Origin of the sequence: Kitasatospora kazusensis, from assembly GCF_039529945.1 — a bacterium.
In the GTDB taxonomy this organism is placed as follows: domain Bacteria; phylum Actinomycetota; class Actinomycetes; order Streptomycetales; family Streptomycetaceae; genus Kitasatospora; species Kitasatospora kazusensis.
Map to the genome: position 1 here is coordinate 56,699 of NZ_BAAANT010000010.1, position 57,671 is coordinate 114,369.

The 57,671-nt window shown below is 73.5% G+C and carries 43 protein-coding genes (1 of these 43 cut by a window edge); 17 read left to right on the top strand and 26 right to left on the bottom strand.

Translation table 11 applies throughout. The annotated features are described in order from the left end of the window. Positions 1 to 95 precede the first annotated feature (95 nt). The gene (locus ABD330_RS11275; RefSeq protein ID WP_344463582.1) at positions 96 to 1,082 is read left to right on the top strand and encodes a DUF4231 domain-containing protein; all 987 of its coding nucleotides are present in this window, start codon (positions 96 to 98) and stop codon (positions 1,080 to 1,082) included. A gap of 30 nt (positions 1,083 to 1,112) precedes the next feature. Next, positions 1,113 to 1,994 carry an alpha/beta fold hydrolase gene (locus tag ABD330_RS11280; RefSeq protein WP_344463584.1) on the top strand — a complete coding sequence of 294 codons (882 nt, stop codon included), beginning with the start codon at positions 1,113 to 1,115 and terminating at the stop codon, positions 1,992 to 1,994. Between the two features lie 59 nt (positions 1,995 to 2,053). Here ABD330_RS11280 and ABD330_RS11285 read toward each other — a convergent pair whose 3' ends face one another. The 11 genes from ABD330_RS11285 to pdxH all read right to left on the bottom strand — a co-directional run bounded on the left by ABD330_RS11285 (position 2,054) and on the right by pdxH (position 19,898). Further along, entirely contained in the window at positions 2,054 to 3,019 is a 966-nt protein-coding gene (locus ABD330_RS11285; protein ID WP_344463586.1) for a 2-hydroxyacid dehydrogenase, read from the bottom strand. Positions 3,020 to 3,161: 142 nt separating this feature from the next. After that, positions 3,162 to 7,181: an FxSxx-COOH system tetratricopeptide repeat protein gene (gene fxsT / locus ABD330_RS11290; protein WP_344463588.1), complete on the bottom strand. Its 4,020-nt coding sequence runs from the start codon at positions 7,179 to 7,181 to the stop codon at positions 3,162 to 3,164. After that, complete coding sequence (locus tag ABD330_RS11295; RefSeq protein WP_344463590.1) at positions 7,178 to 8,518, bottom strand: TIR-like protein FxsC; 1,341 nt, start codon at positions 8,516 to 8,518, stop codon at positions 7,178 to 7,180. The genes fxsT and ABD330_RS11295 overlap by 4 nt, the downstream gene beginning before the upstream one ends. A gap of 206 nt (positions 8,519 to 8,724) precedes the next feature. Continuing rightward, positions 8,725 to 9,513 (bottom strand): AAC(3) family N-acetyltransferase, encoded by a 789-nt coding sequence (locus ABD330_RS11300; protein ID WP_344463593.1) that lies wholly within the window; start codon positions 9,511 to 9,513, stop codon positions 8,725 to 8,727. Between the two features lie 42 nt (positions 9,514 to 9,555). Next, positions 9,556 to 11,967 carry an FxsB family cyclophane-forming radical SAM/SPASM peptide maturase gene (locus ABD330_RS11305; protein WP_344463595.1) on the bottom strand — a complete coding sequence of 804 codons (2,412 nt, stop codon included), beginning with the start codon at positions 11,965 to 11,967 and terminating at the stop codon, positions 9,556 to 9,558. Between the two features lie 65 nt (positions 11,968 to 12,032). Next, positions 12,033 to 12,218, bottom strand: a complete 186-nt coding sequence (gene fxsA, locus ABD330_RS11310) for an FxSxx-COOH cyclophane-containing RiPP peptide (protein WP_344463597.1) — start codon at positions 12,216 to 12,218, stop codon at positions 12,033 to 12,035. A 542-nt stretch (positions 12,219 to 12,760) separates the two neighbouring features. Continuing rightward, entirely contained in the window at positions 12,761 to 15,427 is a 2,667-nt protein-coding gene (locus ABD330_RS11315) for an SAV_2336 N-terminal domain-related protein (protein WP_344463599.1), read from the bottom strand. After that, complete coding sequence (locus ABD330_RS11320) at positions 15,424 to 16,392, bottom strand: AAA family ATPase (RefSeq protein WP_344463601.1); 969 nt, start codon at positions 16,390 to 16,392, stop codon at positions 15,424 to 15,426. The genes ABD330_RS11315 and ABD330_RS11320 overlap by 4 nt, the downstream gene beginning before the upstream one ends. A 67-nt stretch (positions 16,393 to 16,459) precedes the next feature. Continuing rightward, entirely contained in the window at positions 16,460 to 18,547 is a 2,088-nt protein-coding gene (locus tag ABD330_RS11325) for a VMAP-C domain-containing protein (protein WP_344463603.1), read from the bottom strand. Positions 18,548 to 18,588: 41 nt separating this feature from the next. Beyond that, positions 18,589 to 19,068 carry a CU044_2847 family protein gene (locus ABD330_RS11330; RefSeq protein ID WP_344463605.1) on the bottom strand — a complete coding sequence of 160 codons (480 nt, stop codon included), beginning with the start codon at positions 19,066 to 19,068 and terminating at the stop codon, positions 18,589 to 18,591. Positions 19,069 to 19,151: 83 nt separating this feature from the next. After that, on the bottom strand, positions 19,152 to 19,898 hold the full coding sequence (gene pdxH / locus ABD330_RS11335; RefSeq protein ID WP_425555500.1) for a pyridoxamine 5'-phosphate oxidase: 747 nt from the start codon (positions 19,896 to 19,898) through the stop codon (positions 19,152 to 19,154). 310 nt (positions 19,899 to 20,208) lie between these two features. Between pdxH and ABD330_RS11340 the strand changes: the two genes are divergently transcribed. From ABD330_RS11340 to ABD330_RS11350, 3 genes are all read left to right on the top strand, one after another. Then, on the top strand, positions 20,209 to 21,309 hold the full coding sequence (locus ABD330_RS11340; protein ID WP_344463607.1) for a citrate synthase 2: 1,101 nt from the start codon (positions 20,209 to 20,211) through the stop codon (positions 21,307 to 21,309). 132 nt (positions 21,310 to 21,441) lie between these two features. Then, on the top strand, positions 21,442 to 22,560 hold the full coding sequence (gene serC / locus ABD330_RS11345) for a phosphoserine transaminase (protein WP_344463609.1): 1,119 nt from the start codon (positions 21,442 to 21,444) through the stop codon (positions 22,558 to 22,560). Positions 22,561 to 23,117: 557 nt separating this feature from the next. After that, positions 23,118 to 24,395 (top strand): hypothetical protein, encoded by a 1,278-nt coding sequence (locus ABD330_RS11350; RefSeq protein WP_344463611.1) that lies wholly within the window; start codon positions 23,118 to 23,120, stop codon positions 24,393 to 24,395. Between the two features lie 19 nt (positions 24,396 to 24,414). On the opposite strand, the gene thpR is transcribed toward ABD330_RS11350, so the two are convergent. Then, positions 24,415 to 25,005 carry an RNA 2',3'-cyclic phosphodiesterase gene (thpR, locus tag ABD330_RS11355; protein ID WP_344463613.1) on the bottom strand — a complete coding sequence of 197 codons (591 nt, stop codon included), beginning with the start codon at positions 25,003 to 25,005 and terminating at the stop codon, positions 24,415 to 24,417. Positions 25,006 to 25,051: 46 nt separating this feature from the next. Between thpR and ABD330_RS11360 the strand changes: the two genes are divergently transcribed. Then, complete coding sequence (locus tag ABD330_RS11360) at positions 25,052 to 25,567, top strand: GNAT family N-acetyltransferase (protein ID WP_344463615.1); 516 nt, start codon at positions 25,052 to 25,054, stop codon at positions 25,565 to 25,567. A 30-nt stretch (positions 25,568 to 25,597) separates the two neighbouring features. Here the strand turns inward: ABD330_RS11360 and ABD330_RS11365 are convergent, their stop codons facing one another. From ABD330_RS11365 to ABD330_RS11375, 3 genes are all read right to left on the bottom strand, one after another. After that, positions 25,598 to 27,091, bottom strand: a complete 1,494-nt coding sequence (locus ABD330_RS11365) for an MFS transporter (RefSeq protein ID WP_425555501.1) — start codon at positions 27,089 to 27,091, stop codon at positions 25,598 to 25,600. A 132-nt stretch (positions 27,092 to 27,223) separates the two neighbouring features. Next, positions 27,224 to 27,658 (bottom strand): MarR family winged helix-turn-helix transcriptional regulator, encoded by a 435-nt coding sequence (locus ABD330_RS11370; protein WP_344463617.1) that lies wholly within the window; start codon positions 27,656 to 27,658, stop codon positions 27,224 to 27,226. Between the two features lie 169 nt (positions 27,659 to 27,827). Beyond that, complete coding sequence (locus ABD330_RS11375; protein WP_344463619.1) at positions 27,828 to 30,698, bottom strand: PKD domain-containing protein; 2,871 nt, start codon at positions 30,696 to 30,698, stop codon at positions 27,828 to 27,830. A 367-nt stretch (positions 30,699 to 31,065) separates the two neighbouring features. Here ABD330_RS11375 and ABD330_RS11380 point away from each other — a divergent pair, with 367 nt between their 5' ends. After that, complete coding sequence (locus tag ABD330_RS11380; RefSeq protein WP_344463621.1) at positions 31,066 to 31,842, top strand: MHYT domain-containing protein; 777 nt, start codon at positions 31,066 to 31,068, stop codon at positions 31,840 to 31,842. A 78-nt stretch (positions 31,843 to 31,920) separates the two neighbouring features. Here the strand turns inward: ABD330_RS11380 and ABD330_RS11385 are convergent, their stop codons facing one another. Together ABD330_RS11385 and ABD330_RS11390 are read right to left on the bottom strand one after the other, a co-directional pair. After that, positions 31,921 to 33,612, bottom strand: coding sequence for a hydrogenase maturation protein (locus ABD330_RS11385; RefSeq protein ID WP_344463623.1), 1,692 nt, complete (start codon positions 33,610 to 33,612; stop codon positions 31,921 to 31,923). A 351-nt stretch (positions 33,613 to 33,963) separates the two neighbouring features. Then, entirely contained in the window at positions 33,964 to 35,427 is a 1,464-nt protein-coding gene (locus tag ABD330_RS11390; protein WP_344463625.1) for an NCS2 family permease, read from the bottom strand. 255 nt (positions 35,428 to 35,682) lie between these two features. On the opposite strand from ABD330_RS11390, the gene ABD330_RS11395 reads away from it, so the two are divergent. Together ABD330_RS11395 and ABD330_RS11400 are read left to right on the top strand one after the other, a co-directional pair. Next, positions 35,683 to 35,928, top strand: a complete 246-nt coding sequence (locus tag ABD330_RS11395; RefSeq protein ID WP_344463627.1) for a DUF2530 domain-containing protein — start codon at positions 35,683 to 35,685, stop codon at positions 35,926 to 35,928. 300 nt (positions 35,929 to 36,228) lie between these two features. Then, the gene (locus ABD330_RS11400) at positions 36,229 to 38,706 is read left to right on the top strand and encodes an HAD-IC family P-type ATPase (protein WP_344463629.1); all 2,478 of its coding nucleotides are present in this window, start codon (positions 36,229 to 36,231) and stop codon (positions 38,704 to 38,706) included. Between the two features lie 141 nt (positions 38,707 to 38,847). Here ABD330_RS11400 and ABD330_RS11405 read toward each other — a convergent pair whose 3' ends face one another. Continuing rightward, a complete protein-coding gene (locus tag ABD330_RS11405) occupies positions 38,848 to 42,138 on the bottom strand; it encodes a sacsin N-terminal ATP-binding-like domain-containing protein (RefSeq protein ID WP_344463631.1) in 3,291 nt (1,096 codons plus the stop codon). A gap of 279 nt (positions 42,139 to 42,417) precedes the next feature. After that, a complete protein-coding gene (locus ABD330_RS11410; protein ID WP_344463839.1) occupies positions 42,418 to 43,296 on the bottom strand; it encodes a DUF3027 domain-containing protein in 879 nt (292 codons plus the stop codon). A gap of 555 nt (positions 43,297 to 43,851) precedes the next feature. On the opposite strand from ABD330_RS11410, the gene ABD330_RS11415 reads away from it, so the two are divergent. The 4 genes from ABD330_RS11415 (at position 43,852) to ABD330_RS11430 (ending at position 47,563) form a co-directional block, all read left to right on the top strand. After that, entirely contained in the window at positions 43,852 to 45,336 is a 1,485-nt protein-coding gene (locus ABD330_RS11415) for an MFS transporter (protein ID WP_425555507.1), read from the top strand. 94 nt (positions 45,337 to 45,430) lie between these two features. Next, a complete protein-coding gene (locus ABD330_RS11420) occupies positions 45,431 to 45,982 on the top strand; it encodes a hypothetical protein (protein ID WP_344463633.1) in 552 nt (183 codons plus the stop codon). Continuing rightward, entirely contained in the window at positions 45,982 to 46,728 is a 747-nt protein-coding gene (locus tag ABD330_RS11425) for a futalosine hydrolase (protein ID WP_344463635.1), read from the top strand. The genes ABD330_RS11420 and ABD330_RS11425 overlap by 1 nt, the downstream gene beginning before the upstream one ends. Next, a complete protein-coding gene (locus ABD330_RS11430) occupies positions 46,721 to 47,563 on the top strand; it encodes a 1,4-dihydroxy-6-naphtoate synthase (RefSeq protein WP_344463637.1) in 843 nt (280 codons plus the stop codon). Before ABD330_RS11425 ends, ABD330_RS11430 begins: the two co-directional genes overlap by 8 nt. Positions 47,564 to 47,697: 134 nt before the next feature. Here ABD330_RS11430 and ABD330_RS11435 read toward each other — a convergent pair whose 3' ends face one another. Beyond that, a complete protein-coding gene (locus ABD330_RS11435; protein WP_344463639.1) occupies positions 47,698 to 48,081 on the bottom strand; it encodes a cold-shock protein in 384 nt (127 codons plus the stop codon). Between the two features lie 368 nt (positions 48,082 to 48,449). Then, the gene (locus tag ABD330_RS11440; protein WP_344463641.1) at positions 48,450 to 49,580 is read right to left on the bottom strand and encodes an alpha/beta hydrolase; all 1,131 of its coding nucleotides are present in this window, start codon (positions 49,578 to 49,580) and stop codon (positions 48,450 to 48,452) included. A 161-nt stretch (positions 49,581 to 49,741) separates the two neighbouring features. Between ABD330_RS11440 and ABD330_RS11445 the strand changes: the two genes are divergently transcribed. Beyond that, entirely contained in the window at positions 49,742 to 49,987 is a 246-nt protein-coding gene (locus ABD330_RS11445) for a hypothetical protein (RefSeq protein ID WP_344463643.1), read from the top strand. Positions 49,988 to 50,009: 22 nt separating this feature from the next. On the opposite strand, the gene ABD330_RS11450 is transcribed toward ABD330_RS11445, so the two are convergent. After that, positions 50,010 to 50,615, bottom strand: a complete 606-nt coding sequence (locus ABD330_RS11450; RefSeq protein ID WP_344463645.1) for an HAD family hydrolase — start codon at positions 50,613 to 50,615, stop codon at positions 50,010 to 50,012. Between the two features lie 61 nt (positions 50,616 to 50,676). On the opposite strand from ABD330_RS11450, the gene ABD330_RS11455 reads away from it, so the two are divergent. After that, positions 50,677 to 51,657 (top strand): ABC transporter substrate-binding protein, encoded by a 981-nt coding sequence (locus tag ABD330_RS11455; protein WP_344463647.1) that lies wholly within the window; start codon positions 50,677 to 50,679, stop codon positions 51,655 to 51,657. Positions 51,658 to 51,703: 46 nt separating this feature from the next. On the opposite strand, the gene ABD330_RS11460 is transcribed toward ABD330_RS11455, so the two are convergent. Continuing rightward, a complete protein-coding gene (locus tag ABD330_RS11460) occupies positions 51,704 to 52,429 on the bottom strand; it encodes a hypothetical protein (RefSeq protein ID WP_344463649.1) in 726 nt (241 codons plus the stop codon). A 186-nt stretch (positions 52,430 to 52,615) separates the two neighbouring features. On the opposite strand from ABD330_RS11460, the gene ABD330_RS11465 reads away from it, so the two are divergent. Then, positions 52,616 to 55,150: a helicase-associated domain-containing protein gene (locus ABD330_RS11465; protein ID WP_344463651.1), complete on the top strand. Its 2,535-nt coding sequence runs from the start codon at positions 52,616 to 52,618 to the stop codon at positions 55,148 to 55,150. 43 nt (positions 55,151 to 55,193) lie between these two features. Here the strand turns inward: ABD330_RS11465 and ABD330_RS11470 are convergent, their stop codons facing one another. The 3 genes from ABD330_RS11470 to ABD330_RS11480 form a co-directional block, all read right to left on the bottom strand. Continuing rightward, complete coding sequence (locus ABD330_RS11470) at positions 55,194 to 55,496, bottom strand: hypothetical protein (RefSeq protein WP_344463653.1); 303 nt, start codon at positions 55,494 to 55,496, stop codon at positions 55,194 to 55,196. A gap of 68 nt (positions 55,497 to 55,564) precedes the next feature. Then, entirely contained in the window at positions 55,565 to 56,644 is a 1,080-nt protein-coding gene (locus ABD330_RS11475) for a methyltransferase (protein ID WP_344463655.1), read from the bottom strand. Positions 56,645 to 56,686: 42 nt separating this feature from the next. Then, the gene (locus ABD330_RS11480) at positions 56,687 to 56,983 is read right to left on the bottom strand and encodes a hypothetical protein (protein WP_344463657.1); all 297 of its coding nucleotides are present in this window, start codon (positions 56,981 to 56,983) and stop codon (positions 56,687 to 56,689) included. A 172-nt stretch (positions 56,984 to 57,155) separates the two neighbouring features. Here ABD330_RS11480 and ABD330_RS11485 point away from each other — a divergent pair, with 172 nt between their 5' ends. Continuing rightward, positions 57,156 to 57,671, top strand: the beginning of a protein-coding gene (locus ABD330_RS11485) for a DNA repair helicase XPB (RefSeq protein WP_344463659.1). 1,122 nt of this gene lie beyond the right edge of the window; 516 of the gene's 1,638 nt are visible here — the first part of the coding sequence; the start codon lies at positions 57,156 to 57,158; its stop codon lies off the right edge, out of view.

Here is a 57,671-nt window from a genome sequence, read left to right on the forward strand (position 1 = left end):
TACCAGGGCCGTACCAGGGCAGTTCCCGGGACGGCGACGGGGCACACCCCAGGCAGCGACCAGTGCACGAAGCAGCGGCAACGGTGGGGGCCGGTATGACGGCGGGACCAGCGCGTTCGATGGGCTTTGTCCGGGAGCAGGACCTGCTGCCGGAGCTGTTCTGGACGGCCGACTCGTCCTCCCTCCAGGGGCAGCGGCGTGCCGTGACGCTCTCCCGCTGGGAGCTGCTGCTGCTGGTCGCGGCGGCCGCGGCGGGCTCCGCCGACGGGACGGCCTGGTCCTGGCTGGCCGCGCTCGCCTACCTGTGCACCGTCGTACTCGCGGCGGTGGCGGGCCGGCAGAACCCGCAGGGGCTCTGGTACGAGGGCCGGGCCGCCGCCGAGTCGGTCAAGACGCTCTCCTGGAAGTACGCCGTCCGGGCCGACGCCTACCAGCCGCCGCCGAAGACCCTGCCGGACGCGGAACGCCTGTACGACGTGCAACTCGGCGGCATCCTCGGGCAGTTCGGCGAGAGCCGGGCGATCCCCCGGCTGGGCCAGGTGCAGGCCGACCTGCGCTCCTGGCGCGGCCCGCTGGGCGGGCGCCCGCCACGGCACCCGCAGATCACCGACACCATGCGGCAGTTGCGCGACCAGCCGCTGGCGGTCCGCCGCGAGGTGTACCTGCGCGAGCGGGTGGTGGTGCAGCAGGAGTGGTACCGGAACAAGGCCAGGCAGTGCACCAACGCCAGCCACTGGGCGAGCCTGCTCGGGATCGTGCTGCCGCTGCTGGGGCTCGTGCTCGCCGTGCTGCGCGCCCTGGGCTGGTACAGCTACGACGCGCTGGGCACGGTCTCCGCCGTCGCGGCCTCGGTCGCCGCCTGGGCGCAGCTGCGCCAGTACCGCCCGCAGGCCGCCGCGTACTCCCTCGCGGCCTCCGAACTCTCGATGATCGAAGTGCAGTTGGGGCAGCTGTCGGTGGACGCCGGTGACGCCGAGGAGAACTGGGCCCGGCTGGCCCGCGACGCCGAGGACGCCATCTCGCGGGAGCACACCACCTGGCAGGCCCGCCGCGAGGTCCGCAGCCCGGACGTCCCCGGCTAGGGCCTGTCCGTGCCCGAGACCCGTACGCGAATGAGGAGGTTCCGAGTGGCGCTGCAGCTGATCGAGGCAGTCGGTGGGCGCGTACTGGCGGTCGACTCCCTGGGGGATCCTCAGGGCCGGCCGGTCTTCCTGCTGCACGGCACCCCGGGCAGCAGGCTCGGCCCCGTCCCGCGCAGCACCGTGCTCTACCGGCTGGGCGTCCAGCTGATCAGCTTCGACCGGCCCGGGTACGGGGATTCGACCCGGCTGCCCGGACGGCGGGTGAGCGCGGCGGCGGCCGACGTGACGACGATCGCGGACGCGCTCGGCCTGGACCACTTCGCCGTGCTCGGACGCTCCGGCGGCGGCCCGCACGCGCTGGCCTGCGCGGCGCTGCTGCCGGACCGGGTGGTCCGGGTGGCGACACTGGTCAGCCCGGCGCCGCGGGACGCCGACGACCTCGACTGGTACTCCGGGATGACGCCCTCGAACGTCCGCGAGTACAGCGAGGTCGAGCGCGGGCTGCGCCACTTCGCCGACGCCTTCCAGTTGCGGTCCCAGCAGATCAGGGCGGACCCGGTCACCCTGATCAAGGATCTGGTGCCGGAACTCCCGCCCACCGACCGCACCCTGGTCAGCGACTCGGGCATCCGCCGGATGCTGCTGAGCACCTACCGGGAGGCGTTCCGCTACGGCGCGGACGGCTGGATCGACGACGTCCTGGCCTTCACCTCCGACTGGGGCTTCAAAGTCGAGGACATCACCGTGCAGGTCCGGCTCTGGCACGGCGCGGACGACCAGTTCTCCCCGGTCGACCACTCCCGCTGGCTCGCCGACCACATCCCCGGCGCGGAGCTCTACCTGGAGCCCGGCGCGGCCCACTTCGGCGCCCTCAAGGTCATGACCGAAGCCCTCAAGTGGGCGGCCGGGTAACCGTCCTGACCGCGCGCGCCGCACCTGTCGGCGGTCGCACCCGTCAGCAGCCCCGGCCGTCAGCCGACCGGCGTCACCGCGGGACCGCCCGCCAGGACGGCGAGGACGTTGTCGACGGCCAGGCCGCCCATCGCCTGGCGGCTGCGGACGGTGGCGCTGCCCAGGTGCGGGGCGAGCACCACCCGCTCCTGCGCCAGCAGGGCCGCCGGCACCTCGGGCTCGCGCTCGAAGTTGTCGACGGCGGCGCCGAAGAGCGCCCCGGAGTCGAGTGCGGCGGCCAGCGCGGTCTCGTCCACCACCCCTGCCGTCATGCTCACCAGCACCGCCCCGGCGGGCAGTTGACCGATCCGCTCGGCGTCCATCAGGTGCCGGGTCGCCGCCGAGAGCGGGCAGGTGACCACCAGGACGGCCGACTCGGCGAGCAGCTCGTCCAGGGTCCGCCAGCGCGCGCCGGCCTCGTCCTCGGCGGGCAGCCGGGTGCGGTTGTGGTAGCTGACGGGCATGTCGAACCCGGCGGCCCGGCGGGCCACCGCCTGGCCGATCCGGCCCATGCCGAGGATGCCGAGCGGGGTGCCGCCCAGTTCCAGGCCGAGCATGAAGTTGGGCGCCCAGGCCCAGGGCCGCCCGGACCGGAGCAGGCGCTCGCCCTCGCCGAGCCGGCGGGTCGCGGCGAGCAGCAGTGCCCAGGCCATGTCGGCGGTGGCGGCGGTGAGCACGCCGGGGGTGTTGCTGACCAGCACCCCGCGCGCGGCGCACGCGGCGAGGTCGACGTTGTGGTGGCCGACGGCGTGGTTGGCGACGATCCGCAACGACGGCCCGGCGGCGTCCAGGAACTCGGCGTCGACCACGTCGTCCAGCGTGGTGACGACGGCCGCCGCACCCGCCACGGCCTTGAGCAACTCGGCCCGGGGCATGGGGAGGTCGTCGTCGTGCAGGGTGACATCGCAGGAGCGGGCGAGCCGTTCCAGCACACCGGGCGCGAGGCGGCGGGTGACGAGTACCGGGGGCATGGTGGTGGAGGTCATCAGTCCCGCAGGCTACACGCCGTGCACCCCGGCGGCACGGGGAACCGCGCGACCGGGGCACAACGTGGCGCACCCTCGGCCGCGCAGCTCCCCGCGCCGCCGTGGCGGCCGCCGACCGAGCGGACACGGCCTGGGACGGACCCTAGACGGGCTGCGGCTCCAGGTCGCGGTTGATCCGCTTCCAGCCGCGCGCCGAGACGGTGTTGGGGTGCTCCTCCCCGAACAGTCGCAGCAGTTCGCCGACCGCGTGGTCCCGCAGCACGTTGGCCTCCACCAGCTGGCCGGCCTTGCGCAGGGTGACACCGAGGTTGGCTGCGCAGGCGATGGCGTCCGGATGGCTGGGGTTGTAGCGGTTGCACAGGCCCGCGTGGGCGGCCCGCTCCAGCTCCTCGGCCCGGACGAGGTCCCCGGCGTCGCCGTACGCGTTGGCGAGGTTGATCATCGCGTTCAGGGTGAACGGGTGGTCCGGTCCGAGCACCCGCCGCAGCCCGCCGACGGTGTGCCGGCCGCGCCGGACGGCCTCCTCCACCTCGCCGCTGCCGCGCAGGTAGATCCCGAGGTTGTTCTCGCAGGCGAGGGTGAACGGGTGTTCGTCGCCGAACAGGCGCCGGTGCCCGTCGTAGACGGTGGTGGCCAGGTCCCGGGCGGCCTCCTTGTCGCCCGAGGCGCTGTGGTCGGCGGCCAGGTTGAGCGCGCAGGCCAGGGTGTCGGCCGCCTCGGCGCCGTACCGGTCGAGGTAGCGCTCGTAGGTCTGCATGGTGAGCTGGCGGGCCTCGCGCAGCTGGCCCTCGCGGCGCAGCGAGACGGCCAGTGACTTGGCGTTGCGCAGGTTCTCGGGCAGATCGGGCTGGAGGACGTCCGCGAGCTCCTCGGTGACCTCCCGCAGCAGCTCGATGGAGCCCTTGTAGTCGCCGGCCTCGCGCAGGTCGCGGGCCAGGTTGGACTTGCTGGTCAGGGTGTACGGGTGGCGCGGGCCGAGCACCGCGAGCCGGCGGTCGAAGGTCTCCTGGTCGAGGTCGCGGGCGGCCTCGCTGTCGCCGACCAGCCGGTAGTCGATGGCGAGGTTGTTGGCGATGGAGAGCGTGCGGGCGTTCTCGTCCCCGAACAACTCCCTGAACTGGCCGTAGGTTTCGAGATCCAGGTCCAGCGCGTCCTGGAACCGTCCGAGCGCCCGCAGGTCGGCGCCGAGCGATCCGGCCGTCATCAGGGTGTACGGGTTGTGCTCGCCCAGCAGCTCCTTCTGGCCGGCCAGCGTGGTCTCGTCCAGGGCCAGTGCGTCCGCGTAGTTGCCCTGCGAGCGCAGCACGTTGCCGAGCTGGAAGTTCAGGCTGAGGATCTGCCGCCGCAGTTGGCGGCGCTCCACCTCCTCCTGCTCGCCGCCCAGCCGGTCGACCCAGGTCTCGTCCAGCTGTTCGGCCAGCCTCCTGGCCCGGTCCAGGTCGACCCGCTTCCAGAGGTAGCGGACCCGGTCGATCAGCAGTTCGCGGGTCTCCCGCTCGTCGCAGTCCTGGGCGCGGGACGGGCTCAGGTGCGGCCAGATCTTCTCGAAGCGCGGCCAGTTGGCCGGGTTGTCGGTGTCGCCGAGGGCCGGGCGGGCGCCGACCAGGATGCGGTGCACCTCGTGCATCGCGGCGATCTGCTCCTCCTCGGTCATCTCGGACCGCACCACCGCCTGCACCAGCCGGTGCACCTGGAAGCTGTTGCTGCCCGCGTCCACCTTGGCCAGCGCGTACCGGCCGACGGCCTGGATCACCTTGCCCAGCATGAAGGTGTCGCTGAGCTCCTCGTCGTAGCGGACGAGCGAGCGGATCATCTGGTCGCTGTAGAACAGGTCCATCGAGATCGGCTCCGGCGCGAAGAACGCGCAGAGCTGCAACAGCCGTACGGCCGCCGGGGACTGCTCGCGCAGCCGGGCGATGGAGACGTTCCAGGTCGCACCGACCTGGGTCGGGTAGTCGGCCGGGCGGCCGACCGCGAGCGCCTTGGTGGCCTCCGCGTGCAGCTGGGCGACGTAGGTGTCGACGGGTGTCCGGGTGGTGTCCAGCCAGGCTGCGGCGACCTCGACGGCGAGCGGCAGGTCGCCGACGGCGTCCGCCACCCGGTCGGCGTCGTGCCGGGACAGCCCGCGGGTGCGCCGGGTGAGGTGCTCGATGCTCTCCCCGCGGGTGAACACGTCCACCCCGAGCACACCGGCCTGGCCGGACCAGGCCTGGTTGCGCGAGGTGACCAGGACGTGGCCGGAGCCGCCGGGGAAGTACCGGCGGATCTCGCCGGGCTCGTCCGCGTTGTCGAAGATCAGCAGCCACCGGGAGGTCGGCACGCCCCGGCGCAGCGCCTCGCGCGCGGCCTCGGCGGCCTCGTTGACGCTGTCGCCGCCGCGCAGCCCCAGCCGTCCGGCCAGGTCGGCCAGCACGGGGGCGATCAGCTCGGTCTGCTCGGCGTCGATCCACCAGACCAGGTCGTAGTGGGACATGTAGCGGTGCGCGTACTCCAGGGCGAGCTGGGTCTTGCCGACGCCGCCGAGGCCGTACAGCGTCTGCGGGGTGGGCAGCACCACCGTCGGCCCGCCGACCAGCTGGTCGCGCAGGTCGTCGAGCACCTTGGCCCGGCCGGTGAAGGAGGGGTTGCGCTGCGGGACGGACCAGTACGAGGGCTTGGTGCCGGGGAAGCGGGGGATCTCCGCGTTCGCCTCGTCCAGCACCGCGTCGGCGCGGCCGAGCGCGCGCAGCAGGGTGAGCGCCGCCTGGGTCTCGTCGCGGCCGACCAGGTCGACGGGGTTGCGGCTGTTGAAGGGGGCGCTGAGGCGGACGTCGCTGACCCGGACGGGCACCAGCTGGCGCCTGGTCCCCGCCGGGTCGAAGCCGGCCATCGAGTCCCAGAGCGCCCGGGCCTGCGGTGAGCGCAGGTACGCCGCCGAGAACACCGCGACCGTCCGGTAGGCGGCGTCGATGCCCCGTTCGGTCTCCGAGCGCGAGTCCGAACCGGCCTCCAGGTCCCGTGGCACCACCCGGAATCCGGCGCTCTCCAGGACACCGGCTATCCAGTCGGCCCACATCCGGTCCTCGGGCACGTAGCTCAGATAGAGGTCGGCCGGGACGGTGGGCCGGCGCCGGGTGTAGGCGTCCACCCAGTGCTGCCGGATCTCCTCGTCGACCGGCGGCAGCCCGGTGACCCGGCCCCTGGTCAGCACCGAGGTCAGCCGCTCGCAGGCGGCGAGCATCGAGGTCGGCGAGCCGACCTGGTCCCCGAAGGTGGCCAGGATCTCCTCGTACGCGTAGAACGGCCGGTACGGGATCTCCACCGACCCCCAGTAGTGCGCGAGTTCCTCCTCGGCCAGCCCCTCCGGCAGGCCGCCGAAGCGCACCCGGGCCAGCGCCCGGCCGGCGTCGGCCTTCTCCTTCTCGCCCTCGTCGATCCGCATCGGCACCGGCAGGATCCTGATCCCCCGGTCGCGGTACCGGTCGTTGATGTGCTGGGCTATCTTCGAGGCGCCCTCGATGCTCTGGTCGCTCAGGGTGAAGCAGACCACCAGGTCGTCCGGCATCTGCACGGTGCAGATCTCGGCGATGTCGGAGAGCCCGGTGCGGCTGTCGATCAGCACGTAGTCGTAGCGCCGGCTCATGTCGCGCTTCAGCGCGTCGAAGAACTGGCCGCCGTCGAAGCGGTCGTAGAAGAGGTCCCAGTCGAGCCGGCCGACCGTCTCGGAGTAGTCCCGGTTCGGCTGCCCGGCCGAGAGGAAGTCGAGGCTGCCGCCGGCCGGGAAGAGCTGCCAGGAGAGCGAGAGCGCGTGCGGGTGCACCCGGGCGAAGTCCTCGTGCCAGCCGGGGACGTGCTCGACCTCGCGCAGCGCCTCCTCCCGGTACTCGGTGATCAGGTCCATCATCCCGGTGGTGCCGGCCAGCGCGGCCTGGTCGAGGAAGGGGCGGAAGAACTTGGCCAGCCCCGGCGCCTCCAGGTCCCAGTCGACGGTGAGCACCCGGAAGCCGTTCGCGGCCAGGATCCAGGCCGTGTTGGCCAGGGCCATGGTGCGGCCGGTGCCGCCCTTGTACGAGTAGAAGGTGACGACCCGGCCCTGCCGGTCCTCGCCGGCCCGTGGCCGGTCCTCCGTCCCGGCCGCCTGCTGGGCGGTGAGCCGGAGGTTCCTGGTCGGGTTCTCGGTCATGGTGTTCCTCCCCCGAAGGCGGTCCCCGGGGGAGGCCCGCCTTCCTCGTCACTGCCCGGCTCGCCACGGCCGCTGTCGGCTCGGGGCTCGGGGTCGAAGGCCTCCCGCAGGCTGGGCCGGGACGGGCCCGGGCTGCCGTGAGCGGTCCTGGACCTGTCCTCGAACGCGTACTTGGCCCGCATGGCCGCCCTCGGCAGGGCATCCTCGAAGTCCTCCACCGTGGACAGTCCCTCGGAGTCCCCCTGGAAGCTCGGTTTGGCCTCGCGGCGTTTGAACCTCATGGTCTGGGCGCTGAGTTCGCCGAGCTGGAGGTCGTGGGCGACGCAGTCCGCATCACCGGTGTTCCACGGCTCCAGGACGCTCACCCACGGTGGATTCCTCCGGTCGAACTTCCTGACGACCTCCCGGCGCTGCTCGTCCCGCAAGGCCCAGCGGTCGAGCAACAGCAGCCCGGGCGCGGTCGGTTCGGCACTGGAGAGGATCTCCTCGGCCTCCTGGTCGAACTCGTGCACGCTCGGATGGAAGCCCAACTGCCGGGCCAGCCGCACCGCGTGCTCCGCCAGCGGGCGTGAGGACTCCGGCTGGTACGGCTGCCAGTCCACCCGGCGCGGCCCGTAGTAGTCGGAGTTCCGGCCCGGCGGCAGCTCGTTCTGCCCGTAGGAGAACACCGATATCCGCAGCTGATTGGTCGGCGCCGGCGCCTTGAACGCGCTCGGCTGCGACTGGAAGTCCAGCGGCCGCCCGACCGGGATCACCGTCTCGGCCGCCACGTCCACGATCCGCTTGGCCAGCCGGTGCACGGCCAGCTCGTACTCGGAGCGGAAGTAGCTCAGCTTCATCAGCGCATAGAGGCCCTCCGCGGCGTAGTCCGGGCCGAAACTGCTGTGGTTGAACTGGAGTTTGCCGGCCGCCTCGGGCAGTTGGTACTGCCCCATGGCGACCCACAGCACCGGCACGATGCCACTGGTCCGCTCGGAGGTCTGCTTCTGCGGGTAGACCGGGCGCTGCGTGAAGGAGTGCCACTCCTGGCCGCAGGCAACGCTGTTGAAGTACCTGGGCGAGTAGAGCGGCACGAAGACCCGGCAGACCGCCAGCTCGCGGGCGAGCCGCTCGGCCCACAACTGGCCCTGGTGCATGCTCTGGTCCATGAAGCCGACCGGGGCGCCGTCGGGCAGGTCGGTGATCTGGAGCACCGCGTCGGTGAGGTCCTCGTACAGCTTGCTCACCCAGTGGTTCGGGTCACCCGCGCCCCGGGTGCCCGCACGGGGGGTGTGGGCATAGCTGAGGAAGAAGTACGGCCGGGCCGTTTCCTCGTCCCACCCGCCAGGGTCGTACACACGTGCCTCCCCCGGGCCCGTCCGACGTGTTGGTCCCACCGCACTTCCCGGGACTCCGTCCTCCCGCGCGTCTCCCGTCAACAACGCCCCACATCCGTAGTCCTGTTGGCAGACAGAGCTCGTTCCCCCACAAAGCGCCCCTCAGTGTAGGAAGGTCGGCTTCCCGAATGGAATAGGGCAGCACTCGCGGATCGCCGGTGGCCGGTTCAGCGCGGCTGTCCCAGCAGCCACTCGGTCGCCAGGTCCACTCCCTCCCGAACGGGCAGCAGGAAGCACTCCGCGTTGCCGAGACGTCCGGTGACCAGCCCGCCGAGCCGCTCCCTGAGCGCCTCGCCCATCGGCACGAAATGCCTGATCTCCAGCCGCGCCGCCTCGAAGTGCACCCACTGCCGCAGCCCCCGCTCGTCCCTGACCACACAGCCGTAACGCATGGCGGGCACGTCCGGCTGCCGGTACTCGGCGAGGTGGAAGGCCGTGCAGCACCAGATCGGGACTCCGACCAGCAGCGCCCTGGCGCCCGCCTGGTAGAGCCGGCGGGTCGGCGAGCCCTCGCCGAGGTGGCAGGTCAGCCGGTGTCCGGCCATCAGCTCCTCCGCGCGAGGGCCCAGCGCCGTGAAGGAGGTCTGCGGATGGGCACTGCGAACGGCGCCGCGGGTGGTGCGGACCTCCTCGGAGATCCGCCCCATCTCGGTGGAGGCCGGGGTCCGGGCCAGGTCGAAGGGCGGCATGGTGGCCCGGTGCGCGCGCAGCTTCTCCGGGGTGAGCCCGTCGGTGAGCATCGCCGCCAGCGGGGAGGTGTCGGAGTTCTCCGGGGTGGCGGTGTACACCACCAGCGTCCCGTCCGGGCCGAGCACCTCGCGGAGCGCAGCGACTATCGCCGCCGACCCTCCCTCCACCGCGCCGATCGCCTTGGTGGACGACTGGACCAGCAGGATCTCCCCCTCCCGGACGCCGAGTTCACGTAGGTGGGCGGTCAGGTCCGCTACCGAGTACACACGGCCTCCCTCGACCGGTCGGGACATCGCGAAGACAGCGTCTCAGGGCCCCACGGGTGCGGCCGCGACCCAGCGCGCCAGTCTCTCGGCCGCCGCCGCGCGGGCCTGCGCCTCGGCCCGGGCCCCCACCGGGACCTCCAGCCAGGGCGCCGTGGCGGCCCGCATGCCGTCGGTGAAGCGCTGCCCGAGCGGGGTCAGCGCGCCCGAGCCGGCCAGCGTCTCCACCGCCTCGGCGGTGTGCGAGCGCCAGGTGGCCAGCTGGAGCCGGGCGGTCTCGGCCGCCTCGCCGCCGAGGCCGTCGTAGGCCCGCACCCGGGTGCCCCAGAACTCGGTGACCGCCAGGTGTGCGTAGGTGCCCTGCAGCAGCGCCTCCAGCGGGCGCGGATCCGGTCTCCAGGGCGCGTAGTAGCGGCGGTCGTCGCTCTGGTCGTACAGGTCGTGGAAGTCCAGCACCGCGCCCAGCTTGACGTGCTGGAACTCGTGCACGAGCAGCAGCGCGAGGATCGGCGCCGTCCTCGGCCGGGCCACCCCGACCGCGCCGAAGGCCTGCCGGGCCGCGGCGCTGACGTCCCGGCCGTCCGGGCCCGGCCGCAGCGGTGTGATGGTGGAGAGGCCGGCCCGCAGGCCCTGCGCGTATTCGGGCAGGTCGCGCCGGATCAGCTCCCAGGCCTCCTGCAACGCACCGGCCCAGCGCAATAGTTCGGCCTCCGGCAGGCGGTCCTCGGCCGGCCACTGGTGGCTGTCGCGCTGCGGGTCGGTGTCCTCCAGGGCGACCGTCCAGGCCCCGGCCAGGGCCGCCCGCCGGACGGGCTGCCAGGGCCCGCCCTCCCGGGAGTCCGCGCCGATCCGGATCTCCCCCACGGTGAAGCCGCCGGCGTCGCCCGTGAGCCGCACCTCGCCGGCCCCGCCGACCAGCACCCGGCCCACCGTCGGCAGCAGTACCGCGCCGTCCCGCACCGGGACGGTGAGCGCGAACTCGCGGCGGGCGCGGATCGCGGCGGCCGCCGCGAGTTCGCGGAGCGTCCCGAGGTCCGCCCCGGGCCCACCCTGGAGGCAGCGCACCGCCCAGGCCCGGACGTACGGGTGTCCGAGCACCGCGTCCAGCGTCTGCGGGGCGTGCTGGTCGAGCGAGGTCAGCAGCTCCCAGGACTCCGAATCGGCGCCGCTGCCCACGGCTGCCAGCAGCCGCCTGGTGAGGCCGAGTTGGGCGGCCGCCAGCGCGTGCACCGTTTCCGCGCTGCCGTAGCCGCGCGCGAGTTCGTCGAGCTGGGCCTCGGTGAGCCCGCCGGCGGGCACCGGCTCGGCCCGGTCCGGCTGTGCCGGGACGACGACGGGCGCCGCCGTCCGGTCCCGGACGGTGGTGATGAAGCGCAGCAGGTCCCCGCAGAAGACCGAGGGATTGGCGAAGCCGTCACCGGTGCGGTAGCGGTGCGCGTACAGGCCGCCGCCGCAGGAGCGCACCACCGGACAGGACCGGCACTCGGCGCTCAGCCCGGCCAGGCCGGACTGGCGCTCCAGCATGCCCGGGTGCGCGGCCACCTCGTCGAGCGAGTGCGCGAAGACGTCGAAGCCGGTCGCCGGTGCGCCGTCGTACGCGGTCTTGAGGCTGTCGGCCTGCTCGAAGCTGCCGTCCGTCTCGATGACGACCAGGTCGGCCGGGTCCAGGCCGAGCGACTCGGTGAGGCTGGACTGGCCGCGCAGGGTCCGGTGGACCGAGTCGAACATCCGGACGGGAACGGGACGGCCGGCGGCCGTCCAGCGCTCGTAGACCGTCCGCAGCCAGTCGGCGTACGGCGTGCCGCCCATCCCGGCCGGGCGTTTCGGCGGCTCGTCCCAGGTGGCGTGCGGGAGCAGGAAGTCGATCCGTGGCGGGTCCAGCTCCACCAGTGCGTCGTAGACCGCCACGGGGTCGTTCTCGACGTCGACGGTGCAGAGCAGACCGGCGTACAGATGGCGGAACTCGGGCCTTCGGAGCCGCTCGACGGCCGCCAGCACCTTGGCATGGCTGCTGCGTCCGTCGGCGTAGCGCCGGTGCCGGTCGTTGGAGGCCCGGTCACCGTCGATCGACAGCCCGACCTTGATGTCCAGCTCGTCGAAGAGTTCGCAGAACTCCTGGTCCAGCAGCACACCGTTGGTGTGGATCCGCAGATCGAGGGCACACCCGTCGGGCAGTGCCCGGCGGAGTTCCTCGGCGGCCCGGCGCAGCAGCGCCGGGCCGGCGAGCAGCGGCTCCCCGCCGTGCAGCACGACATGGACGGTACGGAGCCGATGAGCGCTCGCGTGTTCGGCGATCCGCTCGGCAGTTCTCTTCAGCACGTCGTCGCTGACGGCCCTGGGCCGCCCGCGCCAGCTGGTGTCCGCGTGCTCGTAGACATAGCAGTGGTCGCAGGCGAGGTCGCAGCGGGCGTGCATCTTCAGGACGAACTGCGTGAAGGGCACCGGGTGATGCGTCATATTGGTCAACCGTCGTCAAGGACGTGCCGAGGGCAAGCCGGGGGACTCGCTGGCGTCCTGATCCGTCAGATCGAGGACTGGAAAGCCGCTACGGCGACCCTGCCGAGCGCCGCGTCGGGCAGCGCCCGGTGCAGCAGGGTGGCGAGTTCGTCGGTTCCCAGAGCAGCGAGATCGGCGAGCGAAACCCGGTCCACTGGGAACTGACTGTCCGTCAGTTGCGGCGCGGGAGGGGCGGCGAGTGCAGTGGTCATGACGATGTCTCTCTTCTGCTGTCGGCGACGGAGACCACGATGAAGGCAAAGGCTGAACTGCCGCATGCGTCTCGACGCCGCTCCGTGTGAGGCCACCGACCGCGGCAGGCGCCTGCGACACGACACCGGAGCCAGAATACTCGTCCCGGTCGCTCCGCACGGGAAGTTCGCCCACCGGCCGACATGAAGAAATCAGCCTCCTAGCAGCCCTCCGGCTTCTCCGTAGTGCAGCGACAGGGATCACGGCCCCTGCGGACAACCACCCGAATGGCCGGGTGCGCGAGCGCCCGACCGGCCCAGCCGCGCCCCGTCAGACCGCGGAATTGAAGGTCGCGACGGTGTCCCGGGCGGACCCGGGCTCGGGCACCGCCCGATGGAGTCCCGCCACGAGTCCGTCAGCTCCCAGGACCGCGAGCTTCACGAGCGAAACCCGATCGGGTGACGACTGACCTTCCGTCAACTGCCGCTCGGAGTCGGCAGTGTGTTCGATGGGCGCCATGATGTCCTCCACTCCACGCTTGGGATCATGACCGTGCTCGGGGTCATGGCCGGTCGAACTGCTCGATCGCCGCCCGAACCCACTCGGTGTCCGGGTGGCCGGGCCCCAGGATGCCGTCCAGTTCGGGCAGCAGGTCGCGGAGCAGGCCCTCCCCGGCCGCCGGATCGCCGGCCCGGGCGGTCCAGTACGCGTACTCGGCCCGGATGCCGAGCGAGACGGGGTCCTCCGGTGTCAGCGCCCGGCCCGCATCCGCGAGCAGGTCGGCCAGCAGGTCGACCGCTCCGGCGACATCGCCGACCTCGCCCGTCCAGTGGGCGATCCGGCGGCGGAAGGCGTACGGGGTCGAGTGCTGCGGCCCGAGCAGCTCGGTGATCCGCGGCAGGACGGGCGGGATCAGCCGGAGTGCGGCAGCCGGGTCCCCGAGGGCGGCCGTCCAGTGGCCGACCTCCGCCTCGACCACCAGGGCGAGCAGGTCATCGGGGCCGAGCACCCGCCGGATGTCCGGGCGCAGGGCCTGCCAGAGCTCCAGGGACTCGGCCTCCTGCCCCGACCTGCCGGTCCAGGAGGCGATGTTGACCCTGGTCCGGAGCGTCTCCGGGTCCTCGTCGCCGAGCACCCGCAGCTGGACGGGGAGCAGTTCGCGGTAGAGCTCCAGCACAGCCGCGGGAGGGCTGCTCCCCATGCCGGTCCAGAAGCAGATCTGATGCCTGGTCCGCAGGCAGTCCGGATGGTCGGGCCCCAGCAACCGCTCCTGCTCGGGCAGCAGTTCGCGGTACGCGAGGACGGCTGCGGCCGGGTCGCCCGAGCCGCCCGTCCAGTACCCGATCGCGGCCCGCAGCGCGAGCAGGCGGCCGTGCTCCTCCCCCAGCCGCTCGGTGAGATCGGCACGCAGCTCCCGGCAGAGCCGCAGCGCGGTCTGCGGGGCCCCGGCGTGCCCGATCCACTCCGCCAGGTCGAAGCGTCCGCCCAGCACCGCCGGGTCGCCGGGGCCCAGGTCGGTCAGCAACTGCTCCAGGACCAGCTCGCCGCGCTCGACGGCGGCCCGCCAGGACATCCGCCCGACGAGCCCGGACAGCTCCTCGTCCCGCCCGGCCAGCGCCCCGAAGGGGATGTCCGCGATCAGCTGTCCGGTGTCCGCCGGGCCGCCCGGGAGGCGGCCGGCCGGGCCGAAGTGCCGGAGCAGCGGTGCGGCCGCGAAGGCCGCCGCCCCCGGCGGCAGGGCGGCCCGGCCGCCGGTGTCCGCGCGCAGCGCCGGCAGGTACTGCCCGGTCCCGGTGGCGGTCGCCAGCAGGCCGGTGACGAGCGAGGCGGTGGCGAGCACCTCGCGGGCCGGCAGCGAGTCGAGCAGCAGTTCGCGCAGCCCCGGCCGGAAGTCGTACCGGACGGGGTGCGCGGCGGCGCCCGGCACCGGCTCCGGCGCGCGGCGCAGCAGTCCGCCCAGCAGGACTTCGGCCAGGTTCGCCGGGTTGCCGCGCCCGCCCAGGACGGCCCGTTGGACCAGCCGCATCACCGGCAGCGTCAGGGGCCGTACCGCGGCCAGGTGGCCGGCCAGCCGGTACGCCTCGGGCGAGGCCGCGGAGCGGAACAGCGTCAGCCGGGAGCGCATGTCCGCCGGGGCGCCGGCGCGGGCCGGGCCGGGCGCCGTGACCGGTGTGCCCGGCGTGCCCACGACCTGGACGACCGGCATGGTCGCCGCACTGCCCCGGGCCACCAGTGCGGCCCAGGACGAGACCGCCGCGGGGCTGAACTCCAGGACCGGTACCGGCAGCCCGTCGAACGGCGCGAGTTCGGGCGGCAGCAGCGGATGGGTCACCCGGTAGGCGCCGTTGGCGGCGCCCGCGCGGCCCGCGCGCAGCAGCATGGTCTCGGCCCGCAGGCCGGTGCCGGGCCACATCCGCTGGGGCAGCGGTTGCAGCACGGCGGTGGCGCGGTGCCGGGCCCAGCCCGCCAGCAGCGGGTCCATCAGCCCGTCCCGCCAGCCGGCACCCACCGCGTCCGACAGCACCAGGACGACGCCGCGCCCGTCGGCCGGGCCGACTGACCCGGGCGGCAGCGCAGACCGCCCCGGCGCGAACGGGCGGGCGAGCAGCCTGGGCCCGTCCGGGTGGCGGGTGTCCAGGCCGAGGCTGCGCACCCTGCGGAAGACTCCGGCCCGGAACAGCAGGGCCTCCAGTTCGACCGCCAGCTCGCGCCAGATCTGCATGGACAGGCCGTCGTCGACCACCAGGGTGACGTCCAGCCAGGCTTCCCGGCGCGGGCGCAGCACCAGATCGAAGACCCCGGTCTCGGCCACCAGGTCGGCGGTGGCGCTCTCGTCCACCTCGTCCCCGCGCGGTACGGGCCGGGGGCGGCGGAGCGGACGCAGCGCCCGGCCGAGCGCGCGCGGTGCCGGGATCGCCCGCTCCGCCCGCACCAGGACGGGCAGCGCGGCCGTGCCCGGCACGGCGGTGCCGGCGGCCGCGTACAGGTCGGTGCCCTGCGGGGCGGGCCGGGGCGCGCCGTACGAGGGGTCGCCCGGGGGCGGCGGCAGCGGGCCGGGGACGGGCGGCGGCCCGGGGGCCTCGGCCGTCGGTCGCGGGGCCCCCGAGAGCCCGCGCGGGGGGACCCGGGCGGCCAGCCAGAGCACCTCGGCGAGCTGCTCCGGGGCGAGGGCGATCCCGGCCCCGGCGAGCACCTGGTGCAGGCGGGCGACCGGGGACTGCTCGGTCACGCCTGCGGTCCGGTGTCGTCGAGGGTGCGCAGCACGGCGGCGACCAGGCCCTCGTGGTCCAGTTCGACGCCGTTGATCCGCAGGTGCACGGCGTTCAGCAGCTGGTCGGTGGCCAGTACGGCGCCGCCGGAGTCCCGGCGGTCCAGGAAGGCCGCGATCAGCTCCTCGGCGGCGGCCAGCCCGGGCTCCCCCAGATGCGCCCGGACGATCTCCTCCAGCTGCTCCTGGGTCGGCTGCTTCAGGTCCAGCCGGACGCAGCGGCGCAGGAAGGCCGGCGGGAAGTCGCGTTCGCCGTTGCTGGTCAGCACGATGACCGGGAACTCCCGGCAGCCGACCCGGCCGTGCCGCACGGTGTGCCGCTCCCGGGCGCCCGCCACCAGGACCGGGACCTCGGCGTGCCGCTCCCCCAGCCGGGCGAGCTCCGGGATCTCGAACTCGCCCTCCTCGAAGACCACCAGGAGGTCGTTGGGCAGGTCCGCGTCCCCCTTGTCCAGCTCGTCCACCAGCAGCACGCGCGGCTTCCCCGGCTCGCCGGTCGCCAGGGCGGTGCCGAGCGGGCCGAGGCGGAGGTAGCTGCCGATGTCCGACTCGTCGTCACCGGCCCGGCCGGTCCGTCCGGCGTCGCGCAGGCGGCCGACCGCGTCGTAGCGGTAGAGGCCGTCGGCGAGGGCCGTCCGGCTGTTGACGGGCCAGCGGAGCACCTCGCCGAGCCCCAGCTCGTACGCGACGGAGGCCGCCAGCGAGGACTTCCCGGTGCCCGGTGGTCCGGTGACCAGGAGCGGCCGGCGCAGGTGCAGCGCGGCGTTGACGATGTCCGCCTCGGCCTCGCTGAGGTGGTAGTTGAGGGCGTGCCGCTGGACGTCGTCGGCCGGGAAGCGGCGCCAGGGCGGGGCGGGCGGCATGGCCCGGGGGCGCGGCACCCGGTCGGCGCGGTAGAGCCGCCACTCACCTGAACCGGTGGTCATCTGCGGGATCCTCCTGTTGGGTCGGTCGGGCTGCCGGGCCGGTCGGATGTGCCGGGCCGGCCGGGGTTCAGAGCGGGTCGCTGAGCGGAAGGGCCTCCGGTATCCGTTCCGGGCCGTCCCAGACGAGTGCCAGATGCCTGCCGACGCCGTCCTCCTCGGCTCTTATCCGCGCCTCGTAGACCGCCCGCGGCAGGCCCGCCGCGGTCACCCCGGAGGTCAGCTCGCGCAGCAGCGCGCCCGCGCCCGGGCCGACGGCGGACCGTGGCCAGACCACCCCCGGCACGCCCACGGCGATCGCGATCGCGCGCAGCACCCCGGTCTCCGACGGCGGGCCGCAGAGCGCCACCCCGCAGACCGGCGCGGCCCGGCCGCGCTCCTGCACGGCCGGATCGCGGCGCTCCTGGGGCAGGACGACGGCGGTGTGGCGGGCCTGCCAGCGGTACCTGAGTTCGGGCCAGTACTCCGGCCGCCGCAGCTCGGGGCAGCGCAGGACCGTCAGGAAGTCCTGGCCCAGCACACTCGGGAAGAGCTCGTCGGGCCGGTAGACCCACTGATCCACGTCGAGGTCCAGCTCGTCCTTCTGGACGAAGCACTCCACCCTCGGCACCGTGCCGGGCTCGCTCTCCCTGCCGACCTGCGCCAGCACTTCGGCGAGCACGTCCAGCAGCGCCGCCCGGCCGCCCGGCGCGTCGCGGCAGATCCGGTGGCGCACGGCGCCGTCCGGGGCGAGGGAGCGCAGCGCGAAGCCGAAGGTGTCGGTGCTGCCCGAACGCCACAACTGGATCTGCACCACGGGTGGTTCGGCCTCGTCCAGCGCCCTGCGCGCGCGGGCCGCCTCCCCGGCCTGGGTACGGTGCTCGGCCAGCCCGGCGGTCAGCTCCAGCCGCTCGGCCACCGCGTCGTTCCACTCCCGCAGACCGGCCGGGTCGGGGGCCTCCTGAGCGGCGAACTCGACCACCCGCAGCAGGCTCGGGACCTTGCCGAAGCGCGGCCGGTAGCCCTCCAGGATCCGTACCGCCGCCGGCCAGCCGACGTCCTCCAGCCCGGGGCCCAGCGGGAGCGCGCGGGCGGCGACCTCCCGGGGCCTCGGGAGCACACCCGTGAGCAGGTGCAGCAGCTCACCGTGCTCGGCGGCGGTCAGCAGCTGCTCGGGCGCGGCGTACACGGCCTGCACCTGGAGGGCGTGCCGCTCCTCCCGCGAGGGCGCGCGGGCGGCGAGCGCCGCCATCAGGGTGGCGACGCCGTGCGGCTCCGCCAGCGCGGTGAGCAGGAACCATTCCGGGGCGGGCGGTTCACCGGGCGCGGGCGGGGGCACGCCCAGCGCCGCGGCCAGCTCCCGGGCGCAGTCGGCCCGGTCGGCCGGCCCTGGCAGGGTGCGGCGGACGGGGTCGATGAGCTGCCGCCAGACGGCGACGTGGCCGGGGTCGGCGAGCCCGGGGCCCGCCGCGTCGAGGTCCGGCGCGGTGAACGACGGGCGGAGCCGCGGGAAGTGAGCGGTGACGACCCGGGTGGGGATGGCGAAGGCGCGCTGCCGCCGCCGGCTCACCACCAGCCCGACCACCCGCTGCTGCTCGCGGTCCCAGAGCGGCGTGCCGCTGTACCCCTCCACCAGGGGCTGTGCGGAGCCGGGGGTGTCCAGGACCAGCCAGCGGTCGGTCTCGGCCTGGACGACCACGGCGGCCACCGTGCTGGCGTTGCCGCTGCCGTACCAGGCGAAGGCCGACGGCCCGGGACGGTAGTGGCCGAGCGGCGCACCGGCCCGGCCCGGCGGCAGGGCGTCGAGCAGGCGGAGCAGCGCGAGATCGCCGGACCACTCGTGGTCGCCGTCCTGGGCGGGCTCCGGGGGCTCCGGCCGGTCCCGTGCGGTGGCCCCGTCCTCGCGGCAGCCCGGCAGCCACTCCTCGACCGCCACCCGGAACCGGCCGGCCGCCGGGCCGCCCGGCAGCGCCACCAGCAGGCCGTCCACCGCCCCGTCGCGGGCCGGCGGCGGCTGCTGGGCGAAGCGCGGCCGGCCCAGCGCCAGGTTGACCACGTGCGCGCAGGTCAGCACCAGGCCACCGTCGACGAGCAGCCCGCCACCGTACGCACGGGTTTCGCCGGACCGGTAGAGGGCAACGTGCGCGGCCTTGACCAGCGCGTCCGGATCACTTCTCACCGTCGGTAAACGCACCACTGCTCCCCCCGTCACAGTGATCGTCAAACCACCGCCGGGTCCGTCGCCCCATCGGGTGACGGCGGCGTGCGCGGCGCGGGCCGCACGCCGGTGTGCCAGGTCGCGCGGACGGTGAGGGCGGCCTCGCCGCCGCCGGAGACGATGCCGAGCCGGAGGTCGTGGGAGAGCTTCACGCCGAACTCCACCGAGACCTCCTCCGGCGGGTGGACGGCGGAGCCGACGGCGCCGTGCACCAGGTCGAGCACCGCCCCGAGCGGGCGGAGCGCCTCCTGGAGCGCCGCTCCGGTGCTCCGCAGCGCGTCCCGCCCCCGGCCGACGGCCACCGTGTCCCCGGCCCCGTCGGGGAGGTCCGCCCCGCCGGGAAGGTCGGCCCCGCCGGGGAGATCGGGCGGATCCGGGAGGTCCGCCCCCTCGGGGGGCTCCGCCCCGTCCGGCCGCAGGTCGGAGAGCTCCAGCAGCACCGAGCTACCGTCCCCCAGCGTCACTTCGGTGTACCGCGTCATGCCGACACTCTGCCACGCGGCAACCGCACCCGAAACGGGAAATCAGCACAACGTCACTCGGCACAAACGGAGTTGATCATTCCTCAGGGGCAGAGCCGCTCCACCCGCCAGCCGCCGCCCTCGGTCACGTACCGCAGCCGGTCGTGCAGCCGGTTCGCCCGGCCCTGCCAGAACTCCACCGTCTCCGGCACCACCCGGTACCCGCCCCAGAACGGCGGCACCGGGACCCCTTCCCCCTCCGGGTAGCGGCGGGCCAGGTCGGCGTAGCGCTGCTCCAGCACCTCGCGGTCGCTCACCGGGCTGGACTGCTCGCTCGCCCAGGCGCCCAGCTGCGAGCCGTGCGGCCTGGTCCGGAAGTACGCCGCCGTCTCGTCCCGGCCGACCTTCTCGACCCGGCCGGTGACCTGCACCTGGCGGCCGAGCGCGATCCACGGGAAGAGCAGCGCGGCCTGCGGATTGACGGACAGTTCGGCACCCTTGCGGGAACCGTAGTTGGTGAAGAAGACGAAACCGCGCCGGTCGTAGCCCTTGAGCAGCACCGTGCGCGAGCTGGGCCGGCCGTCGGCGTCGGCGGTGGAGAGCACCATCGCGTTCGGCTCGACCACGCCGGCCTGCTCGGCCTCGTGGAACCACCGGTCGAACTGGGCGAGCGGCTCGGCCGCGAGCCGGGCCTCGACCAGGCCGTCGTGCTGGTAGTGCCTGCGCATCACGCTCGGGTCCGGGCCGGTCCGCTCCTCGGCGGGCACGGGCCGGTCCTCGGCGGGCACGGGCTGGGGTGTCGGGTGTCGGTCCGCGGTAGGCACGCCAACATCATCCCGTACGACAAGCATCGGGTACCGCTACGTCCGGGCAAACCCGGGTGGGAGATAAGGTGTCTCGCCACCGCTTCACCGCCCGCCGTACGAGAGATTGTCCGGAATCCTCCGGTTCTCTCCGGTTAGTCCGCCACCGTCGTCGGACGCCAGGAGCGGTACGAGCGGGCCTCCGGGACGCATCCGGAGAAACATCACCGTGGTGGTGTATGGCGCAATGCACTCCGTGCCTGCGATTCTGGCACCGAGTGCCAACCACCAACGGTCAATCGCCGGAGCGGCCCCACCATGGCCGCCCGTCGTATCGGATCACTGAAGGAGCCGTCTGATGTCCGATTTCGTACCCGGGCTAGAGGGAGTCGTCGCGTTCGAGAGCGAGATCGCCGAGCCCGATCGTGAAGGCGGCGCCCTCCGCTACCGCGGCGTCGACATCGACGAACTGGTCGGCCACGTCTCGTTCGGGCACGTCTGGGGCCTGCTGGTGGACGGGAAGTTCAACCCGGGCCTGCCCGCCGCCGAGCCGTTCCCGATCCCGGTCCACTCCGGCGACATCCGGGTGGACGTGCAGTCCGCGCTCGCCATGCTCGCGCCGGTCTGGGGCCTGAAGCCGCTGCTCGACACCTCCGCCGAGCAGGCCCGCGACGAGCTCGCCCGGGCCGCCGTCATGGCGCTCTCCTTCGTCGCGCAGTCCGCGCGCGGCCAGGGCCTGCCGATGGTGCCGCAGCGTGAGATCGACAAGGCCGAGACGGTCGTCGAGCGCTTCATGATCCGCTGGCGCGGCGACCCGGACCCGAAGCACATCAAGGCGATCGACGCCTACTGGACGTCGGCGGCCGAGCACGGCATGAACGCCTCCACCTTCACCGCCCGCGTCATCGCCTCCACCGGCGCCGACGTGGCGGCCGCGCTCTCCGGCGCGGTCGGCGCGATGTCGGGCCCGCTGCACGGTGGCGCCCCGTCCCGCGTGCTCGGCATGATCGAGGAGATCGAGCGCACCGGCGACGCCGCCAAGTGGGTGAAGAACGCCCTCGACAAGGGCGAGCGCCTGATGGGCTTCGGCCACCGCGTCTACCGCGCCGAGGACCCGCGCGCCCGCGTGCTGCGCCGCACCGCCAAGGAGCTCGGCGCGCCGCGCTACGAGATCGCCGAGGCGCTGGAGAAGGCCGCGCTGGAGGAGCTGCACAACCGCCGCCCCGACCGCGTGCTGGCGACCAACGTGGAGTTCTGGGCCGCGATCATGCTGGACTTCGCCGAGGTCCCCGCGCACATGTTCACCTCGATGTTCACCTGCGCCCGGACGGCCGGCTGGTCCGCGCACATCCTGGAGCAGAAGCGCACCGGCCGGCTGGTCCGCCCGGCCGCGCGCTACATCGGCCCCGGTCCGCGCAGCCCGCGTGAGATCGAGGGCTACGAGTCGATCGCCCACTGAATCGACTGACCTGCCGTCACTCGTTCGGGCGAGTCCGGGTACTGACCCGGACCCGCCCGGACCTGTGAGATCCGCATCTCAGCGGGCGGACCACCGTATCGGCACCGGTTTACCTCGCAGTAGGCTGCGCGCGTGGCCCAGATCCAGATCCCCGCTGACATCAAGCCCGCAGACGGCCGTTTCGGCTGCGGCCCGTCCAAGGTGCGCCCGGAGGCCCTCAGTGCCCTCGCCGCCACCGGTACCTCGCTGCTGGGTACGTCCCACCGCCAGGCGCCGGTCAAGAACCTGGTCAAGCGCGTCCGTGAGGGCGTGAGCAGCCTCTTCTCGCTCCCCGAGGGGTACGAGGTCGTCCTCGGGAACGGCGGCTCCACCGCGTTCTGGGACATCGCCGCCTTCGGGCTGGTGCGGGAGAAGTCCCAGCACCTGAACTTCGGCGAGTTCTCCTCCAAGTTCGCCTCCTCCGTGCAGGCCGCCCCCTGGCTGGCCGAGCCCACGGTGATCAAGACCGCGCCGGGCACCCACCCGCTGCCGGTCGCCGAGGCGGGCGTGGACGTCTACGCCCTCACCCACAACGAGACCTCGACCGGTGTCGCGATGCCGATCCGCCGCCCCGAGGGCGCGGACGCCGGCTCGCTCGTCCTGGTCGACGCCACCTCGGGCGCCGGCGGCCTGCCGGTCGACATCACCGAGACGGACGTCTACTACTTCGCCCCGCAGAAGTCCTTCGCCTCCGAGGGCGGCCTCTGGCTCGCGTCCTTCTCCCCGGCCGCCCTGGAGCGTGCCGCCGAGATCGCCGCCTCCGGCCGGTACATCCCGCCGTTCTTCGACCTGCCGACGGCCATCGACAACTCGTCGAAGGACCAGACGTACAACACCCCGGCGCTCTCCACCCTCTTCCTGCTCGCCGACCAGCTGGAGTGGCTGAACGGCAACGGCGGTCTCGACTGGGCCGTCGCCCGCACCGCGGACTCCTCCTCGCGCCTGTACGGCTGGGCCGAGAAGTCCTCGTACGCGCAGCCGTTCGTCGCCGACCCGGCCGAGCGCTCGCAGGTCGTCGGCACCATCGACTTCGACGAGTCGATCGACGCCGCCGCGATCGCCAAGGCACTGCGTGCCAACGGCATCGTGGACACCGAGCCCTACCGCAAGCTCGGCCGCAACCAGCTCCGCGTCGCGATGTTCCCGGCCATCGACCCGGCCGACGTCGAGGCCCTCACCGCATGCATCGACCACGTGGTCGCCGCACTCTGACCCCGGCACCACAACCGTACGGGCCGCCGCCCCCACCCGGGGACGGCGGCCCTACGCTTTCTGCACTACCCAGGGGCGCGAGGAACTGCGCGAGGGCGGAAGGCACCCCACCGTCACTCCCGTTTCGCGCAGTTCCCCGCGCCCCGGGGGGTGCCCCGAGCAGTCCGGTGGCCCAGCGGAGCGTGCCCCTACTTGCCGAGCACCGAGCTGATGATCACAACGGCCAGCAGTAGCACCAGAGCGCCGGTGACAATGCGCATGCGAGTCTTGGGGTCCACGTTCACCGAGACTACCCGCTGACCTGTCGCGCCTCGTCATGCCCTCCCACCCTCCCGCCCGCCGGTGCGGCCCACGGCCCCGGATCCGGGCCGGGGTCCGATCACAAGAGGATCTCTTTACCTTCAAGGCCGAAAAGCGGACCAGCCGGGACGATCCCACCCTCACGGCACTCCGGGGATTTTCGTTGCCCCAGCAGGTCGGGGCGCCATCAGGCCCCCAAATCGCCCTGGATATGATGATCGGCCAGGTCAACCAGATCTTCACATTCAGGAGAAACTGTGCGCATCTCTCGCACGCACGGGCTGATCGCGCTGGCCGTCGCCACCGCAGCCGTCCTGCCCGCTGCCCCGCTGGCCGCCGCCGCGCCCGCCGCATCCTCGGTCAGCCGCGCGAGCACCTACTTCTCCGTCTCCAACTACCGGGTGCTGGACACCCGGGTCGGCAACGGGGCCACCGGACCGTCCGGACCGGGCAGCGTGGTGCGGCTCGACATAGCGAAGAAGCTCGGGCTCTCCAACGGCACGATCCCGACCGCCGTGGTCCTCAACCTGACCGTGGTCGACCCGACCGCCGGCACCTTCGTGTCCGCGTACCCGACCGGCGGCGAGCGCCCGACCGTGTCGAACGTCAACGTCGCCCCCGGCCCGGGTGTCACCACCAACCGGGCGACCGTCCAGGTCAGCAAGGACGGCTACGTCGACGTGTACAACCACGCCGGCACCACCGACCTGGTCGCCGACATCCAGGGCTTCTACACCGGCGTCGGCGAGAACGGCACGCTGACCGGCTCGACCTACATCCCGGGCGAGCCCACCCGCCTGCTGGACACCCGCACCGACACCGGCGGCCTGCCCGGCAAGGTCGGCCCCGGCGAGCAGATCGTCGCCGACGTCTCCGGCGCGCTCAACCCGGACACCACCGACACCGACCTGGTGCTGCAGCTCACCGCCACCAACGCCAGCGCGCCGAGCTTCGTCACCGCGTACGCGGCCACCCTGAACTACCTCCCCAACACCTCGGACCTCAACTTCGCGGCCGGCCAGTCGGTCACCAACCTGGCCTTCGTCGATGTCGACAAGAAGGGTCTGGCGCTGTACAACCACAGCGGCAGCACCGACCTGGTGATGGACTACGTCGGCGCCTTCGAGCACCACCGGGACGCCGGCAGCCCCGGCGCGTCGGGGCTCTTCCTGCCCGCCGCACCCACCCGGGTGCTGGACACCCGCTCCGGCAACGGTGCCCCGGCCACACGGGTCGGCGCCGACCAGGCAATCCGGGTCAAGGTCTCCGACCTGCCGGGCGCGCCCGCCCCGGACAAGCTCGGCGCCGTCGTGCTCAACCTGACCGCGACCAACGCGAGCGAGGGCAGCTACGTCACCGCGTACGCCGCCGACGGCTCGCCGCGCCCCGGCACGTCCAACCTCAACTTCACTGCGGGCCGCAACACCGCCGCGATGGCGATCGTCCCGGTGAGCCAGGACGGCTACGTCAACCTCTACAACCACTCCGGCAGCGTCGACCTGATCGCCGACGTCCAGGGCTACTACACCTACTAGGCCTGCCACCTGGCTGGGCCTACTCCTCCCAGCGCGCCAACGGCCACGCCCGCAGCGTGCTGTAGCGGGACGGCCCGAAGCCCTGCTCGCTCCGCATCAGGTGCAGCTCGGACGCCTCCCACTCGCTGCCCCGGAAGCCCTCCAGCCGGGCCGCCAGCCCCTGCAGCTCGCCTGCGGCAGACCGCCGGGCGGCCCGGCGCTGCCCGTGGGCGGACCCGGCCCGGGCCAGCGTCAGGTGGGGGTGGAAACCGTACTGGTCGGTCTCCACCCCCGCCTCGCCCACCGCCGCCCGTACGGCCTCGGCGAGCCGGCGCAGCGCCCAGGTCTCCCCCTCGACCCCGCCCCAGAGCACCCGGTCCCCGAACGTCCCCGCTCCCGCGAGCCGGAGCCGGTGCACCCCGTGCTCCGAGCAGGCCCGCCCGAGCAGTTCCTCCAGCTTCGGCACGTCCAGCACCGGGATCTCGCCGAGGAACGCCAGCGTCAGGTGCCAGCCCTCCACCCCGGACCAGCGCAACCGCTCCGCCTCGGGCAGCGCCCGCAGTGGCGCCACCGCGTCGGCCAGCTCCTGGACCGCCACCACCGGCGGGTTCACCGCCACGAAAAGCCTCATGGGCCCATCTTCCACCCCGCCTCGGCGAGCAGGTAGAAAGGTCTGTATGAAGATCAGAACCGGTGGGCCCGAGGACGCGGCCGACATCCTCCGCCTGCTCGACGAAGCCGTCGCCTGGCTGACCTCCCTGGGGCGTACGGGCCAGTGGGGCGACCAGCCCTGGACGAGCCGCCCCGCCGCCGTGGAGCGCATCCACGCCTACACCCGCGAGTTCCTGGTCCGCGTCGCCGAGGACGAGTCCGGCGCGGTGGTGGGGGCGTGCATGCTGGCCGACGAGGGGTCCGAGCACATCGCACCCGCCGCCGAACCCGAGCTGTACATCCGCCATCTGATCACCGACCGCAGCCGGTCCGGCTCCGGGATCGGCGCGGCGCTGGTCGCCGACGCGGTCGAGGAGACCGTGCGCCGGGGGCTCGGGCTGCTCCGGGTGGACTGCTACGCGGGCGGCGACCAGCGGCTGGTGGGCCAGTACCGCCGGCTCGGGTTCACCCCGACCGACACCTTCGAGGTGCCGCTGTCGGACCGCGACTGGCCCGGCCAGATCCTGGAGATCAGGGTCTGAACCGGGCCGGGCACTCGGTCTGACGAATCGTCAGCAGGCCGTGGCCAGCTGCTGCTTGGCGACCACCCTCGGCACGACGGCGACCACCCGGCCGCCGTGCCCGGGGTGCAGGTCCACCCGCACCCGCAGGTCGGCCGCGCGGGCCAGCACCACCGCGACCACGCCTGCGGCCAGCGCGGAGACCGCGCCGCACGCGAGCAGTCCGAGGCGCGGTCCGTAGGAGGCCGTCACCCAGCCCACCAGGGGAGCGCCGACGGGGGTGCCGCCGGTGAAGACCAGCACCAGCAGGCCCATCACCCGCCCGCGCATGGCGGGTTCGGTGGCCAGTTGGATCGCCGAGTTCACCGAGGTGTTGAAGGTGAGCCCGAAGACACCGATCAGCGTCAGCAGGACGGCGAACGACCAGTAGCCGGGGGCGAAGGCGGCCAGCACCTCCAGCGCGCCGAAGGCGAGCGCCGCCATGACCAGCCGTCGCAGCCTCGGCGCCCCGCGCCGCGCCGCCAGCAGGGCCCCGGCCAGCGAGCCGACCGCCATCGCGGTGTTCAGCAGGCCGTACTCGCCGGCGCCGACCTTGAAGGTGTCGTACGCGAAACCCGACAGCAGGGTCGGGAAGTTGAACCCGAAGGTGCCGATGAAACCGGCCAGCACCATCGGCCAGAACAGCTCCGGGCGCTCCTTCACGTACCGGAGCCCGGCGCGGAGCTGGCCCTTCTCCCGGGCGATCGGTTCGGTCGGCCGCAGCTCGGCGGTCCGCATCATCAGCAGGCCGCCGATCACGGCGGCGAAGGAGAACGCGTTGACCGCGAAGGCCCAGCCGCTGCCCACGGCGGCGATCAGCAGACCGGCCACCGCCGGGCCGACCAGCCGGGCGGTCTGGAAGTTGGCGGCGTTCAGGCTGACCGCGTTGCTGAGGTCCTTGGGGCCGACCATCTCGCTGACGAAGGCCTGCCGGGTCGGGTTGTCGACCACCGTCACCAGGCCGAGCAGCAGTGCGAAGAGGTAGACCAGCCCGGCCGTCACCGCACCCGTGATGGTGAGCACCGCGAGCCCCGCGGCGAGCAGGCCCATCGCGCCCTGGGTGACGACCAGCAGGCGGCGCTTGGGCATCCGGTCGGCGAGTACGCCGCCGAAGAGGCCGAGCAGCAGCATCGGGAGGAACTGCATGGCCGTGGTGATGCCGACCGCGAGCGGGCTGCCGGTGAGACTGAGCACCAGCCAGTCCTGGGCGATGCGCTGCATCCAGGTCCCCGTGTTGGAGACCACCTGACCGACGAAGAAGTAGCGGTAGTTACGGACTCGGAGGGAGGAGAACATCCCGCCCGGTCTGGTGAAGCCCGCCCCGGTGGGGCCCGACGCGGCGGTGGGTTCCGCCGCGGTGCGTTCGCAGGGGTCGTCGTCGCCGGTACCCGGCAGGCCCACGGGGGCGGGTGCCTGGTTCTCGGCGGGGGCGGCCGCGGCCGCCGCCTGCTCGGTGGTGGAGTCGTCGGTACGGATGGCGGCGCTGGCGCCGGCCGGCGGTGTCACGGTGGTCTCCCCTCGGTGCGCGACCGCAGCCTGGGCTGCCCCCCCGCGACTGCTCTCACTGTTCGGTCCTGCGGTGATGCGGTACTCCTTCTTCCGTCTCCGGAGATGTCGTCGTCAGAGGCGTGCGGGCCCTCAGAGGTGGGCGAGCTTGTAGAGCACCGGTGCGGCCTCCCGCACCACCGCCCACTCCTCCTCGCTCAGCCCGGAGGCGAGCTCGGCCAGCCAGGCGTTGCGCCGGCGGCGGCTCTCCAGGAGGATCGCCTCCGCCTGCTCGGTACTGCTGACCACCACCTGCCGGCGGTCGTCGGGGTGCGGCTCGCGCCGCACCAACCCCTTCTCCTCCAGCATCGCGATGATCCTGGTCATCGACGGCGGCTGGACGTGCTCGCGCCTGGCGAGCTCCCCCGGGGTGGCCTTCCCGCACCGCGCGAGGGTGCCGAGCACCCCGATCTCGGTGGGGCTGAGCGACTCCTCGACACGTTGGTGTCTCAGTCGGCGGGCAAGGCGCATCGCGGACGACCGCAGCTGATTGACGGCTGCGAGGTCCTCCTCGGACATCTCGGACATGTCTTTAGCCTACGTCATTACTTTCGCTAAGGAAAATCAGTTGATCTCCCGGCGCCGCCGCCGGGCCCGGACCACCACCCGCCTACGCGCGCCCGGGAACGACGACAGCCCCCGGGAACAGGTCCCGGGGGCCGTCGTCACCCGCCGCCGCGGGGTGTCTGCGTCGGCGTCAGCCGTTGGTGAAGTACCCGAACAGGTCGGCGATCACGTGGGTGTCGCCGGCCCGGTTGTAGAAGGCCACCCCGCCGTTCGCGCCCAGCGGCGTGATCACGTGGTTCGGGACGGTCCGGCCCGCCTGGAAGTTCAGGTTCGAGGTGGTGGGCCGGGCGCCGCCGTCCGGCCAGACGGTGAGGAAGCCGTCGGCCGTGGGCTGGGTGGCGGTCACGTTCAGGACGGCGGCGGTGGCGCCGGCCGGCACCCCGTGGGCGCCGCCGACCTGCACGGACAGCCGTCCGGCTGTGCCGACCGGGCCGGTGGCCCGGGTGTCGAGCAGCCGGGTCGGCGCGATGGGGGTGTACTGGCCCGTGCCCTCGTAGCCGTAGTAGCCGAAGACGTCCGCGACCACCTGGGTGTCACCCAGGAAGTTGTAGAGGTCGATCTTCCCGTCGTCGCCGATCGGCACGATCGCCTGGTTGGCGACGGTCTGCCCGGCGGTGAAGTTGAGGCTGGAGACCCCGGGCCGGTTCGCGCCGTGCGGGTAGGCCGTCAGGTAGCCGCCCTTGGTCGCACCGGTGGCCGTCAGGTTCAGCACCACCGCGCGGGCACTGGCCGGCACCCCGGCCTGCCCGACCACCTGGACGGCGCGGCTCTCGCCCTGGGTCAGCTTGACGTCCGGCTGCCCGCCCGAGGGCCGGGTGTCCAGCAGCCGCGTGGGGCCGCTCGGGGTGAACTTGTTCCCCGCGCCCGGCTGGTAGTAGCCGACCACGTCGACGATCACCCCGGCCTGCCCGGCGCGGTTGTAGACGTCCACGCTCTGGCCGTGGCCGACCGGGACGGTGACGAGGTTCGCGACGGTCTGCCCGGCCTTCACGTTCAGGTTCGAGGAGGCCGGCCGCGGCTGGCCGGTCGGCCAGACGGTCAGGAAGGTGTCCTGGGTGGCCTCGGTGGCGGTGACGTTCAGCACGACGGCGGTCATCCCGGCCGAGAGCTGGTAGTTGACGGGCTGCCCCCAGGACGAGAGGTCGACCGTCCGCGAGGAGTCCGCCCACAGAGGGTTCCGGTAGGTCCGGGTGTCCAGCGCCCGGAACGGCGTGACCGCCGTGTACCCGCCCGGCTCGTACGCCGCGTGGTAAACCTGCGAGGCGGTGGAGACCCGGCCCTGGTTGTCCGTCACGGTCATCGAGACCTTGTAGTCACCGGGCGCCTGGTAGGTGTGCTTCTGCGACGGGAAGGAGAGGTCGGTCCGGTAGCCGTCGCCGAAGTCGTAGTGGTAGTTGGTGACCGGCCAGGCCGAGGCGGTGGCCGTGGCCGTGGCGTCGGCCAGCACGGTGAACGGCGGGTCGGCCGACCAGTCCGTCTTGACGGGCAGCACCGTGGTCGCCGAGAACTGCGCCGTCAGCGGGCCGGGCACGGTGGCCTTGACCGGGTCGGACCCCCCGTACGCCACCTGGCCGTCGGGGGAGGTGACCTTCAGGCCCGGCTGGCAGGCGCAGGCGCGGGCATAGGTGTGGCTGACGGTGGCGGCGGAGGTGGTCTGCGTCGTGCCGTCACCGAAGTCGTACGCGTAGCTGAGCGGCTCGGTGTTCCAGCTGTGGCCCGCCCGGGCGGTGAAGGTCACCTTGGTCCCGTACGGGGCCTGCGGCTGGTCGGCCGTCAGCCAGGCGCTGTCGGACAGCTCGTCCTGGACCTCGTAGGCGCCCCGGTCGAGGTGGCCCGGGCCGGGGTTGGCGACGTACGGGTCGTCGGCCGGCGCGTGGCCGTTGATGTCGGTGGGGAGCACGCCGGGGGCGTCGGGCTTGGCCGAGTCGATCGCCGGCGAGCAGCTGCCCTGGACGAGCTTGCCGTCGATGACCTGGCAGTCGTCCGGCCGGGGGCTCCAGGGGTTGCTCAGCTTCGGGTCGGCCATCAGGTCGTTCCGCCCCTGCCCGGTGGCCGCGCGGAACGCCTCCGGGGTCGGGTAGCTCTGCCCGGCCCAGTTGTACGGCGTCCCGCCCGCGGCGGCGCGCAGCAGGTTGTAGTCCGCCGTCGTGCCCGGGACGGAGTCGGCCGAGACCAGGATCTCGGTCGCGGCCCCGCTGACGAGGCAGGGGCGGCCGTTCAGGCCGGTCATGCCGTCGAGGCCGGTGGCGGCGTGGCTGTCGACGACGTTGTTGTAGAGGTTCGCGCCGGTCGAGCCACCGGTCAGCGCGATGCCCGGGCCGCAGCCGAGCGCGAGGGTGTTGTTGGTGACGGTGGTGCCCGGGGCGCCGTCCACCGAGACGGGGGCGCCGGCGGCGCGCAGCACCGCGTTGTCGCTGATGGTGGTGCCGGTGGCACCACCGCTCACCCGGAGGGAGCCGTACTGGGCGCCCTGCAGGAAGTTGCGGGTCACGGCGACGTCCCGGCTGGCGCCGCCGACCTCGATCAGCGGGGTCAGGCCGAAGGGGACCGCGAACGCGTAGTTCCGGTCCAGGGTGATCCGCTGGGAGTCCTGGACGAGCGTCTCGCCGAGGCTCAGGCCGCGGAACACCACGTCGTGGACGCCGATGACGGTGAGCTGGCGGGCCGGGGTCGGCGACTTGGCCCTGAGCTCGACGTGGTCGCCGGTGAAGGTGATCGGCGCCTGCTCGGTGCCGGAGCGGGTGATCCGCAGGTCCTCGGTGTAGGAGCCCTTGGCGATCTGCACGGTCCAGCCGGGCTGGGCGGCGGCGGCCGCCGCACCGATCGAGCAGTACGGCTGGGCCGTGGACCCCGCGCCGGTGTCCGAGCAGGCGGCGCTGTCCCGGTCCACGTGCACGGTGGCGTCGGACGGACCGCCGCCCGCGGCGGTCGCGGGTACCGGCAGACCGAGGACGGCGGTCAGGACTGCGGCGGTGAGGCCGATGGCGCGGGGCAGGCGCACTGGTTTCCCCCCGGAAGTGAAACGAATCATCGGTAAAGCTTTTGGAATTATTGAGGAGATTCAGAGAATAGCAACCCGTTTACCGGGCAGACACCCGCCCCCGACGGGTCCAGAGCCCATCGGGGGCAGGGTGGACGACCCCCCGGGGAACAGCAGGCCACGGCACCTTCCGCCGGGTCACGGCAGCTTGTACATCCCGTCAGGACTTCGTGCCCAACAGCCGCCCATAGCGTGAAGGACCCACCCTGGTCTGCTAGTTCACCAAATCTCCCAGCGTTGCCGTCACTTGGAGCAACCGCTACTGTGCCCGTTGTCAGGAACACGGCACCAGGCACAGTGCAACCCGCACCACGCTCAGGGAGTCCTCTTGGGTCACATCGACCACGCTGTCTACGGCTGGGTCACACCCGCGATCTCGTATCTGGTCGCCTGTCTCGGAGCCCTGTTGGCGCTCCGCAGCACTCGCTGGGCCCTGCTCACCGAAGGCCGCACCCGCCGCAACTGGCTGGCCTTCGCGTCCCTCTCGCTCGGCGTCGGCATCTGGAGCATGCACTTCATCGCCATGCTCGGCTTCGCCGTCTCCGGCACCGAGATCCGCTACAACGTGCCACTCACGGTGGCCAGTCTGCTCATCGCGATCCTGGTGGTCGGCGTCGGCATCTTCACCGTCGGCTACAGCAAGCACCCCCGGGCGGCCCTGCTGGCCGGCGGCGTGACCACCGGCCTCGGCGTCGCCGCGATGCACTACCTCGGCATGGCGGCGATGCAGATGCCGGGCACCGTCTCCTACGACCACGTCACGGTCGGGCTGTCGATCGCGATCGCCGTCTTCGCCGCCACCGCAGCCCTCTGGGCCACGCTGAACGTCCAGGGCACCGCGGCGGTGCTCGGCGCGGCCCCGGTGATGGGTGTCGCGGTCTGCGCGATGCACTACACCGGCATGGCGGCCATCTCGGTCCGCCTCGACGGGCACGGCGATCCGCAGAACGGCGTGCTGGCCCTGCAGTTCGTCTTTCCGCTCGCGGTCGGACTCGGCACGTACGTCTTCTGCAGTGCGCTGGCCTTCGCCGTCGCACCGAGCAAGGGGGGCGACCAGCAGTCGGTCTTCCTCGGCCCGGCGGCCCCGCTGCTGCCCCGGCGGTAACCCCGCCGGAAGCCCAGCCCGCGAAGTGCCCGGCCCCCACCACCAGGCGGGGGCCGGGCACTTCGCGTCCTCAGTCGCTCACCCCAGCAGGTGCTCCGGCGTCGCGGTCGGGCAGACCTTGTGCACGAAGTTCCGCCGCAGCGCGGGGTACGGCTCCCCCGGTGCACTGAAGTTGTGCCACATCCGCTCCAACTCCTCGGCCCGGTAGTCGGCCAGAGGCTTGACGGCCTCGTCCTCGGCCCGACGGCGCTTCTTCTCCAGCAGCCGGACCGACAGTTCGGGCGACCGGGCCAGCTCCGCGGCCTCGCGGGCCGCCCAGGAGCTGAACTCGGCGGCGCTGCCGCCGCCCGTCCGGTCCACCAGGCCGAGCGCGAGAGCCTCGTCGGCACCGACCGGCAGCGCGGCCGTGGTCAGCCGGTGCGCCTGCTCGCCACCCACCCGGCGCGGCAGGGTGTACGTCCAGTACTCGGAGCCGTGCAGGCCCATCAGCCGGTAGTGCGGGTTCAGCACCGCCGCGTCCCGGCACCAGACCTCGTCCGCCGCGATCGCCAGCATCAGGCCGCCGGCCGCCGCGTTGCCCGCCAGCGCCGAGACGGTGAGCTTGTCGGTGGTGGTGAGGACGGCGGCGACCAGGTCGTCCATGGCGTTGATGTTGGCCCAGGACTCCGCCGCCGGGTCGTCCGCCGCCTCGATCACGTTGAGGTGGATGCCGTTGGAGAAGAAGTCCCGGGCCGGGCCGAGCACCAGCACCGAGGTCGGCCGGGCGGCGGCCTGTTGGTACGCCGCCAGCAGCCTCCGGCACTGCTCGGTACTCATCGCGCCGCTGGGGAAGGCGAATTCGAGGTGGCCGACGGCCCCCTCCTCCCGGTACCGGATCTCCGACCAGGTGCCCCGGCCGGCCGCCGCCACCGGCGACACCGGTATCTCCGGTACCTCTGCCAGCAGTTCGCCGAGCACCTGCGCGGCGGGCAGCTTGAACGTCACCGGTCCGCCGGGGGTGCGGCGGGCCCGCAGCTGCGGGATCCACACCGCGCCGTCCACCGTGGCCCGGCAGAGCGCGCCGTCCCGGGTCGCGACCACCGCGCCGGGCACGCCGCGCAGTTGGTCCTCGGGGTACCCGCCGTGCAGGAAGTACTCGGCGCCATACAGCTCGTCCAGCACGCCGGGCTGGGAGTCGGCCGAGCGCAGCTTGCGCAGCACCGTCGCGGTGTCGTCGACGGCCCAGTCGATCCGGCGGAACTCCTGGACGTGGTACGGGCGCAGCCGCCCCTGGACGTCCCACCGCTCGTAGTCCAGCGGCTCCGGCGCGAACCAGCCGCCCTCGAAGCGCTCGACGGCCAGCAGCACCGCCTGGACGGCCGCGGCGGCGACCTCGTTCCGGTACAGCTCGCTCTTGCCGCAGGGCTGGACGGCGAACGGGACGGAGGCCCAGATCGGCCCGGCGTCCATCTCCGCCACGGCCTGCAGGACGGTGACGCCCCACTCGCCCGCGCCCTCGTGGATCGCCCAGTCGAGCGAGGAGGGGCCCCGGTCGCCCTTCGGCCCGGGGTGCACGATCAGCACGGTGTGCCGGGACCAGATGTCCTCCGGTATCGCCCGGGTGAGCATCGGGGCCACGATCAGGTCAGGCCCGAACCGGGCCACTCCGGCCCGTACCGGCTCGTCCCCCAGGGCCAGTTCGACACCCACGGTGTGGCCGAGGGCCCGTAGCTCGGTGTGGACCCGCTGGGTGAGGCTGTTGAACGCGCTGGCGATCAGCAGAATGCGCAAGGTGCCCTCCGACTGTGTTTCAGCAGTGCTGTGGATCCCCCGAGAAGTCCGGGCCCGGATCACGGCGGATACCACCCCCGGTATGCGTCCGGCTGACTCGACGCCACGATCCGCATCCGGAGCGCCCGCCCCGACCTGGCCCGCCGACCGGTGGACCGGCCGGGCCGACCCATCCAACCATGGTCATGCACGCGTAAGAAACGTCGATCCGGGCCCTGCGGCCGACCCTCACCAGCCCCCCACAACCTGGCACCGCCACGTAAAGATCCGCACACCGAAACGGACGGGCCCACGGCTTGCGCCGCGGGCCCGTCCGCAGGTAGGGGGCCGTCAACGGCCGGTCCCGGCCGGTCAGATAAGACCCAGCGCGGGCATCAGGTAGTAGAACGCGAACACCGCCGCGACCGCGTACATCGCGATCGGCACCGTCCTGGCCCGGCCCACCGCGACCCGCAGCACGCAGAAGGTCACGAAGCCCGTGCCCAGGCCGTTGGTGATCGAGTACGTGAACGGCATCATCACCATGGTCAGGAAGGCCGGCACCGCGATCGTGTAGTCGCTCCAGTCGATCTCCCGGACGGAGTTCGCCAGGATCAGGAAACCGACGGTGACCAGCGCCGGGGTCGCGGCCTGGGCCGGGACCATGGTGGCCAGCGGGGTCAGGAAGAGCGCCCCGAGGAAGAGCGCGCCGGTGACGATGCTGGCGAGGCCGGTCCGCGCGCCCTCGCCGACGCCGGCCGTGGACTCCACGAAGCAGGTGTTGGCGGAGGACGAGGTGGCGCCGCCCACGGCGGTGGCGATGCCGTCGACCATCAGCACCCGGTTCATGCCGGGCAGGTCGCCGTTGGCGTCCAGCAGGTGGGCCTCGTCGGCGACGCCGAGGATGGTGCCCATCGCGTCGAAGAAGCAGGACATCAGCACGGTGAACACGAACAGCACACCGGTGAGCAGGCCGACGTGGTGGAAGCCGCCGAACAGGCTGACCTGGCCGACCAGCCCGAAGTCGGGCGCGGCGACCGGGTTGCCGGGCCAGACCGGGACGGTCAGACCCCAGGCGGACGCCGGGACGGTGAAGGCCTGGTCGATCACCACGGCCAGGCAGGTCATCACCACGATGCTGATCAGGATCGCGCCGGGGACCTTGCGGACCAGCAGCACCAGGGTGAGCAGCAGGCCGAGGATGAAGACCAGCACGGGCCAGCCGTGCAGGTGCCCGCCCACGCTCAGCTGGAGCGGGACGGTGGTGTGCGCGGCGTCCGGCACCCGGGTGACGAAGCCCGAGTCGACCAGGCCGACCAGGGCGATGAAGAGGCCGATGCCGATCGCGATGGCCTTGCGCAGCCCGAGCGGCACGGCGCTCATCACCCGCTCGCGCAGACCGGTGGCGACCAGGAGCATGATCGCGAAGCCCGCCAGCACCACCATGCCCATGGCGTCGGGCCAGGTCATCCTGGGGGCGAGCTGGAGCGCCACGATGGTGTTGACGCCGAGCCCGGCCGCCAGGCCGATCGGCACGTTGCCGACCACGCCCATCAGCAGGGTGGTGAGGCCGGCCGTCAGCGCGGTCGCGGTGACCAGCTGGGCGCTGCCCAGGTGCGTCCCGTGCATGTCCACGGCGCTGGCCAGGATGATCGGGTTCAGCACCAGGATGTACGCCATGGTGAAGAAGGTGGCCACCCCGCCACGGATCTCCCGGGTCGGCGTGGAGCCGCGCTCGGAGATCCTGAAGTAGCGGTCCAGCGGGCCGCCGGGGGGCTGCGGCGGGGCCTGGGACGGCTCGGGCGACTTCGCGGTCGGCTGGGCCTGCGGAGACATACGGGTCCTCGTCGGGTGGGGGCGGAGAGGAGGAAGGGACACCCGGGGCGACGTCGGCCGGGGCGCCCGGTGGGGACCGTCCGGCCGGGGCAGCCGAGGCGGCACACCTGGGCCGACCGGAGCCTCAAGTATGAGTTCCTCGGTCGTGCACGCGCCATCTTCGCGCGTAGAACGCACCCATTACGGTCACCACCGATCACCCGACCCTCCCCCGCCTCTCCTCCCCGGCCCGGCCGTCCCCGTACGCTAGGGCCCATGGCCAAGACCCCGCTGCGCCCCTCCCCCCCGCCGTTCGAGGCGAACGACGTCGCGATCGTCGGCGGTGGCACGGCACTGTGGTTCGTCGCCTTCCTCGTCCTGCTGCCCTTCGACGGCACCCTCTCCGCCCACGGCCACCACTACTGGCCCTGGATCTGCCTGGCCGGCGCCGGCCTCGGCCTGATCGGCGTCTGGTACTGCCGTGCCCGCCGAGCGGCCATCCGCCGCCAAACGCCCCAGTAGGCCCCACTTCTCAGCCCCCCCCGAGGTTGCACCATCCCCGGGGCGGAAGGTACGGCGCGGAACAGCCGTACAGCTCGCCCAAAGTTGCACCACCCCAGGGGCGCGAGGAACTGCGCGAACGCGGAAGGCACCGCACCGTCACTCCCGTATCGCGCAGTCCCACGCACCCCCTGGGGTTGCCCCTGAGCACCCGGTGAACCACCGAAGCGCGCGCCGCCCGCAGGGCCACCCCCACTCGGTTGGACCGATTCGCTCCGCAGTAGGACGCACCGGACATTTCGCCCACCTAGAGTCGGTGCCATGACGCATCCCGCGGAAGACACGGCCGACCCGAGCACCCCCGGCGCGCACTCCAGCGGGCTCGGCCCCGAGCACCGCCGCGGGCTGACCGCCGCCGAGGTCGCCGAGCGGGTGGCCCGCGGGCAGGTGAACGATGTCCCCGTCCGGTCCAGCCGGTCGCTGCGCGAGATCGTCCGGGCCAACGTGTTCACCCGGTTCAACGCGATCATCGGCGTCATGTTCGCGATCATCCTGGTGGTCGGGCCGATCCAGGACGGCCTGTTCGGCCTGGTCATCGTCGCGAACACGGCGATCGGCATCATCCAGGAGCTGCGCGCCAAGAAGACCCTGGACGGCCTCGCCCTGATCGGCGAGGCCAAACCGCAGGTCCGCCGGGACGGCACCGCCCAGCAGGTCCCGGTGAGCGGGATCGTGCTGGACGACACCGTGCTGCTGGGCATCGGCGACAAGGTCGTCGTCGACGGCCGGGTCACCGAGGCCGAGGGGCTGGAGATCGACGAGTCGCTGCTCACCGGCGAGCCCGATCCGGTGCTCAAACGGCTCGGCGACGAGGTGATGTCCGGCAGCTTCGTGGTGGCCGGCGCGGGCGCGTTCAGCGCCACCAAGGTCGGCCGCGAGGCGTACGCGGCGCAGCTCGCCGAGGAGGCCAGCCGGTTCACCCTGGTGAGGTCGGAGCTGCGCAGCGGTATCGACAGCATCCTGAAGTTCATCACCTACCTGCTGATCCCGACCGCGATCGGGCTGATCGTCAGCCAGCTGGCGGTGGAGGGCCACGACTGGCGCGAGGCGGTGCGCCGGATGGTGGCCGGGATCGTGCCGATGGTGCCGGAGGGGCTGGTGCTGCTGACCTCGGTGGCGTTCGCGATCGGCGTGGTGCGGCTGGGGCGCAGGCAGTGCCTGGTGCAGGAGCTGCCCGCGATCGAGGGCCTGGCCCGGGTGGACACCGTCTGCCTGGACAAGACCGGCACCCTGACCGAGGGCGGCATGGACGTGGTCGAGCTGCGGCCGCTCGCGCCCACGACCGACGGGCACCTGCGCCCCGGCGCCCCGCTCGCCCAGCACGTCCTCGCCGACCCCCCGGTGCTGGAGCGGGCGCTCGGCGCGATGGGCCGCGCGGACGCCCGCCCCAACCCGAGCATGCAGGCCGTGATCGACGCGTACGGCAGCGGCGGCGAGGGCGCGGGCGAGTGGCGGGTGCTGGAGGCGGTGCCGTTCTCCTCGGCCCGTAAGTGGAGCGGGGTGCAGTTGCTGGAGCCGCAGGGCACCGAGGCGAGCTGGCTGCTCGGCGCGCCCGATGTGCTGCTCCCGGCCGGGCACGCGGCGCTGGCGGAGGTGGACGAGCTGGGTGCACAGGGCCTGCGGGTGCTGCTGCTGGGCCGGACGGCCGTCCCGCTGGACGCCCCCGACCCGGCGGCCGAGCTGCAACCGCTCGCCCTGGTGGTGCTGCGGCAGCGGCTGCGCGAGGACGCCGCCGAGACGCTGCGCTACTTCGAGAGCCAGCGGGTCCAGGCGAAGGTGATCTCCGGCGACAGCGCCGTCTCGGTCGGCGCGGTCGCCGCCCACCTCGGCCTGCCCGGCGCGGAGCACCCGGTGGACGCCCGGACGCTGCCGACCGACCCGGAGGCGTTGGCCGACACCGCCGACCGCACCACCGTCTTCGGCCGGGTCACCCCGCAGCAGAAGCGCGACCTGGTGGGGGCGATGCAGTCGCGCGGGCGCACCGTGGCGATGACGGGCGACGGCGTCAACGACGTGCTCGCGCTCAAGGACGCGGACATCGGCGTGGCGATGGGCTCGGGCAGCGAGGCGACCCGGGCGGTGGCGCAGATCGTGCTGCTGGACGACAGTTTCGCGACGCTGCCCTCGGTGGTGGCCGAGGGCCGCCGGGTGATCGGCAACATCGAACGGGTGGCCACCCTGTTCCTGGTGAAGACGGTCTACTCGGTGCTGCTGGCGCTGCTGGTGGTCATCACCCAGGTGCCGTACCCCTTCCTGCCCCGGCACTCGACGGTGCTCAGCTCGCTGACCATCGGCATCCCGGCCTTCTTCCTGGCGCTCGCGCCGAACAACGAGCGGGCTCGGACGGGCTTCGTCAAACGGGTGCTGCGGCTGGCCGTGCCGGGCGGGGTGATCGCCGGGGCGGCGACCTTCACGGCGTACATGCTGGCGCGGGCCGACCACGCGACCGATCTGAAGGCCGACACCAGCGTGGCGACGCTGACGCTCTTCCTGGTGGCGATCTGGGTGCTGGCGATCGTGGCCCGGCCGTACACCTGGTGGCGGCTGGCGCTGATCGGGACGATGTGCGGGGCGTTCTCGCTGGTGCTGACCGTCCCGTGGCTGTCCACCTTCTTCCAGCTGAAGCTGACCGGCCTCCGCGACCCTTGGACGGGCGTGGCCATCGCGGTGGCGGCGGGCCTGCTGCTGGAGGTGGCCTGGCGGGTCATCACCCGCCGCCTCGGCGACCCGGACCGATAAGGCACTCGATCAGCCACGACCAGGGGCGCGTGGGGGCACCTCCCGGCCGAAGGCTGGGGGAGAACTGCGCGAGGCGGGAGGCTGCAGACCGTTGCCTTCCGATTTCGCGCAGTTCCCCGCGCCCCTGTGGTTGCCCGTACGTCAGGACTCGAAGTCGCGAGCCGCCAGCAACTCGTAGGCCCGGTCCGGCTCGGCGAGGGCCGCCAGGATCTCGAACCGCCGGTGCCACTGGCCCACCGACCAGGCGAGCCCGGCGGCCAGACCCTCGGGGGTGGCCGCGTGCAGCAGGCCGGGCGCCGGCGGGATCTCGAACTCGTCGTCCTCGTCGGCCGCTTCGGCGTCCTCGGGGTCGTACGGGAGCTCCGGGGTGGCGGCGGCGGTGTCCCAGCGCCAGTCGACGGCGGCCTCCCCGCCGTCCGGACCGACCACCAGCAGTTCCTCGTGCTCCTCGTACGCGGCGGGGCAGCCGGGCAGCAACTCCCTTACCACGGCCGGGGTCCGGTGCAGCGTGCCCTCCGAGAGCACCCGGCCGCCGGCCACCTCGCTGGCCAGCGAGACGTGCAGCCGCTCGGCCAGCGCGACGGCCGACTCCGGTGCGACGGGCAGCAGGTGGTGCGAGTGCAGCAGCGCGACCAGGTCGGGGGCGTCGGCGACGACCGCCTCGGTGGCGTCCACGATCACCGTGCGGTCGGGGCGGCGGCCGGTCTCCTCGTCCAGCGGCGGGACGGCCCGCACGACGTCCAGCGACTCGATCCGCTCGGCCGCGACTGCGGCCAACATGCTGTGGATTCCGTGCAGTTGACGGTGCGTCACCTCGGAGGCCGGATCGGTGAGCCGGTCCAGCACCTCGTCCGGGCCGTGCGGCTCGGCGAGCAGCGCGGCGAGCGTGGTGCGGACGCCCAGCGCGTGCAGGAAGGTCTCGTCCAGCGTGGTCCGGGCCTCGTCGTAGAGGCCGCGCAGCAGCGGGTCGGCGCCCGCCGCGCGCAGGCCGGCCGGTTCGCGGCCGTCCAGCACGGGGTGGTCGCGCAGCCACCAGGCGGTGTACGGCGGCAGGTCGACGTACGAGCCGTTCGGCAGCAGCGTACGCACCGGGCTGACCACCGCGTCCCGGTACGGCGGGCGGGAGAGCAGCGCGAGCGCCTCGGGCCAGGCGTCCTCGTCCACCAGGTCGAGGTCGCGGACGGCCAGCAGCTCGGCGGCGACCGGCGGGACGCCGAACTCGCCGCCGTCGGCGTGCAGCGTCTCCAGGGTGTCCTCGCACCAGTCGGCCAGCCCGTCCGGGGCCTCGTCGAGCAGGCCGGTGGGCCGGCCGCCCGCCGCGCGGTCGGCGGGGGCGGTCGGGTCGAGCCGCTCCAGGTCGTCCGGGTCGAGCACCACGTCCTCGGCGCGGACCAGCACGAAGGTGCTCAGCACCCCGGCGGCGGCGAGGACTTCGGGGCCCCAGCGCTCCAGCAGGTCCTCGTCCACGTACCCGGCGTCGTCCTCGCGGGCCAGCCCGGCGAGCGGGCTGTCGGGGAGGATCAGCTCGCCCGCGCGGGCGAGCTCGCCCTCGTCGTCGGGGAGCGCGAGGCGGGCCAGCCACGGGTGGTCGCCCGGCTTGGCCCCGGCGGCCCGGACCAGGGACAGCACGGCGTCCGCGAGGTCGACGGCCGCGTCGAAGTCGTCCTCGCCGACCTCCACCGAACGGGCCACCGCCGCCCGTACCTCGGGGGTGTCCAGCACCCCGGCCGGGGTGGCGGTGCCGGCCCCCAGCTTGGCCAGCAGCGGGTGCGCCGCCTCGGGGTGGGCGAGCCGCAGGTCGAGCAGCGCGAGCGCCTCGGCCAGTGCCTCGGGGTAGCCCTCGAAGCCGGCCCAGTCACCGTCGGCGGAGGGCAGCAGGACGCGGCGCGGCCCGGTCACCGTACGGCCGTCGGCCAGCGGGACGGGCAGCGCGCCGAGCGCCTCCGGATCGGCGCCGGCCAGCGCCGCGTACAGGTTCCGCCACCAGGACGGATCACGCTCCAGGCCGCCGAGCTGGTCCACCACCTCGGCGAGCGGGATGCGGCGGACGTCGAGCACCCGCAGCTCGCCGCGCCGCTCCAGCCCGGCCGGCAGCAGGCCGGGGAAGATCGGGGCCAGCGCCTCCACCACCGAGCGGTCGGCGCCCTCCAGCAGGGTGGCGTCGCGCGGGCGCAGCGCCGGGGTGCCCTCCTCGACGGGGGCGGGGTGCGGCAGGAACGGCGTGCCCGGCAGCCGGTCCAGGATCGCCGCGCGCAGCGCGTTGTCCAGCGCGCCCTGGCCGAGCCGGCCGGGGACGAGTCCGAGCGAACCGAGGTCACCGCCCCGGGCGCGCAGCAGGTCGGCGTAGGCGTCGGCGGCGCGCTCGGTCAGGAAGTCGGTCAGCGGTCCGGGCGCGACGTGCCGCCGGGTCGGGTCGAGCGGGTACCCGGCGATCAACAGGGCCGGTACGCCGAGCGGTTCGTCGCTCGGGGTCGGGGCGTGCAGCACCGGCGTGGTGCGCGGCGGCTGCGGGGCGCCGCCCTCGCCGACCGGGACGGCCCAGGTCACCGTCCAGTACGGGCGGGCGCGCTCCTCGGTGGGGCGGTCCGCGAGCAGCTCGGGTGCGGTGGTGCCGGACAACGTGACGGTCTGCCAGACCGTCCGGGCCGTGCCGTCGGCGAGGGTGACGGTGGTGATGCCGTTCGGCTGCTGGTCGTCGGCCGAACGGGTGAGCACCCGGACGCCGTCGGGCGTCTCCACCACGACCTCCGCCAGGCCGGGGAGGGTCAGCAGCAGCGCGTCGTCGATGTCGGCGAGCAGCCGGCGGGTCAGGTCCTCGGCGGCCGCGTCCCGCAGCGGGAGCACGACCACGGTGTCGTAGCCGTCGGGCGCGGAGCCCTCGGCGGGGAACGGCAGACGCAGCAGCGGCACGTGCCCCTCGCGCCGCCGGAGCTCCTCGACCAGCGCGGGCCGGGCCTGCGCGAGCGCGTACGCCTCGGTCAGGGACCAGCGGACGCCGCCGTGCGAACTCAGCACGGCGGGCTCGTCGGTGACGGCCAGCACGGCGGCGAAGCCGACGCCGAAGCGGCCGACGGTCGGGGCCTGGTCCGAGCGCTTGGAGGAGGCCCGCAGCGTGGACAGCGACTCGACGGCGGCGGCGTCCAGCGGCGCGCCGGTGTTGGCGGCGGCCAGCACGCCGTCCCGCAGCGTCAGCCGCAGCCGGCCGGGTCCGGCCCCCGTCCGGGCGGCGGCGTCGGCGGCGTTCTGCGCCAGCTCCACGATCAGCCGGTCGCGGTAGCCGCCGAGGGCGAGCTCCTCCTCGGCGTTCGCGTCCTCCCGGAACCGCGCCGGAGCGGCCGCCCAGGCATCCAGCACCCGGTGGCGCAGCCCGGCCGTGTCGAAGAGGTCCGCGGCCTGCTCGTCCGCGCCGCTGCCGATGATCCGAGGCTCCACTGGACTGCCACCTTCCGCCGTCTGCCACCCTGCGTACGGGGGCATTCTCCCCCGGCCCACTCCCGGCAACGGACCAGGGGCACGGAGCCACCCGAGTGCACGGGCCAACAGGACACGCGCCCCTCAGGGCTGGCCGTACGCGTTCGGGCAACCGAAAGGGGCGCGGGGAACTGCGCGAACAACCGTGCACGGACGTCGTGCCTCGGTCGCGCAGTTCCCCGCGCCCCTGGGAAGTGCCTGGTTGCGGCGCTGCCTCGATCGCGCCCCCGGTGGGGCTTCTCAGCTGTGGCCGAGCTCCTCGGCCGGCGCGTCGGGCTCGACGGAGCCGCTGGAGCGGTCGGGGTGCAGCTGCATCGGCTCGATCACCAGCTCGTCCAGGATCAGCTCGGACGGCACCGGCGGAGCCGGCAGCACCGCGGCCTCGGAGTGCCCGCCGCAGCCGTACGCGAACGAGACGACCTGGCCGTCCGCCGGACCGAACTCGTTGCCGCAGACGCCGAAGGCCTGGCCGAGCGAGCCGCCGATCGGGACCAGGAAGCCGCAGCTGTTGCAGTGCGCCGGGGCGGACTGCGCCATCGGGGTCTGCGGGCCGAACGCGGACTCCCAGCGGTCGGCCGCCAGGTGCAGGCCGAGCCGGGAGAGGACCCGGGGGCGGCCGAGGCCCAGCTCCTCCGCGATCGCGCCGATCTGGGCGCGGGCGGGGGCGGGCTGGATGTGCGGGTCGGTGACGACGAGCTCCTCGTCGGCCAGGGCGGCCACCGAGTTCGGGGCGGGCTCGTCCTCGCCCGTCCAGCCGGGCTCCAGGCGCAGGTCGTCCGCGTCCGTCGGCAGCAGGTCGCCGGGGCCCATGTCGCCGGGCCGCAGCCGCTCGCTCCACGGCACCCACTGCGGGGCCAGCACGGCGTCCGGGCCGGGCAGCAGCACGGTCTCGTCCAGGGTGACGTTCTTGGCGCGGGCGGCCCGAGCCACCGTCACGGCCCAGTGCCAGCCGCGGTAGGCGGCGTCCAGGCACTCGAAGGTGTGGGTGACGACCCGTTCGCCGTCGGCCTGGGCGCCGAGGTGGGCTCCCACGGTCTCCGCGCCGACCGCCTCGACGGCTGCCTGACGGGCGAGTTCGACGGCCTCGGCACAGAGCCGGTCAGGGGTACGGCTTCGCATCGCAGCACTCACGGCGTCGATTCTCTCCCAGTTCTGTTGCCTGCGGTTCTCCCCCAGCCTTCGGCTGGGAGGTGCCCCCACGCGGTTCTGTCGCCCGCTCCGTCGCGGCCGGCCTCGGGAGAAGAACTCCGGAAGGCCTCCGGCAGACATTGCCACGAGCTTCGGTCCCGCTGGGTACCGTCTCTCCATCTATTCTGCGCGACTCGGCACCGGTCCGTGGACCGGCCGCGCCGCCCGCAGGGCTGTGCACGCGCGTAGTGCAGGCTACCCGCCGGTCGGGCGCCGACGACAGTCCGGTACCCGACCGGGAGGCGGCCAAATGCCGAACGCCCCGACTGGGCCCCGCAGAAGCCCGTAGAAATTGCCCCTCGCACCGCACCGGACCGGGCTGTCGGGGCCGGACTGCCGATTGTCGGCGGGTCTCCTCCCCTTTCCCTCGTCTGCCGGGCTTTTCTCAGGCAGGATGGCCATGTGGCGGATGAGACCCCGTCGCAGCACGCACTGCACGACCCGCAGGCCAACGGCCCCTCCGGGGCCCCCTCCGAGCCGGGCGCCGTGCCGCGACAGCAGCCCCCGGTCCCCCCTGCGGACGGTGCCGAGCCGCAGCCGGAGGACGGTTCCACCTCGCCCGGCCCCGACGAGGGCCACCGCCACGGCTCCAGGAACGTCCTGGTCCGCAGCGCCTCGGCAGCGGGGCTGCGGACCGGCAAGGTGGTGAACGGCACCGGCCGCCGGATCCGCCGGGCGACGGCCGCCGAGGGCGCGGGCGAGTCGGGCCTGGCGAAGCTGATCGAGCTGCACGCGCTCAACTCCTTCGGCGACATGCTGATCACCGTCGCGCTGGCCTCCACCATCTTCTTCTCGGTGCCGACCGGCGAGGCCCGCGGCCGGGTCGCCCTCTACCTCCTGATCACCATGGCGCCGTTCGCGCTGCTCGCCCCGGTGATCGGCCCGCTGCTGGACCGGCTGCCGCACGGCCGCCGGGCCGCGATGGCGATGTCCATGCTGGTCCGCGCCGTCCTGGCCTGGACGATGGCGGGCACGGTGTCCACCGGCGGCCTGGCCCTCTACCCGGAGGCGCTCGGGGTACTGGTCGCCTCGAAGGCGTACGGGGTGGTCCGCAGCGTCGTGGTGCCCCGGCTGCTGCCGCCGCAGCTCTCGCTGGTGAAGGCGAACTCCCGGGTGACGCTGGCCGGGCTGCTGGCCACCGGCCTGGCGGCGCCGCTGGGCGCCGGGCTGCACCTGATCGGGCCCGGCTGGCCGCTGCGCGGGGCGTTCCTGGTCTTCGTGATCGGCACGCTGATGGCTTTTCACCTGCCGCACAAGGTGGACTCCGCCAAGGGCGAGCAGCGCGCCGTGCTGCACGCCGAGGACCACCCGGCCGGGCACCACCTGGGCCTGGGCCACCACCCCGCACCCGCCGGACCGCCGCCGCCGAAGGCGACGCTGCGCACGGTCGGGCCGTCGGTGATCCTGGCCCTGCGGGCGATGGCGGCGCTGCGCTGGCTGGTCGGCTTCCTGGTGATGTTCCTGGCGTTCCTGCTCCGGGACGACCCGGTCGGCGGCCTGGCGCCGACGGCGACGCTGGGCATCGTCGCCGTCGCGGCGGGTACGGGCAACGCGCTGGGCTCGGTGCTCGGCTCCTGGCTGCGGACCAGGGGCTCGGAGGCGACGGTGACGGCGATGCTGCTGCTGGCGACGGGCGCGGCGGTGGCGGCCACGCTCTGGTACGGGCTGGTGACGGTGGCTCTGGTCGCGGGCGCGGCCGGGGTCGCGGCGAGCCTGAGCAAGCTGGCGCTGGACGCGCTGATCCAGCGCGACGTACCGGAGGCCGTCCGGACCTCCGCCTTCGCCCGCTCCGAGACGCTGCTGCAGCTCTGCTGGGTGGCCGGCGGCGCGGTCGGCATCCTGCTGCCGCTGAACGGCGCGCTGGGCCTGACGGTCGCCGCCGCGGTGGTGGGCCTGGCCCTGCTGGTGACGGTCCGCTCGCTGTTCAAGGTCGGGCTGCGCGGACCGGCCGCCCGCCCCCGGGTGGCCTGACCGCCCCCGGCCGGACCTGCGCCGGACCCGCGGTGGCACGACTCGCCCCTACCCCCGCGTAGCGTGATCGGCAAAGCCCGGTAGCCTCTTGCCCATGAGCCTCAGCACCCGTGTCATCGCCGCCCTCGGCGCTGTCGTCGTGATCGGAGCCGGCACGGTCGGCGGTTCCATCGCCTACGCCAGCGGCAAGGACGCCCCCAAGGACGAACGACTCGCGACCGTGGTGGTCGGCCGTTCCTCGGTCAGCTCCGAGCCCCTCTGCTACAACGGCGGCAAGGCGCTGTCGAAGGACGACGTCAACAAGTGCCAGCAGAACGGCAAGGCAGCCGCCGACGCCGGCAAGCTGACCAGCATCGACGCGACCGTCGGCGACAAGATCGGCGTCGGCGTCGACCCGGACACCGCCAAGAAGGGCTGGTTCTCCTTCACCGACGCGGGCCAGCAGGGCCAGACCCCGCTGTCGTCCACCCGGAAGAACTCCACCTTCTCGGGTCTGCTCCCGGCCGCGGGCCTGCTCAGCACCACCGGCGACAAGACCACCGTCACCGTGGTCGAGGCCGACGAGACGAACGGCGACATCATCGCCGCGTGGTTCTTCACCGTCAAGAACACGGAGTTCGTCGCCCAGGCCGCCCCGGCCCAGTAGTGACCGCCGCACCGTCGACCGAGCAGCCCGGCCTCCCGCAGGCCGGGCTGCTCGTCGTCGTCGCCGTCCCGGCCGAGGCGGAGGCCGTGCTGCGCGGCCTGCCCGCCGGGGCCCGCCCCCTCCCGGTGCCGGGCGCCGACCTGCGGCGCACCGGACACCCCGGTGGGGTACCGCTGGACGTGCTGGTCGGCGGGGTCGGCCCCGCCGCGGTGGCCGCCGCCACCGCCAACGTGCTCGCCCGGCACCGGTACGCCCTGGTGGTCTCGGCGGGCATCGCGGGCGGCTTCGCCCCGCACGCGCCGATCGGTTCGCTGGTGGTGGCCGAGGAGATCGTCGCCGCTGATCTGGGCGCCCAGACCCCGGACGGCTTCGAGGACGTGGCCCGGCTCGGCTTCGGGACCGTCCGCCACACCCCGGCCCCCGGCGCCGTGGCCCTGGCCGCCCGGGCCCTGGACTGCGCCACCGGGACGGTCCTGACCGTCTCGACCGTCACCGGCTCGGCCGAACGCGCCGCCGAGCTGGCCGCCCGCCACCCGCGCGCGGTGGCCGAGGCGATGGAGGGCTTCGGGGTCGCCGAGGCGGCGGCCCTGAACGGCCTGCCGGTCTTCGAGATCCGCGCGGTCTCCAACGCCGTCGGCCCGCGCGACCGCGCCGCCTGGCGGATCGGCGAGGCGCTCGGCGCGCTGGAGCGGGCCTTCCGCACCCTGCCGTACCCGGAACTGCTCCAGGAGGTCACCCGTGGCTGAGCCCCTGCGGATCGCGTACTCCCCCTGCCCGAACGACACCTTCGTCTTCCACGCCTGGACACACGGCCTGGTGCCGGGCGCCGAGGCGCCCGAGGTGGAGTTCGCGGACATCGACATCACCAACGGCCTGGCCGAGCGTGGCGAGGGCGACCTGCTGAAGATCAGCTACGGCCAGCTGCCGTGGGTCCTGGACGAGTACGCCCTGCTGCCGTGCGGCGGCGCCCTGGGGCGCGGCTGCGGACCGCTGGTGCTCGCCCGCGAGCCCGGCACCGACCTGACGGGCGGCACCGTCGCGGTGCCGAGCGAGCGCTCGACGGCGTACCTGCTGTTCCGGCTCTGGGCGGCGAAGGCCGTGCCCGGCGGTTTCGGCAAGATCGTGGTCCTGCCGTTCCACGAGATCATGCCGGCCGTCCGGGACGGCCGGGTCGACGCCGGCCTGGTGATCCACGAGGCCCGCTTCACCTACCGGCAGTACGGCCTGCACCAGCTCGCCGACATGGGCGAGGCCTGGGAGCAGGACACCGGCCTGCCGATCCCGCTCGGCGCGATCGTGGCCCGCCGCTCACTGGGCGCGGAGCGCCTGCAGCAGATCGCCGAGACGATCCGCAGCTCGGTCCGGATGGCTTGGGACGACCCGGCGGCCTCCCGCCCGTACGTCCTGGCCCACGCGCAGGAGATGGACCCCGCCGTCGCGGACCAGCACATCGACCTCTACGTCAACGAGTACACCGCCGACCTCGGCGAGGCCGGCTACGCCGCGGTGCGCGCCCTGCTCACCCGCGCCGCCGAGGAGGGCCTGGTACCCCCGGTCGCCCCGGCCGCGCTCACCTTCTGACATCCGCACCTGCGCAACCACAACAGGGGCGCGGGGAACTGCGCGAACAACCGTGCACGGACGTCGTGCCTCGGTCGCGCCGTTCCCCCGCGCCCCTGGGTAGTGCATGGTTGCCGCGCGAACGCCCGCGCAGCTCAGACGTCGAACTGGTCCGCGACCGCCCGCAGCAGTACCGCGAGCTGGCTCCCCGCGGCCTTGGCGGGGTAACGACCCCGCTGCAAGCCGGGCAGCACCGCGTCCAGTGTGGTGATCAGGTCCTGCACGATCGGCGCCATGTCGTCGGCGCTCTTGCGCTGCGCCGCCGCGACGGAGGGCAGGGCCTCCAGCAGGGTCACGGACATCGCCTGCTCACCCCGGTGGCCTGCGGCGACGCCGAACTCGACGCGCTGTCCGGGGCGGAGGGCAGTGATGCCGTCCGGCAGCGCCTTGGTGTGGACGAAGACCTCACCGCCGTCGTCGCGCGACAGGAAGCCGTAACCCTTCGTCTCGTTGAACCACTTGACCTGGCCGGTGGGCATCTCGAAAAGTCCTCAGTGTGGGTGCGGGGGACCCCGGCGGGGGCCGAGGGTCACCAAGTGGATGTCGAGCCGGCCGCGCGCGGTGGGGCAGGCCGGTCCCGGTCAGCAGACTAACGTTCCGTCAACGGCTCATTCGAGGGTCGCCGGCCCCGTGGGTCCGTCGGGGACGGAACGGGCTCTCCCGGCGGACGCGGGCCTGGCGTCGCCAGAGTGCGCGATCGCGTCGTCCACTGGCTCACACCCCCCGGCCGGGAAAAGCGGGGTATCCGGACCAACCCCGCGTGAAGGCTGCATACCCCTGCCACCAGCAGCCCGAAACTCCCAGTTCCCGGGGAACTCCGGGCAGTGACCGGGGATCCACGCCGGGGTTACGCCGGGGCCTTGAGGTGCTGGCCGAGCCAGCCGAGCGAGGCGGGCAGCATCCGGGACCAGGTGTCGAAGTTGTGGCCGCCGCTCGGCAGGTCGATCCAGGACAGCTTGGTCGCGCTGCCCTTGGCCGCCGCGATGAACTTCTGGGTCTGCCGGTAGTAGTCGCCGTCGCCCTTCTTGCTGCCGCCGAGCAGCAGCGAGACCTGCGGCTTCGGCAGGTTGTTCAGCCGCCAGTCCAGGTTGGCCAGGTTGCGGCGGTGGTCGTCACCGGGGAACAGGTTGTCGCCGAAGTCGTCGGCCTCGTAGTAACCGGAGAGCGAGACCGCCGCCGAGTAGACGTCGGGGTGCTTCATGGCCAGCTTCAGCCCGCAGTAGCCGCCGGTGGAGTTGCCGATCACGCCCAGGCTGCCCACACCCTCGGCGACCCGGTACGCGCTGCGCAGGGCCTGCGGCACGTCCTTGGCGAAGTACGTCTCGGTCTGCGCGCCACCGGGGAGGTCCTCGCACTCGGCGTCGCGCGGCAGCACCGGCGAGGGCTGCATCATCAGCAGCACGGTCGGCGGGGTCTTGCCGTCCCTGATCAGCTGGAGTTCGGTGGCCGGGTAGTTCAGCTTGGTGATCAGGTTCTTCGCGATGCCGGGGAAGCCGGTGATGGCGATCGCGGCCGGGAACTTCTTGTCCTGGTACTCCGGCTGGAAGTACTGCGGCGGCAGGTAGACGTACCCGTTGCTGGCCAGGCCGGTGGTCGCGCCCGGGATCCGGATCTGGTCCAGCTTGCCGACCTGCGCGGGCTCGCGGCCGACGGTGCCGCTGCCGCGTACGTTCTCGCTGGAGATCTGCTGGATCCCGGTGTGCCGCCCGTCCACCATCCGGCTCTGGATGGTCACCGGGCTGTTGTCCGTGGTGCCCAGCAGGTCGGCCCAGGTGCCGTAGAACGAGAAGTAGTTGTTGGCCGCCAGCCCCAGCGTGCACATCACCGCGACCTGGGTGACCACGATGGTGCCGACCCGGCCGAGCACGGCGAGCCAGGAGCGCTCCGCCAGCCTGGGCCAGAGCCAGACCGTACCGACGACCAGCAGGAGCGAGACCAACGCGGACAACGCCAGCACCTTGTGACTGGTCAGACCCATGCCTCAGTACGCCCCTGCTCCACCGACGGTTTCACGAACACCCACCAGAGTGCCCGATCGGCACACCCGAACGCTTGACCGTACAGACCGACCTCACCCCCGCCGATCGGCGGGGGCGCGCGACTCTGAGACACTGGAGCACCAACCTCCGAGGAGCCCAAGTGAGCACCAGGAACGCCGACAGCGGCGACGCCTTCGTCCGGGCCGGGGCGATCGTCTTCGGCTTCGGAGCGGTCGCCACCCTGGTGACGTTCGTCCCGCTCTTCTTCGACCTGCCCCGGTTGCCGACCATCGCGTACTGGCTCTGCATGCTGATGCCGCTCGGATTCCTCTGCTCCCTCACCGGCATGCTGCTCTCCGCCCGCGCCCAGCGCCGCCGGGTGAAGGAAGCCGCCCAGCCGGCCTGACCCCCGGGCCCCCGCCGGGCTCTCAGGCCAGGTGGCCCGCCAGCCAGGCCGGGAACTCGGTGAGGTCGGCGAGGACCACGTCCGCACCGGCCTCGCGCAGTTCCGCCGCGCCGTACGGGCCGGTGGTCACACCGATCGCCACCGCGTCCGCGGCCCGTGCGCCCCGGATGTCGCCGAGGTGGTCGCCGACGTAGACCGTCGCCTTGTGCTCGCGCAGCGCGAGGCCCTTGCCCTCGGCCCAGGCGTCGCCGACCAGGATGTCCGTCTCCAGGCCCATCAGGTCCAGTTGGAGCCGGGCGTTGGGCCCGTACTTGCCGGTGATCACCGCGACCCGGCCGCCGTGCGCGCGGACGGCGTCCAGCGACTCGCGGGCGCCGGGCAGCACCACCGCGCCGGGCAGAGCGTGCTCACGGTAGAGCGCGCGGTACGCGTCCACGATCTCGGGCACCCGCTCGGCCGGGAACCACTCGGCCACCTCCTGGGCGAGCGGCGGCCCGAGCCGGGTGATCACCAGATCGCTGTCGATCCGGGTGCCGGTCGCGGCTGCGAGCTCGTCCCAGGCCGCCTTGATGCCGGGCCTGGTGTCGAGCAGGGTCATGTCGAGATCGAAGCCCACGGTGAGAGACATGGGCCCCAGCGTAGGCGGGCCGGACAGCCCCGCACATGGACAAGTCGGACATAATCGACTCATGCCTCGTCAGCTGTCGCGCCGGACCGCCCTCTCCGGGCTGGGCGCGGCACTGCTGACCGGCTGCACCAGCTCGGCCCTGGGACCGCGCGTGACCCTGGCCACCGGCACCGAGACGCCGAGCCCGCCGCCGGTGCCCAGCGTCACGGTGAACACCGCGAACGGCCCGGTCCTGGTGCCGGGCGCCCCCATGCGGGTGGTGACCCTGGACACCGCCGAACTGGACTCCGCGATGACCCTGGGCATCACCCCGGTGGGAGCCGCCCGGGCGGCGGCCGACCAGGGCCTCCCGGACTACTGGCCGGCCTCCCGGCTGGCCGAGATCGCCTACGCCGGGACGATCGGCAGCCCGGACGCCGCGCTGATCGGCGCGCTCGACCCGCAGCTGATCCTGAGCAACCGGACCCGCGACGCCGCCCACTACGAGACCCTCCGCCGGATCGCCCCCACCGTGCTCAGCGAGACCACCGGCTACCCCTGGAAGGCCGACTTCCTGCTGCACGCCCAGGCCCTCGGCCGCCAGGACGAGGCGGCGGCCGTGATCACCGCATACGGGCGGCACGTCGCCCAGACGGTGGCGTCGATCGGCGCGGCCGGCGCGGCGGGGAAGCGGATCAGCATCGTACGGTTCGTCGAGGGCTCACCGGCCGTGCGGCTGTACGGGCGGCAGAACTTCATCGGGACGCTGCTGGCGGATCTCCAGCTCGGCCGCCCGGACGCACAGAACATCGACGCGTTCGACGTCGAGGTGCCGCCCGACCGGATCGGCGGGGCCGACGGCGACTTCCTCTTCTACTCGACGTACGGAGACCCGGCGAAGGCCGCCACCACCGCCACCCTCACCGGCGCCGCCTGGAAGGCCCTGACCGCCGTCCAGGGCCATCGGGCCTTCCCCGTGGACGACCAACTCTGGTTCGAGGGCATCGGCTACACCGGCGCCAACCTCATCCTGGCGGAACTCCAACACTTCCTGGGCGGCTGAGCCGAACAGCCGTGCGACCCGCCACCCCAAGGGGGCGCGGGGCAGCTCAACGGCTGCGCCGCCGGAGCGTCACCGCGAGGAGGAAGAGCGCCGACAGCAGGCCCGCCACGCGGAGCACCCCGGGGGCCGCCGCCCACGCGTCGTGGCCGATCTGGTGGCCGGGGGTGACGGGGGCGCCCCAGCGGCCCTTGGCCCGGCCCCAGAACCAGACCGTCGAGCCGGCCATGGTGACCAGCGGGATGCCGAGCGCAGCGAACTTGCGGGTCAGGTCGCCGAGCCGGGGTGCGACGTAGGCGAGGGCCCAGCCGGCCAGCAGGGCGAGGACCTGTCCGGTCGCGGCGCCGCCCAGCAGCACCACGGCGGCGGCCAGGACGATCACCGACGGCCGGCGGCCCGCCAGCAGGGACGTCCCGCCCTCCGCTGCGGGTTCGGCCGCCGCCGGTTCGACGGCACGCTGCTCGGGGACGGGAGCGGTGGCGGGCTCGGGCCGGGGGTCGGCGGTGGAGAAGTCGAACTGCACGCTGTCCCAGCCGGGGAAGTCCTGGGCTCCGAGCGCCCGGGTGGGCGGCCAGAAGGTCTCCGTCACCGGAGCGGCCGGCTCCTTGGTCAGCTGCACGGCCGGTTCCACCGGGACCTCCGGCGCGTACACGCTCGCACCGCCGTCCTCCGCAGCAGCCGTCGCAGCCGCAGCCGCGCCGTCGTCCGACCGTCCGAAGACCCGCCAGGGGCCGTCGACCCGCCACCATTCGCCACCGGCTCCGCCGTCCGCCATCGCCCGCCACCCCGCATCACAGTCACCGGCCCGCCGCCCGCTGACGCTACCCACTCCCCCACCACCGGCGCGACCCCTACGCGCCCCCGCGCCCCACCCACGCGCTGAACGCCCGCCGTCACCCCGTCACCCCGCCGCCCCCGGCAAGCTCTCCCCCCGATTGCCGGAGGGTCTAACCTGGGTCGGATGAGCACTCAGCAGAGCGAGCCGCGCCCAGCCCGGGCCGCCGCCGCCCCCCGTACGCTCGCCGAGGAGCTCCGGGCCCGTAGCGACGAGGCGCTGGCCGAGCTGCTCCGCGCCCGTCCCGATCTGCTCAACCCGGTGCCGAGCGATCTGACCCAGCTGGCGAGCCGGGCCTCGGGCCGCGCCTCGGCGCTGCGCGCGCTGGAACGCCTGGACCGTTTCACGCTCCAGGTCGCCGAGGCGCTGGCCGCCGCGCCCGACGGCAGCCCGGACACCGTGATCCGCAACCTGCTGGCCGGCCCCGCCCGGGTCAAGCCGCATCCGCAGGCCGACCCGGCCGACCGCACCGCCGTCGCGGCGGCTCTGCCCGGCGCGCTGGCCACGCTGCGCGCCCGCGCGCTGCTCTGGGGCCCGGACTCCGCGCTGCGCCTGGTGATGGCCGTACGGGAGGCGCTCACCCCGAGCGCGACCAACCCCGGCCGGACGGGCCTCGGCCCGACCCTCGCCGAGGCGACCACGGGGATGTCGCCCGCCCGGCTCCAGCAGCTGCTGGCCGGCGCCGGGCTGGCCCCGACCCCGGACCCGGTGTCCGCCGTCGCCGCGCTCGCCGCGCTGCTGGCCGACCGCAAGCGCTGCGCCGCGCTGCTCGCCGAGGCTCCCGAGCAGGCCGTCGGACTGCTGGAGCGGCTGGTCTGGGGCCCGCCCACCGGCACCGTCCCGGACGCGGCCCGCCAGGTGACCGCCGAGGAGGCCCGCAGCCCGGTGGAGTGGCTGCTGGCGCGCGGCCTGCTGCTGCCCACCAGCCCCGGTTCGGTGGTCCTCCCGCGCGAGCTCGCCCTCCACCTGCGCGGCGGCCGCAGCCACCGTACGGTCGAGCCGACCAGGCCCGTCCCCGCCCCGGCCGCCGAGCGCGATCCACAGGTTGTGGACAGCGCCGCCGCCGGGCAGGCGTACACCGCCGTCCGGACGATCGAGGAGCTGCTCGACTCCTGGGGCCTCCAGCCACCGCCGACCCTGCGCGCCGGCGGTCTCGGCGTCCGGGATCTCAAGCGCACCGCGCTGACCCTGGAGTGCTCGGAGCCGGTGGCCGCGTTCTGGCTCGAACTCGCGTACACCTCGGGCCTGCTCGCCCCCGACGGCGAGACCGACGAGCGCTGGGCGCCCACCCCGGCGTACGACAGCTGGCTCCAGCAGCCGGTCGCGGACCGCTGGGTGCTGCTGGCAAGGGACTGGATCGCCGCCACCCGGGTGGCCGGACTGGCCGGGACGCCGGACGGCAAGGGCAAGACCCGGGCCGTACTCGGGCCCGAGCTGGACCGCACCCTCGCACCGTCCGTGCGCCGCGCCGTCCTCGAACTGCTGGCCACCGTGGCGCCCGGCGGCACGGCCACCGCCGGCACCCTGCTCCCCGCGCTGCGCTGGCAGCGCCCGCTGCGCGGCGGGCCGGTCGGGCCGGACGGCCGGGACTTCCGCGACCACCTCACCGAGTGGGCGCTGAGCGAGGCCGAACTGCTCGGCCTCACCGGGCGCGGCGCACTCGCGGCGCCCGCCCGCGCGCTGATCTCGGGCGGCGACCCGGCGGCCGTCCTGACCCCGCTGCTGCCGCAGCCGCTGGACCACGTGATCCTCCAGCCCGACCTCACCGCGATCGCCCCCGGACCGCTGCTGACCCCGGTGGCCCAGGCGCTGGCGCTCTGCGCGGACGTCGAGTCCAAGGGCGGCGCGACGGTCTACCGGTTCACCACCGAGTCGGTGCGCCGCGCACTCGACGCCGGACGCACCGCCGCCGACCTGCACGCCTTCCTGGAGAAGCACTCCCGGACGCCCGTCCCGCAGCCGCTCGCCTACCTGGTGGACGACGTCGCCCGGCGGCACGGCGTGCTGCGGGTCGGCGCGGCCTCCTCGTACCTGCGGTGCGACGACCCGTCACTGCTCGCCGAGGTGCTGGCCGACCGGCGGGCCGTCGAACTGCGGCTGCGGCTGCTCGCCCCGACCGTCCTGGCCGCCCAGGCGCCGCCCGACACGCTGCTCTCGGTGCTGCGGATCATGGGGTACGCCCCGGCCGCCGAGTCGGCCGACGGCGATGTGCTGATCACCCGCCCGGACAGCCGCCGGACACCGCCCCGGAGCGCGCCGACCCCCATCCCGGACGGGCCGCCGCACCCGGACGGCGTCCTGCTCGGCGCGGCCGTCAAGGCCGTCCGCGCGGGCGACCGGGCGGCCACCGCCGTCCGCCGGGAGACCGTCGTCGGACCGGCGGCGAACCAGCAGCAGAACGGCCCGGCCCGCAGCGACCTGCGCCAACTGCCGCGCACCGCCGCCGCCGACACCCTCGCCGCGCTCCAGACCGCCGTCATGCTGGGCGAGCGGATGTGGATCGGCTACGTCAACGCCGAGGGGCTCTCCTCGCAGCGGGTGGTCGACCCGGTCAAGGTCGAGGGCGGCTTCGTCACGGCGTACGACCACCACTCCGACGAGATCCGCACCTTCGCCCTGCACCGGATCACCGGCGTGGCCGAGGTCGACGAGGCCGGATAGCCGACGCACCGGCACAGCCGGCCCCGGTAGCTTGCGGAGCCGCTCAGCGCTGGTGCGCCGCCATGTCGGGGTGCGCCTTCATGTACGCCTGGCCCTCGGGGGAGTTCTTGGCCTGCTCGACCATCGCGTCCGGGTCGGGCATCTTCATGCCGCTGGTCAGCTCGGCGAGGGTGAAGGCGACATCGCCGAAGAGCCCGCCGGGGTGCGCCATGGCACCGACGGTTCCGACGGGCGAGGCGGATTCGGGCTGAGCCGCGGCAGACTCGGCCTGAGCCGGCGCGGCGATGACGCCGAGGGCCGCGCCGGAGAGAGCGACGGTGGCGAGGATGCGATTCGTCTTCTTCATGCCCTCCACAACGAGCGCGGAGCGCCCAGGTCACCGGCACTGCCCCTGGAGCAGCCGGGTGCGCGAGTTCACGGCCGGACCTCGTACACCAGGTTGAACGGCGTCTCGGCCGCCCGCCGGAACCGGCCGAAGCCGGCCTCCTCGGCGACCTGCCGGGTCTGCCCCTCACCGGCCTGCGCGCCCAGTGCCCGGCCGACCGCCTGGGACTGCGAGGCGGGGGTGCAGATGAGGGACGAGGCCGCGTAGAGCGCCCGGCCGAGCGGGTTGAGGTTGTCGCGGACGCTGTCGCCCGCGTACGGCTCGACCAGCATCACCGTCCCGTCCGGCGCCAGCTGCTCCCGGGTGTGTGCGAGCGCGCCGACCGGATCACCCATGTCGTGCAGGCAGTCGAAATAGGCGACCAGGTCGTAGGGGCCGCCGGTGAAGTCCGCCGCACCCGCGACCTCGAACGACACCTGACCGCTCAGCCCGTCCTCGCCGGCCAGCCGCCGGGCGGCCTCGACCGACGGCACGTGGTAGTCGAAGCCCGTGAAGTGCGACTGCGGGAAGGCCCCGGCCATGTACAGCGTCGAGTAGCCGAGACCGCACCCCACGTCGGCCGCCCGTGCCCCCGCCCGGAACTTGTCGACCACGCCCTCCAGCGCGGGCAGCCACTCGGCCACCAGGTGGGCCGCGTAGCCCGGTCTGAAGAACCGCGCGGTACCGGCGAAGAGTTCCGGGTGGTGTTCGTGCCACCCCATGCCGCCGCCGTCCCGGAAGGCCCGTTCGAGCTTGTCCCGGGCCTCGGGCCGGGCCGCCGCCATGAAGGCCTGGAATCCGCCCAGCACGAAGGCCGGGCTCTCCTCGTCGGTGAACGCCGCCGCCTGCTCCGGCGACAACCGGAAGAGGCCGTCCCCGTCGTAGGTCACGTAGCCGCTCGCCGCCATCGCCGCCAGCCACTCACGGACGTTGCGCTCGACCGTCCCGGTCCGCTCGGCCAGCCCGGCGGAGTCCACCGGCCCGCCGTCGGCCAGGGCCCGGAAGAGGCCGAGCCGCTCTCCGATCGACAGCAGCGGCGCCAACGCCACCGCGCCCAGATCGGTGACCACCCTGCCCAACAGCTCGTTGAGCCTGCCCTCGTCGAGGGCGCTCATGTCATCGGTCGCCATCAGCCACCTCCCAATCCGCTCCCCCGTCCACCGGCCCGGGTCTCACCACCTCTCGTCGCGCAGCACCTCCAGGTTCGTGTAGGTGGGCTCACCGGTGCAGAGCTCCTGCATCCGGCCGGAGATCTGCTGGGTCTCGGGGAGCTCGCTGTTGCGCATGGCCTGCTCGTACGACGGGAACTCGACGATGTTGACGTAGTGCGCCGGCTTGTCGCGGTCGTGCATCAGCATGCCGTGGGAGGCCGTCCGCTTCCCCTCGGTGGCCGTGAGCCACTCGTCCATCAGCTGATCCATCTCAGCCGCGCGGGTGGTCTCGTACTCGATGATTTGAACGAAGGTCATCGCCGCCACTTCCTTCCACGTTCCTTCAAACCAGCATCCTGCCCCGGACCAGGAGCTTCAACTTGCGAGCCGAGGTCGCCGGTCGTGCGCCGGGTCACGGTGACCGGTCACGCTTTGCGGCCGGGTGGGGGACACTGGAGGGTCTGCGACGAACCGACGGAGGTTTCCCCGCGTGAACGACGGACCACTCATCGTCCAGAGCGACAAGACGCTGCTCCTGGAGATCGACCACCCCACGGCCGCCGACTGCCGCCGCGTGATCGCGCCGTTCGCGGAGTTGGAGCGTGCCCCCGAGCACGTCCACACCTACCGGGTGACGCCGCTCGGGCTCTGGAACGCCCGCGCCGCCGGGCACGACGCCGAGCAGGTCGTCGACGCCCTGGTGAAGTACTCGCGCTACCCGGTGCCGCACGCGCTGCTGGTGGACATCGCCGACACCATGGCCCGGTACGGGCGGCTCCAGCTCAGCAAGCACCCGGTGCACGGCCTGGTGCTGACCACCACCGACCGGCCGGTGCTGGAGGAGGTGCTGCGCTCGAAGAAGATCGCCCCGCTGGTCGGCACCCGGGTCGACCCGGACACCGTGATCGTGCACCCCTCCGAGCGCGGGCAGATCAAGCAGATGCTGCTCAAGCTCGGCTGGCCCGCCGAGGACCACGCCGGGTACGTGGACGGCGAGGCGCACCCG

Excerpts from the sequence above, each read along its gene's own strand:
- ABD330_RS11410 (WP_344463839.1), bottom strand. The coding sequence starts at position 43,296 with ATGCGAAGCCGTACCCCTGACCGGCTCTGTGCCGAGGCCGTCGAACTC.
- ABD330_RS11465 (WP_344463651.1), top strand. The coding sequence starts at position 52,616 with ATGAGCACTCAGCAGAGCGAGCCGCGCCCAGCCCGGGCCGCCGCCGCC.
- ABD330_RS11470 (WP_344463653.1), bottom strand. The coding sequence starts at position 55,496 with ATGAAGAAGACGAATCGCATCCTCGCCACCGTCGCTCTCTCCGGCGCG.
- ABD330_RS11450 (WP_344463645.1), bottom strand. The coding sequence starts at position 50,615 with ATGTCTCTCACCGTGGGCTTCGATCTCGACATGACCCTGCTCGACACC.
- fxsA (WP_344463597.1), bottom strand. The coding sequence starts at position 12,218 with ATGACCACTGCACTCGCCGCCCCTCCCGCGCCGCAACTGACGGACAGT.
- fxsT (WP_344463588.1), bottom strand. The coding sequence starts at position 7,181 with ATGACCGAGAACCCGACCAGGAACCTCCGGCTCACCGCCCAGCAGGCG.
- ABD330_RS11395 (WP_344463627.1), top strand. The coding sequence starts at position 35,683 with ATGGCCAAGACCCCGCTGCGCCCCTCCCCCCCGCCGTTCGAGGCGAAC.
- ABD330_RS11480 (WP_344463657.1), bottom strand. The coding sequence starts at position 56,983 with ATGACCTTCGTTCAAATCATCGAGTACGAGACCACCCGCGCGGCTGAG.
- ABD330_RS11440 (WP_344463641.1), bottom strand. The coding sequence starts at position 49,580 with ATGGGTCTGACCAGTCACAAGGTGCTGGCGTTGTCCGCGTTGGTCTCG.
- ABD330_RS11460 (WP_344463649.1), bottom strand. The coding sequence starts at position 52,429 with ATGGCGGACGGCGGAGCCGGTGGCGAATGGTGGCGGGTCGACGGCCCC.
- ABD330_RS11370 (WP_344463617.1), bottom strand. The coding sequence starts at position 27,658 with ATGTCCGAGATGTCCGAGGAGGACCTCGCAGCCGTCAATCAGCTGCGG.
- ABD330_RS11320 (WP_344463601.1), bottom strand. The coding sequence starts at position 16,392 with ATGACCACCGGTTCAGGTGAGTGGCGGCTCTACCGCGCCGACCGGGTG.
- pdxH (WP_425555500.1), bottom strand. The coding sequence starts at position 19,898 with ATGCTTGTCGTACGGGATGATGTTGGCGTGCCTACCGCGGACCGACAC.
- ABD330_RS11360 (WP_344463615.1), top strand. The coding sequence starts at position 25,052 with ATGAAGATCAGAACCGGTGGGCCCGAGGACGCGGCCGACATCCTCCGC.
- ABD330_RS11275 (WP_344463582.1), top strand. The coding sequence starts at position 96 with ATGACGGCGGGACCAGCGCGTTCGATGGGCTTTGTCCGGGAGCAGGAC.
- thpR (WP_344463613.1), bottom strand. The coding sequence starts at position 25,005 with ATGAGGCTTTTCGTGGCGGTGAACCCGCCGGTGGTGGCGGTCCAGGAG.
- ABD330_RS11330 (WP_344463605.1), bottom strand. The coding sequence starts at position 19,068 with ATGACGCGGTACACCGAAGTGACGCTGGGGGACGGTAGCTCGGTGCTG.
- ABD330_RS11435 (WP_344463639.1), bottom strand. The coding sequence starts at position 48,081 with ATGCCCACCGGCCAGGTCAAGTGGTTCAACGAGACGAAGGGTTACGGC.
- ABD330_RS11285 (WP_344463586.1), bottom strand. The coding sequence starts at position 3,019 with ATGACCTCCACCACCATGCCCCCGGTACTCGTCACCCGCCGCCTCGCG.
- ABD330_RS11400 (WP_344463629.1), top strand. The coding sequence starts at position 36,229 with ATGACGCATCCCGCGGAAGACACGGCCGACCCGAGCACCCCCGGCGCG.
- ABD330_RS11390 (WP_344463625.1), bottom strand. The coding sequence starts at position 35,427 with ATGTCTCCGCAGGCCCAGCCGACCGCGAAGTCGCCCGAGCCGTCCCAG.
- ABD330_RS11455 (WP_344463647.1), top strand. The coding sequence starts at position 50,677 with ATGCCTCGTCAGCTGTCGCGCCGGACCGCCCTCTCCGGGCTGGGCGCG.
- ABD330_RS11280 (WP_344463584.1), top strand. The coding sequence starts at position 1,113 with ATGAGGAGGTTCCGAGTGGCGCTGCAGCTGATCGAGGCAGTCGGTGGG.
- ABD330_RS11475 (WP_344463655.1), bottom strand. The coding sequence starts at position 56,644 with ATGGCGACCGATGACATGAGCGCCCTCGACGAGGGCAGGCTCAACGAG.
- ABD330_RS11305 (WP_344463595.1), bottom strand. The coding sequence starts at position 11,967 with ATGACGCATCACCCGGTGCCCTTCACGCAGTTCGTCCTGAAGATGCAC.
- ABD330_RS11420 (WP_344463633.1), top strand. The coding sequence starts at position 45,431 with ATGAGCCTCAGCACCCGTGTCATCGCCGCCCTCGGCGCTGTCGTCGTG.
- ABD330_RS11340 (WP_344463607.1), top strand. The coding sequence starts at position 20,209 with ATGTCCGATTTCGTACCCGGGCTAGAGGGAGTCGTCGCGTTCGAGAGC.